The sequence below is a fragment of the Clostridium uliginosum genome (assembly GCF_900112485.1).
Classification (GTDB): Bacteria; Bacillota; Clostridia; order Clostridiales; family Clostridiaceae; genus Clostridium; species Clostridium uliginosum.
In genome coordinates this window covers 1-57,671 of record NZ_FOMG01000014.1, presented here as the reverse complement: position 1 = coordinate 57,671, position 57,671 = coordinate 1, and the positions used below count along the sequence as shown (strand labels likewise).

Below are 57,671 nucleotides of genomic sequence, written 5' to 3'. Positions count from 1 at the left end.
GTAGCTAACTTAAAATTCCCTGCTGTTTGACCATTAAATACTAATAATAAATACATTTGTCCATCATATTTGCATTCTTTTGATTCTATATTAACTTTTAATTTTCTAAAGTTTGGTAGCTCTTCTAATCCTTTTAAATAATAAGCTAACTTCCCTATAGTATTTTTTAAATTTACATCTGTCTTTTGAGATACATCTGTAAAAAGGCCTGTACTTGCTACATTTATAAAATACTTATCATTTATTTGTCCAAGATCAACAGGTGTTGGTTTTGAATTTAGTATTTTATTGCATCCTTCTACAATATCATTTGTAACCCCGATAAACTTTGCAAAATCATTTGCTGTTCCAACTGGTAGTATTCCTATTGGTAAATCTATATTTCTTTTTTTCATAGCATTCACAACTGAATCAACAGTTCCATCTCCACCAGCAATTAAAATGTATTCATAAGTAGTATCAATTCCATCTAATGCTTCTGATAATGCTTTTCCCTTTTGAATTCTATATGGAATAATTTGCAATCCTGCTTCTTCATGCAATCTTATAACATTATCTAACTCATTTATTATAATATTTTCGCCTGAGTATGGGTTGTATATGAATCTAACTTTTTTAATCAATATAATTTACCTCCAACCAAATTTGTTATACAGCTGATTATATCATTTTCAACTTTTAATGTCGATAATACATTACAATTTATGTAATTATTTGGTATGAAATTAGCAGTTTTTCTAACTTATGAATAACATTAATTCAATTAAACCTTATATTTTAGATCAATATATGGTATAATAAGTCTTCGTAAATAATTTTTTATAATTTTAGGAGTGATTTTATGAGGAAAAGTTGTATTCCTAACATATTTACCTTTATAAACCTGTCTTGTGGCGTTGTTTCAATATTATCCGTTATGAATCATAATTATATTTGGGCAGGTCTTTATATACTAATCGCAGGTTTAGTAGATAGATATGATGGAAGAGTTGCACGGTTTCTAAATGTTTCTAGTGAATTAGGAAAAGAATTGGATTCCTTAGCTGATTTAGTTTCTTTTGGCGTAGCTCCGTCTATACTAATATATATTTTATTTGAATTTACAAAATTAGGGCCAAATGGATTATTAGGCTTAGCTTTATTATTGCTATTCCCAATTTGCGGAGCCTTTAGATTAGCAAGATATAATTCATCAGATTTTGATGGTGTATTTACTGGTGTTCCTATTACTATTGCTGGATGTTTTATGGCATTTTTTGCTTTACTTAACTTACAAGCACGGGCATCAATTTATATTGCAATTATTCTAATGATAGCATTTTCATACTTAATGGTAAGCGACTTTAAATTAAAGAAATTTTAAAGAAAATAAATTAGGACTGGCTGTTTTTAGTCAGTCCTTTTTTGATTAAATAATACTTTACTCATCTCTTTCAGAACTTTGAAAATTTAATGCATTATCTATCTCTGTGAGTATTATGTCTTTTTCTGAATTTATCGTAATATATTCATTTTTAATTTTACAATATTTTAAATATCCACCCTCACATTTATCTAAAGCTACTATCAATTCATCAATTAACTCTCCCATCTCATCCACTCTATCTATAGCTTTTCTAATTTCACTTTTTTTTGCAACATTAATATTATTTAATTCTGCCGCTCCTCCAATTAAAAGTCTATATGAATCTACATAAGTTTTAAGTATTTGACTTAAATTACTTATATCTTCGCATTGATCTTTTATTAAATTCTTATATTTCATAATCTTAAATCCCTATAAATTTATTATTCAATAACTAATATATTATTAAATTTCAATTTTTATGTTCAATTGTATGTCTATTTAAAGCATATTTTTAAAAATAACAAGCCAGTATGCATATAAAATAGGCTGTTGCCTATAATGATTTGAAAAATCATTTTGCAACAGCCTCTTTTTAATGTTAGGCATATTCAAATAAATAACAATTCAAAGATACAACGTATATTTTGCGTCATATACCTTATCTACCTTTCAGTTTCGTTATTTGCATACTCCTCATCTAATTCATTCCACAAATTTTTCATTGTAATATATTCTACTCCCTCTTCAAGTGGACTTAACAACATATCACGTTCTTCTGTTATTACACATTTTCTATTTCTTACATCATTAGGTTTATCAACATCATTTTTAAAATCATCAACACAAAGAACAGGAACTAGAAAATCACTTGGAAATTTATAAAACATATATTATTCCTCCTATTCTACTGTTCCTCATTGTATATTTGTTTAAAATATGACCTTGGATATTTGCATAGTGGACATGACATTGGTGCTTCCATTCCCTCATGGATGTATCCGCAATTCATACACTGCCAATAGCATTCATCTTTACACTTAAACATAGTTCCTGTTTTAATCTTTTCTGCTAATTCTAAAAATCTTTTTTTATGATTACCTTCTACTTCTTGAAGTTCTTTATAAAAATCTGCAATTTCTACAAAACCTTCTTCTCTTGCTACTTTTTCAAATTCCTTATAAAGATTATTGCTTTCATTTGCTTCTCCTAAAGCTGCATTTATTAAATTTTCCTCTGTAGTTTTAACCTTGTTTAAATATCTCTTAAATACTTCCCTCGCATGAGCATATTCATTTCCAGCTGTTTCATCAAATATTTGTCCAACCCGTCTAAAGCCTTCTAATCTAGCTTTTTCTCCATATAGTCCATAAGTATTTCTTGCTCTAGATTCACCTGCAAATGTCTTATATAAATTTTTTTCAGTTTTACTATCCTTTAGGTTCATATTCCTCTCCTATAATATTATTTAGGCATTATCAAAAAGTTAATAAATTATATTATTATTTTTTAATACCTTGTCCTATATTAAAATATTCATATAAGTTTTTTTTGTTCCTTAAGTGAAAGTCCAAAAGTAAGAGTCCAAATTTTATATTTGGTTTCTCGAACTTTCTCTGTGAGCATTTCATATTTGGGTACTTGAACTTACTCAGCGAATGCATATGAGTCGAGTTTCCCCTAAAGTCCAAAAGTGATATTCCAAATCTTGTATTTTGCTAACAGAACTTTCCCTGTGGGCATTCTACATTTGGTTTCTTGAACTTACTAAACAAAAGCAAATGTGAGTCTAGTTTTTAATAAATAGTAATTTTTTTATCAATATTGCAAGTTAAGGTTATCTCTTTTTTATCAATGCCTGTTGTAATTAATTTAACTTGTTTTCCCCAAAGCTCTTGTATATATCTTAATGTTTCCTTTGCATAAGAAAATTCTAGCTCTCTTCCATCAAAAACATGTTCTAATGTTAATGTATAGTCTTTGACATTTAAATCCAAAACCCTAATATATGGGATATTTCCCATACCACAAGTGTAACTTAAGTTATCTCTGATTATTTTCCATCCATCTTCATCTGAAATCTCTTCAATAACCGTATCAAATGCTCGTTTATTATATTGAAACAAATTTAATTCTTCGCATAATTCTTTAGTTAAATATCGTCTTAAAAAAGAACAATCCCTTTCAATTTCTCTTATTTCAAATATTTTTTCTTTTCCATACCTTTTTTCAATATCTTCATAGATTTTAAATCCAATATAATAAGGATTTATTCCCCCAACCATTGGTGCTATTACATCATTATGTCTTTTTAAAAATTCAAAATATAAGTCTTGTGGTAAGTCTAATTCTTTTAAAATATTATAATGGGAATAACTTGCCCACCCCTCATTCATTATCTTGGTCTCAATTTGTGGAATAAAGTACTCTGTTTCTCTTTTTACTATCTTTAAAATTGTTTTTTCCCATTCTTTTAATTTTCCATATTTAATTATAAATTCAACCACATCGTCTTCAGGCTCTATTGGTATCTTTTCTATATTTGGAAAAGGAATTTCATCATTATAATCCAATACTCCCCTATTATCCATTTTTCTCTCATAATCTTTTATCATACTTTCTTTCATTTCCTCATCAGAAAGTTTTTTCATACCAATAACTCTTCCAATCTGATATCTTATAGCATGAGCTGCATCTAATATTCTCTCTACTTGCTTATATCCTATGCTTGGATTATTAATATATCCACGTATAATGTCCGCATCTAATTTAAACATTTCAATTGTATACTTTGCATTGGTGGCTTCTTTAAACAATCTATTATTTTTAAAGAAATCATTGTGACCATATACATGAGCCATAGTCAATATTTGAAGTAATAATGTATTTTCCTTCATTAAATATGCTAAACATGGATCAGAATTAATTACCATCTCATAAGGTAGTCCTGTAAGATTTAAGGAATAAAGCATTTTATTTCTCTCATAAGCCTTACCATAACTCCAATGTGGATATTTTGATGGCATTCCTACATAAGCTTCATACCCTATCATCTCATTAAAACCTATAAATTCAAATTCTTGATTATAAAAATCTAATCCATATTTTTTAGCTTTCTTTTCTATCTTTTCATTCCACTCTTCAATATCCCTTAAGCTATAACTCATGCTTACTCCTCCTTTAATTCCTTTTTAAGCATAACCTTTAGTGCTTCCCATAAATCTTTTTTCTCCTTAATTATTACCGATACAAAGTTCTCTTCTTTAATTTCTTTATCAAATTTGTGATACATAGTTTGAGTATATGTTGATGGAAGAAGTTCTGCATATCCAAACATATTACTCACCTTACATATATTTTTAACTGATTCTATAGCTCTTACATTATCTTCTGACCAATTATCACCATCACTAGCATATACAGGGTATATATTCCATTCAGACGGAGGATATTTTTCATCTATCAACCTTAAAGCTTCTATAATGCCACTGGATATATAAGTTCCTCCAGATTCAGACTTATGAAAAAATTCATATTCCCTCACTCTTTTAGCAATTGTAGTATGATATACAAACTCAAATTCTATATTGTTATACTTTCTCTTTAAAAATCTTGATAATACAAAAAAGAATGACCTTGCTAAGTATTTCTTTGTTGAATCCATGGATCCTGAAGCATCCATAATAAATATCATAACTGCATTACTAGCCTTCTTAGGTTTTAATTTAACCCTATAATATCTAAGATCTTCTTCTCTAAATGGAAACCTCTCTAACTTGTAACCTTGACTTGTTTCCATCAATGCTCTCTTCTTACTTTGCTTTCTTGCTATCTTGCACATTACTGTTTTTTTCTTTGCAAGCCTAGGTTTTATCCCGTGTCTTTGATATCCCTTTTTTTTACCACAATTCTCACTAAAAATTTCCGAATATTTCTTTTCATCTAAATTAGGTAGGTTTAATTCATCTGACATATACTCTAGAAGCTCTTCAAGGGTAATCTCTGTTTCATATACCTCATCGCCTTCATTATTTCCAGCTCCTGCATTTCCTTTGCCTGTTTTATTCTTACCCCCACTATCTATCTTATCTCCACGTTTTTCCTCACCAGTCCCACTTGCTACCCCCTTAGAGTTCCTTCCATACACAAATTGATATTCTTTAATGCTCTTAATCGGAATTTTAAACTTCTTGTTTTTACTTTCACCTAATATACTTTCTTCTGATAGAATATCTCCTAAATTTTCTTTTATTGATTTTTCAACTAATTGTCTATGTCTTCTTTTATCCTCTATCGCTCTGTCGTGATCTACTTGATTATCTGTATTATCCCTAAATATAGCCATATGCTATTTTAATCCTTCCACAAATTGTTAGCAGCATATTTTAAAATCACATCACAACAATGAAGACAATATCCACTCTTTTGCATTTCATCTACCATAGAATTATATTTTTCTGCTTGTTCTTCATTTCTCACCTTAGATTTAGTTATAATTCTAGACAAATCCTTAACTGAAGCTATTAGTTTCTTTTCTATAGCATCTTTTAATGGTTCATATGAAGTATAATCAAGCGTTTCACCCTTTCTAATTATATAGAACATATATGAAGTAACATCGCTTCTAAATCCTTTAGCTGAAGCATCATAAACACCTATTTGTTCCTCAATACTTCTCATAAATTCTTCATCTGGATTAAGCTCTTCCCCGGTAGATGAATCCTTGATTTTATTTTTATTTACATATGCTTCTGCATTATCTATATAATTATTAAATAAACTTTCAGCTTGTTCTCTAAATGAAACAATAAATGCCTTAGTAATTTCTTTTTCTAAAATCTTATTGTATTCTTTTCTTATGGTATCTTGTATAAAGCCTAAATATCTCTTTTTATCATCAGCTGCAATATCCATTTCTTTAACTGATTTTATTAAGCTCTCCATAATACTTAATGGATTAATACAGTCATATTCTGAATCCGAAAGTGCATTATCTATTACCTTAACAATAAATCTTGTGCTTATTCCTTTCATTCCTTCATATTGCCCAGCTTCTTCTCTAAGTTCTAAAATATCAATCCTCTTTGTAGTTCCTTTCTCTACTATTTCTTCCCCATTATAAATTTTCAACTTAGTAATTAGATCAACCTTACTTGAAAATGCTAATCTTGAAAGAATTGCAAACATTGCTGCAGTTTCAATAGTATGAGGTGCTATATGTGCTTTAAAATTACTCCTATTTAATATCTTTTTATATATTTTTATTTCTTCATCTAACTCTAAGCAGTATGGAACTTCAACCTTTACTATTCTATCTAATATAGCTTCATTTGTATGATCTGATTTAAATTTATTCCATTCTGCTTCATTAGAATGAGCTAATATAACCCCATCAAAATAAATCATAGAACCTTTACCAGGTGAAGGTACTGATTTTTCTTGAGTGGCAGTAATTATTGTATGAAGATACTCAACATCATTCTTAAAAACTTCTATAAATTCTACGAGTCCTCTATTTCCAACATTGAAAGCACCATTTAATGAAAATATTCTTGGATCATCTTCTGAATATAAATCCATTTTTGAAATATCAATAGAACCATTTAAAATTGAAGTATCTTGATTATTAGGATCAACTGGTGGTACTACCCCTATTCCTTTTCTTGATCTTATAGAAAAATCTGTTGTTTCAATAGGAAATTCTTCATATTTGCCTTTAAACTCATTAGTTAATCTATATTTACATACTGGACATAAATCTCCTTCTATTTGTATACCTAATAATTCTTCAAATTTAGGTCTTAAGTGCTTAGGAATAAGATGCAGTGGTTCTTCATGCATAGGACATCCCTTCAATGAATAAACTGGTTCACATTCTTCTAATGCACTTTTTATACTTTCAACTAAGGATGACTTACCTGCTCCAACGGGACCAACAAGATATAAAACTTGTCTTGCTTCTTCCCCTTTCATTGCTGCAGACTTAAAGTAATTACATAGTTTCATGATAACTTTATCAATTCCATAAAACTCATCTTTAAAAAATCCATATCTTCTTATTGAATCATTTCCATAGATTTTTCTTATTCTAGGATTTTCCTCTGCCTTTAGTTCCTCTATTCCCCTTTTTACAATCATGTCATGAACCCTTTTATGTGAAAGCTTAGATATATCTGGATCTTTTTTTACTATCTCTAAATACTCTAAAAAAGTTCCTTCAAACTTTTTCTTATTACAATTCTCTCTATCTGTTTCTATAAATTTTTTGAAGTCCATAAATACGCCCTCCTTTTTATTAAAATATATTCAGATCAAAGCCGTGTGTATGACAAAAAAAGAAAGAAAACTGTAATTTTAAGTTAACACATAATATTTAAGGCACATGAAAGAAAATAATAGACTGGCTATATGTTAAGATGTAGACACTTTATTTAAGGCTATTAATGAATATATTCATTGATATTTGACTGGTATTAAAAAAACCACACTCCTATTGAATATAGGAATGTGGCTTAAAAATAACTCGCTTTTTAAAACAATATCCACTTAATGTGGGAACAGTTCACTATTTAAACTTTATGCTCCTCTTTTCTTAGTAAAGCCCATAAAGTCCATTTGCAACATGAAAATATCTGTTGCAGTAAGGTTATTTAAAGAACCATTCATAAAATACTTCTCTCCAGCTACCTTAACATCATCTTTTCTAACATCTTCTCCCCATATTATAGTTGGAACTCCATCTCCAGTATGATCTCTTGCTTCACATGGAGTTGAATGGTCAGCTGTAAAACTTATATAGCATTTTGATTTATCTACATTATTTAATATATAACCAACCATCTTGTCTATCTTTTCTATAACCTCCACTTTTTTTAAAGGTAGATTATCATGACCTGCAAGATCTGTTGCCTTAACATGCACTACAACCCAATCATAACCTTTATTTATATATTCTACTGCCTTTTTAGCTTTTTTACCTATGTTTGTATCAAAATTTGCAGTAAAGTCATCTTCTGCATATTTTTCCATCCCTGCTAAATTTGCAATACCATAAACTGTTTTGTCTCCAGCTATACATACTGCCTTAATTCCAAACTTTTCTGTTATTTTCGGCATGTATTTCTTTTGCCCAACACCCCTAGTTAAAATTATATTTGCAGCTTCTTCTCCATCTGCAATTCTCTTTATATTAACTGGATGATTTTTTAATATTTTATTTGCTTTCATTGTAAATTCAAGAAGATTTTTTGCTGTTTTATTGCTTTTAACATCATTTTCATCTATTGCTATTGGTTTTACTAATTTTTCTCCTTCACAGGCTGTCCCAGGATCTGTACAAATTATTTCTTTTCCTAATCCTTCACCTCTTAAGACAACAGCTACTCTATGATCAGTTAGTTCCTTAACTAAAACTTCTGTTCCATCTTCTAATATCATTCCATTTAATGAATTTGCTAATAAATCTGTATCTTTTCTAATACGACCAGCTCTTCTATCAATAACAATATTATTTTCATCTATAGTTCCAAAGTTACCTCTAAAAGCAATATCTCCATCATCAATCTCTATCCCAGCGCTTATAGCTTCAAGAGGTCCCCTACCTGGATAAACTTCATTGCTATCATATCCAAATATCTCAAGATGACCTACATCAGTACCAACTCTTATACCTGCTGATATTGGATATACATTTCCACATATACCTTCAGCTACTAATTTATCTAAATTAGGAGTATTTGCTTTTTCAAGTGGAGTTAAGCCATTTAACTCTTTATTAGGTCTATCCCCTAGCCCATCTGATATTATTAATATACCTTGTCTTTTTCTCAAATTTATTCACCTACCTACTATTTATTCTTAGTTTTTTTAATTTTTAGTCTTTAATTTTTCTTCTTTAGCCTTTTCTAATAAATCTCTATTCTTAATCATAAATAATATTGAAATTACAATTGCTAATGCCCAAACTATATAATTAAAGGTTTTATTTTTGTTATACACATTAATTGAAAGTTTCATGTCAGATCCACATTTAACTTTTTTAAATTCAAACTTTCCAAAAGTTTGTCCATCTTTTTGAAAAACCTCATATTGCTTTTCAGGATTAAAGTCAACTATATGTAAAAGTTCATATCCATTAGGAGCTGCTAAATTAATTGTATAATTTTCAATATTTAAAGGTGAATTATTTTTCTCTTTAAATTCAATTAACTTTACATTTTGAGGAAATGTACTTCCTATCTTAGCTGCTTTTTCTACATAAGTTTTTTCTTGTATGATTTCAATGGAAAACTTAACTTCCTTATTTTTTTCTGTGAAATTTAATGAGTTATATTCTATATCCCCATTTTTTATAAGTTCAACATCTCCATTTTGTGTACCATTTTCTATTGTAATTTTATTTATTTTGCTATCTTTATAAGATGGAAAATCTACCTTCCCATTTGAATCTGTTATAGCTGTTATACTTTCTTTTATATTTGCATTTTCTCCATTTTTAGTAATTACATCCTCTATAGAAATTAACTTTCCATCTTTATCTGCCGCAAAAACTTGCTCTGCGGGTAAAATTATTAAAGTTAATGCTAGTAATACAGTCAGTAGTTTTTTCATATCATTTCCCCCCTAAACTATTCCTAATAATTTAAACCAAGTAAATGAAGCAACTATTAAAATTCCCCATTTTACTAATAACACAAGTAATCCATAAACCAGTTCCTGTAATACACTAAAGTATCCAGTATTGTAATATATAAGATTAACCTTACTACTTGGTGGTAATGTAATTGTATCTGCAATAGTTAATGCTGCTGGTAATGCAAGAGCAACTGGATTGTAACCTGATGTTTTTGCTATTGCTATTATTGTTGGTATAAGTATTATTGTTCTTACTGTTTTTGATGTGAATACTAAATGACTGAAACTTGAAATAAACATTATTACTGCAAATAGTGCATAGAAACTTAGATTCTCGATTCCTAAAGATGTAAATATACTATTCAGTACCCATGATGCAACTCCAGTATCATTTAATGCAACTCCACCTGCATATGCTCCACATGCAAATATTAATAAGTTCCATGATATCTTAGCTTCTTTCCACTTTAATATTCCTATATAAGGCATGAAGAATAATGCTGCTGATAGTATTGCAACCATAACCAAACTTAATCTAAATCCGAATATTTTAAGTTGTGCCTTATCTAATGCCCACATAATAACTGTGAAAGCAAATATAGCAAGTGATTTCTTTTCTATTATTGACATCTTGCCAAGACTTTTATATTGATCGTTAATTTTTTTCATATCTTCTTCAGTTACTTTTTTATTATGCACCTTAAATAATGACTTACCTATAAAAAATGAAGCTATTAATGTAAGTATAGTTATTGGTGCTGATGCCATAAACCATTCACCCCATGAAATTTCATGACCTGAAAGATCTCTTATAAAACTAACTGCAAGTATTTGTGAAGATGTAGCAGTTAATATGGCAGCTGTTGATAAGTTATTTGACTGAATTCCTTGTAATGCTAATAGTCTACCAAAGTTATTTTTAGGATCATCTAAATTAACATGGAAAGCTTCTATTACTAACATTACTATAGGGAACATCATAGCAGCACGAGCAGTTGTTGATGGAACAACAAAAGCTATTAAAAAGTTTGTTGCCATAAGCAATGCTAATATACTATTAGTACTCTTTCCGAATTTAGTAATAAGAAATAATGCTAATCTTTTGGCAAGACCACTCTTTTCCATACCAGATGCTATTATGAAAGCCGCAAAAGTTAACCAGATAACTTCATATCCTAAGACTCCCATAACCTGAGTTTCATCCCAAGCACCAGTTAATGGTAAAAGAACTATAGTAAGTAGTGCTGTTACATAATTAGGTATACTGTTTGTTATCCATAATGTTAATGCAAACAAGAATACCCCCATTGCCATCTTCCCTGAATAAGAAAGTCCATTTGGTGTTGTCATTGTAAAAATTATTGCAAATAATATAAGTGCAAGTGGTAAACCAAAAAACTGCATCCTTATTTCAAAAGGACTTTTTTGTTTTTTTATTTTTACCTCTTTTTCTGAATTACTCAAAACACATTTCTCCTCTCATCTTTGTATTGGTTTTCATAAAATCATTCTAAAGCAAATTAAATCCTTTATCCAATTATGAATACTTATGGAAAAAATCTTTCTTAATTTTACTATAAGTATTTTTTATAGTTGCTTGTTTGTTATTTATTAACTTATTAATTAATTATGTAGTATAATTTTATTAAAATAAACATATGTTAAGAGGTATTGCAATGAATATTCAAAACATAAAAACATTCCTTATTCTTTCTGAAAATAATAATTTTACCAAAACTTCCCAACAATTATTTTGCACTCAAGCTGCTGTATCCCTTAGAATAAAAAATTTAGAAGCATATTTTGATACAAAACTATTTTCACGAGATAATAAAGATATAAAATTAACGGAGGCTGGAAAGGCCTTATTACCATATGCTAGAAAAATATTAGATGCATCAAATGAGGCTAAACTTAAACTTTCATTATTAAATGATTTAAAAGAACAAAAGATAAATATTTCATGTTCTAGCACCCCAGGTACTTACATACTTCCTGATATAATCTATAATTTCAATCTAAAATATCCATACATATCTATATTAAATGATGTTAAATATACTAAAGATGTAATACAAGACATAAAAAATAATCTGTGTTCAATGGCCTTAATAAGCCAACCAGAATTTTTTGATAAAGAAGATTTAATTTGTGAAGACATTTGTGATGATCCTATAGTATTGTTAGTAGGTAATAATCATCCTTTTGCTAAGAAAAAATCTATAAACATAAATAGTTTAAAGAATAGCACTTTCTTAATATCAAATCCTAAAACTTCAATAATTAAACATATTGAAAACATAGGAGATTTTAAATTTAAACCAGAAAAAATTTACACAATAGGTAATATAGAAGCTATAAAACAAGGAGTTATTTCAGGAATAGGCATATCTGTTTTATCTTATTACTGCATTAAAAATGAACTTAATTATGGATTAATTAAAGCTATTCCATTTAAAGAAGATATAAAGATTAATAGGAGAATTTATCTTATAAAAAATAAAGACTACAAACCTTCTATAGCTGAAAACATATTTATTGATTTTTTAAAGAATTCTTTAAAGCAATTATAATAAAAATTATTTATAGTGAATACTTCTATTAATTAAATGGTTCATCTTATATGAAAGCTTAGACATGTCTGGATCTTTTTTACTATCTCCAAATACTCTAAAAAAGTTCCTTCAAACTTTTTCTTATTACAATATCAACCTTCACTTAAAACACAACCTAAAATATTTATTAATCATTAAATAATAAATATTAAAAACAGGCATTTCACTATCAAGTTTGATAATAAAATGCCTGTTCTATTTATAATATATGGCTATGTTTTAAAAGCGTGTTGATATTGTTACATATTGTTCAGCGTGCTAAAGAATTGAACTTAAAAACATCTAAATGAGTATAGTCCCATTCCAGCTTATTCCAAAAACAAGTTTTGGACAAGCAACTAATGTGACAATACTCATTAAGAGTTCTAAAAGTCCAATTCTAATGCACACTTCACAAAAATGTAACAATATCAACACTATATTAAAACATAGCCTAATATATATGTTCTAAAAAATTTTCTTCATAATATATTTACTGAAGATTTATAGTAATAAAAATATGGTAATTTTTCAAAATATGGATTTTAACATACATAGTTGGGAAATATATAAATTAAATATATTATTTTGAAAATTTTTTATTCATTAATATCATTTCTTTTACAATACTTTTTAGTGTTTCTGTTGTAATTAATTGATCTTCTGCATGCATTAAAAGTAATGATATTTCAATTTTATCTCCTGCCGCTTCTTGTTGTATTAATGAAAAGTGTGATTCATGAGCCTTTAACATGCTAGTTTCCGCTTCATTAATTTTTTTTTCTGCTTCTTCAAAATTTCCTTCTCTTGAATCTCTTAATGCTTCAAATAATAGTGATCTTGCTTCACCAGAATTACTAATTAACTTGAATGATATTTCTTCTAATTTTTCCATCATTATCCCTCTTCTCTTATAATTATATTTTACACTACTTTACTGCCATGAATTTCTTTTGCTCCAGTAAAATCCAGTATAAATTCTCTATTTTCTTTTGTTACCCCTTTTCCTGGCATAATAGAAATTCTATCATTTGAATATTCAACTAAACTTTTTATCATTTCTTTTCCACTTAATGCATTTTCATTTCCACCTTTAGTTAATATTCTATCTACTCCTAAATCTACTAGTTCATCAATGGCTTTATACTTATCTTCTATTTCATCAAAAGCCATATGGAATGTTATACTCATAGGCTTTGCAATTTTCACAAGTTCTTTAACTGCCTTTATATCTATACATTTATTTTTCAATGCTCCTATTACTACTCCATACGCTCCAAGTTTTTTGCAAATTCTAATATCATCTTTCATTATTTCAATCTCTTCTAGAGAATAATTAAAATTTCCACCTCTTGGTCTAATAATAACCATGACAGGAATATTTAAGTTTGATATTGTTCTCTTTATAGTTCCATAACTTTGAGTAGTTCCATCTTCTAAAAGATTATCACAAAGTTCAATTCTATTAGCACCTAGCTTTTCAGCTCTTAAAGCTTCATTATAGTTTCCTACGCAAACTTCATATATACTCATTTATGATTTCCTCCCAGGATAACGAATTTATTAATATACATATTTAAATATAAAATCTAATGTTTAATCAAAAGTAATTGGTGATTTAATTCTCTTTTCATAAGCTTCTAACCATTCCTTTGTAGCTACATCATATGTAGTTTGTCCATTGTTAATTTTATTACATAAATAAACAGTTGGATGTTCGTCTTCTGAAACTACTGAAAATGTGAATCCTTCAATATTAGTTGCAACTCCCCATTCCCCTTTATTATTAAGTGCAACTATTGATATATCACCTGATTTTCCTCTTCTTTTAATTAATTTTTCATTTAATTCTAACACTGCTTTATCAGCTGCTTGTTGAGGATGTAATCCTTCTTTCATTAATCTTACTATTTCATATGAAATACATCCCTTCATTAAATCTTCTCCAAGACCTGTTGCTGATGCTCCACCTATTTCACTATCAACATAAAAACCTGAACCTGAAACTGGAGAATCTCCAACTCTACCTTTTTTCTTCATAAAAAGTCCACTTGTTGACGTTCCTGCAGCCATCTTTCCATTCTTATCAATAGCAATCATTCCTACAGTATCATGACCAGCATAAGGACTCAATCCCTTATCTATTGTTTCTCTTATTCTTTTTTGATAGTGCCTTTTTGCTCTATCTGTTAACATATTTACCCTTTCAAAGCCTTCTTTTTGAGCGTACTCATTTGCCCCTAATCCAACAAGAAAACAATTAAATCTTTCTTCACTTAATTTTTTTGCAATACTAATTGGATTTTTAAAGTCAGTTATTCCTCCAATAGCTCCAATTGAAAGTGTATCTCCATCCATATATGCAGCATCTAACTCAACCTGACACTTTTCGTTTGGTAATCCACCATATCCAACTGATTTATAATAAGGAAAGTCTTCCACCATTTTAATTGCTTTCTCTATAGCATTTCCCGAAAAACAACCTTTTTCTAAATCTTTTGATGCTTCTGTTATTCCTTCTATTGCCATTCTCCATGTTGCTATCATTGTCCATTTCATGAATATTCCTCCAATCATTATTACATTACTATAATAATTAAAGCAATAAACATGCCAATTAATAGAATATATTTAAATGTATGACTATATCTTAGTTTTTTAATTTTTCTTATTCTTCATAATTATAATTATAATAAGTGTGTTGTAAAGCTATACACAATATGCTACTATTAATACAGTATTTGTTAATAGTAATACATTATGTAACAAATTTTTATACAAAAATATTTTACTAAAGTGGGTAATTTATATGAAAAGAATTAAATTAATTTATGATACTATTAAAAAATTAGATAATGCCACTGGGATTACAACTAAAAAAATTAGTGATTATCTTAATTTAGAACGTTCTAATGTTAGTAAAGATTTGAATTTGCTCGTTAAAGACAATCTTTTATATAAAAACAATTCTAGACCTGTTAAATATTTCTTAAATAATCCTAATAATTTAGACATTAGTACAAATTCATCAATGGATCAATTATCTTATTTTTATCCATCATTAACTCATGCATTAAAATTATCAAAAACTGCTATATTATATCCTCCTAATGGAATGAATTGTTTGATAATAGGAGATACTGGTGTTGGTAAATCTATGCTTGCATCATTAATGCATGAATATGCAAGTTCACTAAATACTACTAAGGACATACCTTTTTTACACTTTAATTGTTCTGATTATTCAAACAATGTTCAACTTTTGAGTTCTCATCTTTTTGGAGTTAAAAAAGGAACTTTTACTGGTGCTACTAAAGATAAATCCGGTTTAATTGAACAAGCTGATGGTGGTATTCTATTCTTAGATGAAATTCACAATTTACCAAGCGAAGGTCAAGAAATGCTTTTTATATTTATGGATACTGGTTATTTTAAAAGATTTGGAGAGGTGTCACATAAAATAAAGTCATCCGCTCGTATTATTTGTGCAACTAATAAAGACATCAATACTTCTTTATTAGATACATTTATAAGAAGAATTCCAATTAAAATATATCTTCCTTCTCTAAATGAGCGAAGTCTAGAGGAACGATTAGTATTAATAGAATCTTTTTTAAAACAAGAAAGTCAAAAATTAAACAAGCCTATTCTTATTTCTTATAATTCTATTCTTTGTTTCTTATCATATGATTGTCCATATAATATAGGACAATTAAAAAATGACATAACATTGGCAGTAGCTAATGCATACTCTGATTACTTAATAAATAACAAAAAGCAAGTAAAAATAAATAGCCTTGATCTTCCTGATAATTTACAAAGTAAACTTAGTCAACCTTTATTAAGTGAAAAAAATTTACTTAATTGCCTTAATAATTTAAATGGTTATTTTATTTATGATAATAATACTAAAATAACTAATCATTCATTTTTAAAGTACAAACAAAGTATTCTTAATAGCTTTAAAGATTTAATTACTAATATAAATAATTCATTAAAAAATAAACATCTTAATAATAGTACTTTAGTTGATAGTTTCAATGATTATTTAATTACAATAAAAAACAATATACCAAATTATCATTATAATTTAAATAACTCAGCTTATGAAAGCCTTTATGAAAATCTTATTAATATCAACGAAAGAACAAAAACTTTTTTTACTGATGATATATTAAATAATTTCTTTCATATTCATATTGATCTAATTTATGAAAGAATTAACCTTATAAACATAAATTGCACACCTATTATAAATAAGTTAAAAAAATTATACCCAGACTACTACTCTTTAACTTTAAAGTTTAAATATAATATTGAAGAAATCTACAACGTAAATTTATCTGATATAGAAATATTATTCTTAATTGTTTTAGTTGCATATATATCTAACTAAAATCAACATTGTTTATATCAATAAAATTTAAACATAACAAATGAGTTAATTTATTTCTTTAAGCTTTAAGTTCTGTTTTAACATAAAAATAGAGGACTATCTCAAAAAACATACTTATGTATTTAAGATAGTCCTCTATTTATTTACTATGTTTTAAAACAATGTTGATATTTTAGTATAAGGGCGAACTGGCATTGAAATTTGCTTTTTAGAATTCTTAATGAAGATTTGTACTATTAATTGCTTGTCACAATCTTTGATTGGGAGCATGCATTAATTGGACTAAGCTTTATTTTAGAGTTCTTAAAGTAAATTTCCCTGTCCATGAGCTTTATACTGCAATATCAATACTATTTTAAAACATAGTACATTTATTCTGAGACAGCCTCTTTACTTTGATTAATTTCATTAATACTACTAATTTATTCACCCATTTTTTCTATATTTAGTATCTTGTTAATTTCACTTTCACTAAAATCACATTCTTCTTTTATTACTTCTTTTATAGATTTACCAGTCTTTAAAGCTTTTTTAGCAATATCTGCTGATTTCTCATATCCTATTACAGGTATTAAAGCTGTAACTGTTCCTACACTTCTTTCTACTAATTCCCTACATCTCTCTTTATTAGCTTCAATATCCACAATGCAATTGTCTATAAATGTTTTTACTCCATTTGTTAATATAGTAATTGATTGATATAAATTAAATATAATAATTGGGCAAAAAGCATTTAATTCTAATTGACCAGCTTGTACAGCTAATGTAATAGTTAAATCATTTCCTATAACTTGATAAGATATTTGTTTCATTAATTCTGGCATTACAGGATTAACTTTTCCTGGCATAATTGATGAGCCATTTTGCTTAGCTGGAAGTTTAATTTCTCCAATACCTGTTCTTGGACCAGATGACATTAAAATTAAGTCTCCTGCTAATTTGCTTATATTTACAGCACAAACTTTTAAATTAGATGATATCTCTGAAAATTTATCTAAGTTTTGAGTAGCATCTATTAAATCTTCAGATTGATGTATATCATATCCCAATAAATCACTTAAAATAATAGCAACACTTTTTATATAACTTTCATTAGCAGTTATGCCTGTTCCTATTGCTGTTCCACCTAAATTTACTTCTTTTAATCTTTTCTTAGAAATCTCTAATCTTTTAACATCTCTACCAATTGCTTTTGCAAAAGCTTTAAATTCACTTCCTAAACTTATAGGTACTGCATCTTGCATTTCTGTTCTTCCCATTTTTATTATAGGCGTAAATTCTACTCCTTTTTTTAATAAAGCCTTTTCTAGTCTCTCTATTTCTTTTATATACTCATCCAAAAGTCTATAAGTAGTTATACTTGCCGCTGTTGGAATAACATCATTAGTAGATTGTCCTTTATTAACATGATCATTGGGATGCACTGGAAATTTTTTTCCCTTTTCATAACCTAATATTTCGTTAGCTCTATTAGCAATTATTTCATTCATATTCATATTCATTGATGTTCCTGCTCCACCTTGAATAGGGTCTATAATAAATTGGTCTATTAATTTACCATTGCAAACTTCATCACATGCTTCAATAATTGCTTTTGCTATTTTTTCATTTAATTGTTTACTTTCTAAATTTGCTATTGCACATGCTTTCTTTACTAGAGCCAAATCTTTTATGAAATTTTCATTCACATCTAATCCACTAATTCTAAAATTTTCATATCCTCTTAGACTTTGTACACCATAATAGACTTCCTTTGGAACGTATTTTTCTCCAATAGAATCTTCTTCTCTTCTAAATTCCATACCAAATTCCTCCAATTATTTATAATGTCTACTATTAATTATTGTCTTAAGGCACATAAAAGAAAATAATAGACCAAAGATGTGTCGTATATTTGGTCTATTATTTTTTTGAATGTGCCTAAAGTTAATTTTTACTTTTACTTTGCCAATTCATATATGGCCCTTGCATATATTTCAATACATTTTTTAAGTAATGATAACTCTATATTTTCATTTGCTTGATGACATAAATTATGTTTTTCATCAAAAATAGGTCCAAAAGCTACAGTATTAGGCATCAATTTTGCGTAAGTTCCTCCACCTGTTGATAGTAATTCTGCAACATCTCCTGTTGATTCCTCATATGCTTTTTTAAGAGCTAATACTAATTTGTGATCTTTTTTAAAATGTAATGGTGGGTTATGGTTTCCCATTTCAAAAATAAACTTTTTATCTTGAATTCTTTCTTTAATATTAGATATAATTTTTTCATAATTAGCTTTTACAGGATACCTTACATTAAATCTCATTCTTATTTCAGAAGTATCTCCGTTAATAATTCCAAGATTCAATGTTAATTTTCCAGACTCTTCATCTGAAAAATTAATATTTAATTTTTCTCCTGTATAATCAAATCCAATAATATTAGAAAATTCATTTAAAAAAATTGAAAATTCATCTTCATATCTTAGTGTTTTATTTAGATAAATTAACATATTAGATATAGCATTATTACCTCGTTCGGGAGTACTCCCGTGAGAAGATTTTCCACTACTTCTAATTACCACTACATTTTTTTCAACATTTGTGATTATTTTATACCTGTTTTTCAAGTTAGTATCTTTAAAATCATCAACTACATTTCTATCTACATCGTATATTAATTTACATTCACAGTAATCGGGAACTACATTAGATTTTTTACCACCTCTAATATATTCGATTTTATATCCATTTAAGCTTCTTTGAAATTTTTTTATAAGTTCAAATGTCAAAATTCCTTTTTCTGAAGTTACAATTGGGAAATATGCATCTGGAGTAAAGCAAAGTATTGGTGGCTTTTCTTTCTTTAAATAATGATCTATATCTGCAGTACCAGATTCTTCGTTTGTTCCAAATATTACTCTAACCTTTTTGGATAGCTTAATATTAGAATCTTTTATTAGTTTTAGTGCATAAAGAGCACATAATATTGGTCCTTTATCATCTAATGAACCTCTTGCATATATTTTTCCATCTTTAATTATAGGATTGAATGGATCTTGATCCCAATTATTGCCTTGAGGAACCACATCTATATGTCCTAGAACACCAACATAATCATCGCCTTCTCCATATTCAGCATATCCTATAAAATTATCTAAGTTAACCGTATTAAAACCATACTTATTAGAAATTTCTAATGCACATTTTAATCCGTCTAATATACCATAACCAAAAGGAGCATTGTCATGTTCTTTTTCTTTTACTGTTCTTTTTCTTAATAATTCTTTCAAATCTTCTAAAAATTCATCTTCAAAATTCATCTTTTCAAGAAATATCTTAATCAGATCCTTTCAAGTAATAGTATTCTTATAATGTAAAGTCAAAATCATCATCTTCATCATCTTCTTGAAGTTCTAATTCATATTGCTTTTTATCCATAAGTTTTATAAATGGAAACCATATTCCCATTACAACAAACATGTCAAACAATTGTAATAATGCACCTTTTATGCTTCCGGTAATTAAATATCCTTGAATTATTGGCGGAGTAGTCCAAGGCAAATAAATTCCATTTGGTTTTGGTACTATTCCAAAGTACATAACATAATAATTTATTATTATCAATACTACTGGTGCTACTAATAATGGTATAAATGCAAATGGATTTAAAACAATTGGCAAACCAAACATTACAGGTTCATTTATATTAAACATTCCTGGTATAACTGATATTTTACCAATTTCTTTATATTGCTTTGATTTTGATCTTAAAGTCAAAAATATACAAACAGCAAGAGTTGCACCTATACCCCCCATATATATCAAATCATAGAATTGTTCAGTTAAAATATTTGGTGGTGTTAAACCTGCTTGAATAGCAGTCATATTTTGTTCTTGTAACTGCATCCAAAATGGTCTAATTACACCATTTAAAGTTGAAGTAGCGTTAATTCCTAAAAACCAAAATAATGTTGAGGCAACTGATAATCCTATTGCACCGAAAACATTATTTCCTATAAATGCTTGTGCTGGCATAGCTACTAATGAATAAATCATCTCTAATAATGAGCCGTAACTTGTTGCTGCAAAAATAAAACGTACTATTAACATTAAAGTTATTATTACAAATCCAGGTATTAAAGCTGAAAATGCTTTTGAAACCGCTTCTGGTACACTTGGTGGCATTTTTATTCTAATATCCTTCTTAATAAACAAATTAAAAATTTCAGTTACTACTATTCCAACTATTATAGCTACTATAAGTCCTTTAGCTCCAACCCAAGCTCCTATTTGTAATACTTTTGGTACAACATGAGATACTCCATCTATTTCTATTTTGGCATCAAATGGTATCAATAATACAAAGCTTGCTATTGATAATAAGGCTACTGTAAAAGCATCTATGTTATATCTTTTTGATAAATTATATGCTATTGCTCCTGCAATATATATTGACATAAAATCAAAAGTTACTCTTACGGGTGTCATTATTAATTGTGGAAAACCTTCTCCAAATAATTTAACTTGCAACTCTTCCCATCCATTAATAGGAAAATTTGCAATAATCATAAATACAGACCCTATAATTAAAAATGTCATTATAGTTGCAAATGAATCCCGAATTGCTCTTAAATGTCTTTGTCCAGAAATTTTCTGTGCAATAGGACTAATTTTTTCTTCTAATATAAGTTCAAACTTATTCATTTTTTCCAACTCCTTTTTAAATATTATTGGCAATGTTAATTAGCTACTTTATTTTAAAATTTTACCTATTTATTTTGATTTTCTCTTATCATTTTGATGGCTTGTTTTAAAACTTTTTCACCATTCATTGTCCCATAATGTGCTGAGTTTATAACATCTAAAGGTATATTTTTTTCTTTACATTTGCCTTCGATATCTTTTAATAAAAACTTTACTTGTGGTCCTAATAATATGCAATCAGCTTGTCCGTTTTCAATTATTTCAAATGATTTAGCAAATGGTAAAGCTTGTATTTGTACCTCTACGTTGTGAGCTTCAGCAACGTTTCTCATTTTTGATACTAGTAGACTTGTTGACATTCCAGCATCACAAAATAAAAATATGTTTTTCATTATATCTACCTCCAATTATTTAATAGTAAATAAATTATTACTTATTAATTAATTTAAGTAGCAATTATCATGCCAATAATATTTAAGTTGCAAATTTAAGCAATTAAAACAGTTTTAAATGGATTGATTATACTTTTTTTATAAGTGTGTTAAAATTCAATACATTTTTTAAACGTTTTCTTTGTTTTTACTATTAGTGTGTTGATTTAATAACAAAATATATACATTCTATCTTCTTAACCAATACAGTAAAAATTTTATAAATTTCTTCACTTAATCTGCATTAATAATTGTAACATATTTATATTATTTTTGTATCTATTGTCAAATATGGTCATAGTTTGTTTAGGTCCATGAAAGAAAATAACAAGCTTTCCATCTTTTATTAATAGTTAAATTTATATATATATGTTGCAATAAAAACTATTCAAAAAATTAAGTAGATGTTTACGTTTTTTTTGCACATTTGAATTTGCAACATATATAAAATTATTCAAGATAATCCAAAAAAAGTCGATAATTAAGATAAAGCTTAGATATATAAGATTAAATAAGGAAAAGTATTGTTTAATTACATATATTTCAACAGTACTTATGTAACTTATATTATAGAGTGTATATTAGGAGGAGTTTTTATGATAAAAATGTTAGACAAGAATGAACTAGATATGGATGCCTTGGAGATAAAAGATATAATTGATACAAAATTATTACAAAAATTCCAAGATGATTTTGCGTTTGCAATGAATTGTGCAAGTGTTACTGTGGATAAAAACGGAAAAGCGGTGACAAATCCTAGTTCTTATACAAAATTTTGTAATGATTTGATTCATTCAACAAAAAAAGGAGATGACAGGTGTGCAGCTTCTCACAAAAGGATGGGGGAAGAAGCAAGAAGAACAGGAAAACCCTTTGTAGGAGTATGTCATGCTGGCCTTATAGATTTTGCAGCACCAATTATTATAGAAGGAAGTTTAATAGGAACAGTTTTAGGTGGTCAAATGTTAAATATTGCCCCTAAAGAACACGATTTTATACAAATTGCAAAAGAAATAGATGTACATGGAGATTCTCTTGTGGAAGCAGTACATCAAGTTAATATAGTAGATATGAAAAACATAGAAGCAGCAGCAAATGTATTATTTCTTGTAGTAAATTCCCTTGCTAAAAATGGACATAATGAAATTAAATTAGATATATTATCAAAAAGGTTGTCCGATAATTTTATGCAAGTGTCTGCTACAGTAGAGGAACTTTCAGCATCAGCAACAAATATTGCATCTCAGCAAGAAGAATTAAATAGCGAAGTAACACAAGTAGGAGTGGTTACAGAACAAATTAATGGCATACTTGATGCTATAAAAAGCATAGCAGCTCAAACTAAAATGTTAGGACTTAATGCGTCTATAGAAGCTGCACGTGCAGGAGAATTAGGAAAAGGATTCTCGGTTGTTGCAAAAGAAATAAGAAATTTAGCTGAAAATTCAAAGGAAACAGCAAAGAGTATTTCAGAATTAACAACTAAAATACAAGAATCAGTTAATGGAACTATAAAAAACTCTAAAATAACTCTTGAAACAACTAAAGAACAGTCAAATGCAATGGAAGCAGTTAATGAAAACATTCAAGATTCTTTATATATTGTGGATCAATTGAATAACATGATGGAAAATTTAAAATAGTAAATTAATTGTAGTCCTATTATGTAATTTTATTAAAAGATAACATATAAATTGTTAATTATATAATTTATATTCTCTTTTTCAATAATTATAAGAAACGTTTTTCGGTTTTATATAGTAATAAAGCCTCAAGACCGAATTCACCTATTAATGTTATTCTTAAATTACTAATTATAAAAGAAATATTTCAGCAAACAAATTAAGAGCTTATCGATTTTCTTCATTTAGATGTAAGATGTCAATATGCTTTAAATACAACTAATTATGAAACACAACCAGTATCAATAAATACTCTAACAAATTTTAGAATCAGAACCACCCGTAAAACGAGTGGTTTGCTCTGCGCTTATAAGGTTTTGTTATTGGCCGTGCTACTTCCTCTCGCATTGAACGGTTTTCCAACCGCATACTTTCACTGGCTTCACCTAAAAGAAAAGGTGCTTTTTTTCATTGTTTTTAGACTATATTTTAAAGAACTCTCACTCTCTTCATTATTTTTTCACTGCAAATTCTGCATGGTCTCCCATTGCATGATTCACCTCTAAGCTAATCACTATATTACCATCATCCATATAGCTATATACTCCATTTGGGGGAGATTCTAATTTCTCATTTGATTTATAAAAATCAGCTTCTTTAAGCATACTAAGAAGTTCTTTACTATCATAATTTTCAAGGATAGATCTTTGAGCCTCTACTAATTCTTTATTATCTGAAAGAACTGTAACAACATTTGGATCTTTTAATTTATTTAATACATCATTTACATCAGCATAATCTAAAAGGCGTATACTACTCCCCTTTTCTATATCTATATTAGTTGTATAAAATACAGAAACTGGATATGCCGCTCCAGTTACATTACTATATCCAGTGTAAACTATTGAGATATAATTATTATTTCTAAGTTTTACTTCATAATTTATATCCATAGTTACTTCATTAATATTTGGATCGTCTTCAAAATAATTCTTTAAAATGCTTAAAGCCTCTTCCTCTAAATCCTTATTAATCGCCTTAAGTCTTTCCTCATTAGAGAAATTTTTCACTTGAGGATAATTAATCTCAACACTATTTTTATGATAAGTTTTAGTTACTATTTCATATCTGTTTAAGTTGTTTACTAAATCTTTAGAACTTGTACCCTCTTTACTGATATCAGATTCTTTATTTAAATTACTATCATTAATTTTATCTTCGGTATTATTTTTATCTACAATTTTATTGTCAGAAGTATACACATTAGTTGTATTACTTGAAGAGTTCTCATTAGGGTTAGTGCACCCACTTAGTAGAATTGTACTAGCTAATGTTACAAGTATTAAAGGTATTATTATCTTTATTTTCATGCATTTATCCCCCTCCACATATATTGTGTAATACATATTAATTTAACACAATATTGAATCTAATACAAATTAAGTCTATTATGTTTTTCATCTATTAAACTTTTATATAATAAAAAAGTAGAAAATTATAGAATACTCCATTAAAATTCTACTTTGATGTTCCACCTTTTTTAGCTTAAGTATGTTTTCACTAAGGCACGTGAAAGAAAAATAAAATCCTGTCTTGCAATGATTTTGTAAGACAGGACTTTCTTATAATTTCTTATTTTTATTCTTAAGAATATCTCTTTGGATGTTTGCTAATTCTTTATTCTCTGATTAATAAATATTATGCAAATATTGATAATATCTTACCTAGTATTATTCCAAATACTCCAAAGTCTGCATCACTGAATGTTGATCCTGCAAATCCTAGACCACCTAGTACTGGCATTAATAATGCTGGTAGGAATGTTATTAATAATCCTTGTGCAAATGCTCCTAGTATAGCTCCTTTTCTTCCCCCTGTTGCATTACCAAATACGCCTGCTGTCGCTCCACAGAAGAAGTGAGGAACAACTCCTGGTAATATTGCTGGTGCTCCCATTGCTAGTAATATACCTAATCCAACAACACCACCAACAAAACTTGATAAGAAACCTATTAATACTGCATTAGGTGCATAAGGGAATACTACTGGACAGTCTAATGCTGGTTTAGCATTAGGAACTAACTTCATTGCAATCCCTCTGAATGCTGGAACTATTTCTGCAAGTATTAATCTAACTCCTGCAAGAATAACATAAACTCCACCTGCAAATGTTATTGATTGTATTACTGAAAATACTACTAAGTTTTTACCACCACTTATTTCAGCTACATATGCTGGTCCTGCTACTATTGCTACTATTAAGTATAAAGCTAACATTGTTATAGATATTGCAACTGATGTATCTCTTAAAAAAGTTAAACTTTGAGGAAAATTAATTTCTTCTGTTGATTTAGAATTCTTACCAACAGCTTTACCAACTAAAGCTGCTAGAATATATCCAAAAGTACCAAAATGACCAAATCCAACTTCATCTGTACCTGTGATCTTTCTCATGAAAGGTTGTGCTAATGTTGGCATACCCGCCATTATTAATCCCAATAATAATGCTCCAACAATAACTACAGATGATCCTTTAAAGCCTCCTGCAACTAATATTACAGCTAACATACAAGCCATATATAAAGTATGATGTCCTGTTAAGAATATGTATTTCATCTTTGTGAATCTTGCTATTAATATATTTGCGATCATACCTAATGCCATAATAAGTGCAGTCTCTCTACCTAAATCAGTAAGACCTAAACTTACTATTGCTTCATTATTTGGAACTATTCCTGTAATTCCAAATCCATGTTGAAACATTTGTCCAAAGTATCCAAGAGCACCTTGCACTAAAGCAGCTCCTCCACCTAGAACTAAAAATCCCATAATTGTTTTAATTGTACCTGTGATACATTCAGTAACAGATTTTTTTTGTAATATTAGTCCTATAAGTGCAACTAAACCAACCAATATTGATGGTTCACTAAGTATATCAACTATAAAGTTTAACATATGTAATACCTCCTATTTTTATAATGACAAATAAATTATTTAGTTCAATGCTAAACTCATCTAAGTTAAGCATTGAACAAGTATGAATTAAACATATTTCAATTTCTTTAATACTTCAATAAGCTTGTCTTTTAATTCTGCTGAATCTATCATATTGTTTAAAGAAACAACTTCTCCACCAAGACCTTCAAGTCTAACTGCAATGTCTCTTGTTCCAACATATACATCTGCTGGAATTCCTTTTGCTGATGATAAATCTGAGTGTGCTACCTCAATTCCTTTAATTCCTAAAGATTTTAATGTATTTTCAATGTTCATTTCAATCATAAAACTACTTCCTAATCCTGATCCACAACAAACTAAAATTTTCATAATAAATTCCTCCTAATTTCTCTTATTTATATTTTTTAATAATATTTATTATATCTTTAACTTCATTTGCATTTATTAATGTATTTAAGTCTTCAGTATTCATTAAAATCTCCATAAGTTTTGATAAAAAACTTAAATGACTTGTATTATCCTTAGCTGCTAATGTTATTACCAATTTTACTGGATCATTTAACTCACTTCCAAATTCTATTGGATCTTCTAAAGTTATTATACTAATTCCAGTCTCATTTACTCCAGCTTCTGGTCTTGCATGGGATAATACAATTCCTGGTGCTATTACCATGTATGGTCCTAATTCTTTAAAATTATTTATTATTTCTTCTTTATAACATTCTTTAATGAATCCTTTATTTTCTAATAATTTGGCGCCTTTATTTATAGCCTCCTTCCAATCTTTACATTTAACTTTTACATCTATTAATTCTGATGTTATTAAATCTACTAACATGTTTTAATATCTCCCATCCATTTATTGACCTTTGGTATACTCTAATTATATTAACTTTTTCTTCTTTTTTGAATAGGTTTACACCACTATTAGTTTCCAATCAAATATGAAAATTTGAACTTACTTTTTCAAATTCATCTATGTTTTAAAATAGTATTGATGTTATAGTAGAAGAGCGAATTGGCATTGGAATTTACATAAAAACTCTCCATACAAAACTTATTTAAAATTACTTTAAAAGCTTTGTAGGAGAGTTCTATTAATTATAAATTATTCACTTAATCTTATGATTGATATTATTTATTTTAGCATTGACTTGCACGTATCAACAATATCATTAGCTGTCATTCCATATTTTTCACTTAAAAACTTTATACTACCTACTTCTCCAAAATGATCTTTGACACCTAAGCTAATAATATGACTTGGGCATTCTGCGCATGAAACTTCTGCAATAGCACTATATAAGCCACCTATTACATTATGGTTTTCAATAGTAACAGCTTTCTTTGTTTTATTAAGAGATTTAACTATAGTCTCTTTGTCTATTGGTTTAATAGTAGGAACAGATATAATTTCGCAATCTATTCCTTCATTTTCTAGAAGCTTACCTGCTTCTACTGCTGTATTTGTCATCAATCCAGTAGCAAATATAGTTATATCTTTTCCTTCTTTTATAACATCAGCCTTAAATAAATTAAATTCATATTCTTCATCATGCACCTTTGGCACATCTTTTCTAGGAATTCTTATATATACTACACCTTTGTAATCAACTGTTTTATATAGTACTTCTTTTAGTTGAAATTCGTCAACTACATCAATAATAGTAACTCCTGGAATACTTCTTAATACTGCAATATCCTCAAAGCTCATATGAGTTCCACCATTTAGTTCAGATGCAATTCCTGCATCTGTTGCTATAATCTTAACATTTTGCTTTGCATAAGCCATAGAAATTGCTATTTGATCACAAATTCTTCTTGATGAAAAAGCAGTAAATGTACATATGTATGGGTTCATTCCATAAGCACTCATTCCTGCCGCCATACTTGCCATATTAGCTTCACTTATCCCAACATCAAAAGCTCTTTCAGGAAATACTTTTCTCAAAGGCATAGTTCCATTTGCCTCTGCCAAATCTGCATCCATAAATATGATATTATCGTTTTTATTCATTAAATCTTCCATTACATTACATAAAACTTTTCTCATTTCCATAACTGCTTCCCCCTTACTTTAAAAATTCTAATGATTCTTTAAATTCTTCATGACTTAAACCCATACTATGACTCTTATATCCTGCATTTTCTATGGCAGGTATACCTTTGCCTTTTACAGTATTAAGTATTACAGCTGTAGGTTTATCTTGTTTCTTACATCTATCTATCGCTTCATGAATTTCTGCAACATTATGTCCATCACATACATTCTCAACATTAAATCCAAATGCTTCCCACTTCTTATCCATTGGACTCATATTTATTATATCTGCTAAAGTTCCATCTAATTGCATTTTGTTATAATCAACAAACACAATTAAATTATTTAATTTAAAATTACTAGCTGCTAATGCTGCTTCCCAAACTTGACCCTCTTCGCATTCTCCATCTCCAACTATACAATAAATATATGAATTATCTTTTTTAATTTTAGAAGCCTTTGCCATACCAACTGCACAACTTATTCCTTGTCCAAGTGAACCTGTTGTCATATCTATTCCATTTGTTTTATTCATATCACAATGGCTTGGTAGATTAGTATTTTCTTTATTTAAAGTTAATAATTCTTTTTTTGTTATATATCCTTTATCTGCTAATGTGGCATAAAGTGCAGGTCCTGCATGGCCCTTAGATAAAACTAACCTATCACGTCCCTCCATTTTAGGATTTGATACATCTATGTTCATTTCTTTATTGTAGAGTAATACTAAAATTTCAACTATTGATAAGCTTCCGCCATAATGACCTTTTCCTACACTGTGAATTTCTTTAAGTATTAATTTTCTGACCTCTTTACATCTTTCATTAAGAAAATTGACTTCTTCTCTTTTCATAAATTCTCCTCCTTAATACTTGATTAATATTTTTTAATTATATCTATCACTTCATCTTTTGACGAAGCGGAAATTAAACTATTTAAATCATTTGCATTATTTATTAAATTCATAAATCCAAGTAATGCATTTAGATGAGACTCCTTATCCTTTGTTGCAAAAGTTAATACCACTCTTACAGGATCATTAAATTCACTATTAAATTTTATTGGATATTTTAGATTTATAAGACTCATTGAAGTTCTATTTATTTCATCTGCCATATCTACATGGGATAAGCATACCCCTGGTGCAATAACCATATATGGTCCTATTTCTTCTAATTTTTCTATTATGCCTTCTTTATATTTCTCTGTTATATAATCTTTTTTAATTAATATATCTGCACCTTTAGATATTACATCTTTCCAATCCTTACAATTTAGCTTTATTTCTATATTTTCTTTCTTTATAAAATAACTTAGTGACTGTTTTTCTTTATTAGAAATTTCTATTTCTTCTTGCTTTTTCATTTCATATAAAATTTCATATCTTAACTGCTCTTCATCTCTAATATCACAATATTTTTTTATCTTCCCTAATATCCTATCAAGTAATAATATTTCATTTTTACCCTTATCTATTTTTCTAATTGGATGCATATAGTTTTCTAATTTTTCTAAATCTCTACTTGTAATAAGTGGAGAAACTTTTATATATTTATCTTTATTTAAGCTTGGTATATCTACAGTGCTTATAATATAATCACAACTATTTTCTAATTCAGATGTTATATTTCTACTACTATAAGTTCCTAAAATATTAACATCAAATCGTTCTAATATTTTAGATGCAACAAGCTTAGATGAACCAATTCCAGATCCACAAACTACTATGATTTTAGCTTGTCCGTTAGTTTTTTGTTCATATCTAGCTATAACAGCTGCATAATGAAGAACTATGTATGAAATTTCATGCTCTCCTAATTCTTTACCTATATATTCTTCTAAATATTTGCATGCAGTTGTAACTACTTTAAATAATCTTGATTGTTCAGATTTTATTCTTTCAAAAAGTGGATTTATAATTTTTGATCCATATTTAACTCTATATAAACTAGGTCTTAAATGTAATAATAGTCCATCATACAATCCTACTCTTTCTTCATCAAGATCTATCTTATAATATGACTCTATATATTTAGTCATAAAATCAATTATATTTAATAATTTATTATCCTCATTCTTATTTACTAAAAAGTTATTATTAACAACTTTTGCTCCTAAAAGGTGAATAACTATATAACTTATTTCTTCATTTGGTACTTTTATTTGATATTTATCTTCTATCTTTTTAATAATATCTTTTGTAACTTCATATTCTAATGTCTCTTTAACAAAGTCATAATTGACTAATTGAGTACTTAGTACCTTTCCTATTTGTACTCTTTTTATCATTATTGCTAAATGTGTTATTAATCCACCATATGCTTCATCGCTAAATTCCCTTTTTAACTTAACTTCAGCATTCTTTATAAGTTCATCTATAAAATCAATATCTATTTCTTTAAATAATGCATCAAATTGAAGCATACTTATTTTTGACTGACTTGATTTTTTTGAAGCATAATTAACAACTTCCTCTACAGACACACTTTCTGAAATAATATCTATTACAGCATTTCTTTTATCTATTTCTAATCCTTCAACAATAAGTCCAACTCCTGGTTTTCTAACCAGATTCAAATTGTACTTCTTTAGATTTTCTTGTATTACATCGAATTCTTTTAACAATGTATTCTTAGAAATACATAGTTTTTCTTCAAACTCTTTAATTTTCATATTTTCATTTTCCTGAAGAAGTCTTAATGTCATAAAAAGTATTCGTTCTTCTTTTGAATATGCATATTTATATGGTGTGTATTCTGATGTAAATCTTTCTATGTATACCTTTACTTCTTTGCTATTCGTTACCTTAATACCTTGTCCATATTTTTTATCGAAATATTCAAAACCGTTCTTAACTAAAAAGTTTTCTATTTTATCTATCTTGTATCTAATTGCTCTATCTGTTATTTTGTATTTTTTAGCTAATTCCTCAACTTTTATATAATCATCTTTTTCAATCATATATCGAAGTATCTCCATGCACTCTTTATTAAGTTCCATGTTTATCACTCCTTTTCTTCTCTCTTTAATTATACAAATTTAATCAATGAAATTAATATACCATTGTGAATCTTTCTTTTCTGTTTAAATTTGAAAATTTGAACTTACTTAATCACATAAAAAAATAATAGACCAGTATGATTGTCTATTTTGGGCCATAATACGTCAGCAAGTTCAGTTAATAACTTATGCTATTAACTAACTTACCTCCTTTTCTGACGCCAAATATACAACTCATCTTTGGTCTATTATTTTCTTTCATGTGACTTAGATATTCCACCTTTTAACTCTCACTTAAAACATAGCCATAATTTTTAATATTTCTTCTCCATAAGCATTTATTTTTTTCTCCCCAACACCTCTAATTTCTAATAGTTTTTCTAAAGTATCTGGCTTATTATTTGAAATATCAATTAATGTTGTATCTGAAAATATTATATATGGCTTAATTCTTTCTCTATAAGCTTTATCTTTTCTCCATTTCTTTAATTCTTCAAATAATTGTTTATTTAATATTGTATCTTCCTTATCTAAAATCTTAAATACTACTTTTTCTTTATTTTTTAATACTCTAAATGAACGTGCATTAAGTTTTAGCATTGAATATGTTCCCTCTTTCAAATCAACATACCCTTCATTTAATAAACTATTAATTAAGTCTTTTATAAGTCCACTTCCATGCTCTTTCATTATTCCATATGTAGTTACTTTATCTAAATTATTTTGTATTATTTTAGGGCCTTTAAATCCTTTTAGAACATCTATAAGTACTGATATTCCATACATCTCTTTCGTTCTAAATACAGTTGATAAAATCATTTGGCTTTCTATTGTAAAATCCTTTAATTCATCATCATTTAAACAATTGCTACAATTATTACAATAACTTCCCTTATAATCATTTTCAAAATATTTTAATATAAAGTTTCTATAACAACTTTGTAGATTACAATAATCAATCATAGACTGTAATTTTCTTAGTTGAATTTCTCTCCTACTCATTATAGAACTCTTATTTATTATATATTCAACTCTACTAATATCTTCTTTTGCATAAAATAGATAGCAATTGCAAAGTTCTCCATCTCTTCCCCCTCTTCCTATCTCTTGATAATAGGATTCTATATTTTGAGGAATGGTAAAATGAACTATAAATTTAATATTGGACTTATCTATTCCCATACCAAATGCATTAGTAGCAACAATTACATCTAATCTTTCATATAAAAAATCTTCTTGAAATATTTCTTTTTCTTCATCTTTAAGTCCGCCATGATACTTACCTACATTGAAACCTAAATCTTTTAAATAATAGTATAAATTATCAACTTCTTTTCTTGAAGCACAATAAACTATTCCTGATTCGCCTTCATTATCTCGAAGTATATCCTTTAAAGTTTCTAATTTATCTACTTCTTTTAATATAGTAAGATTTAAATTTTCTCTATTAATATTTCCCTTATATACATAAGGATTTAGTAACCCTAATAACTTTATAGAATCTTTTCTTACTTCTTCTGTAGCTGTAGCTGTAAACGCTGATATTATAGGTTTATCTTTTAATTCTTTGCAAAAGTTTTGAATTGCTAAGTAACTTTTTCTAAAGTCATGTCCCCATTGAGATACACAGTGAGCTTCATCAATAGCAATTTGAGAAACTTTAAGATCCCTTATCATATCTCTAAACAGCTTAGATTCAAGCCTTTCAGGTGAAATATAAATAATCTTATATTCTCCAATTGATGTTTCAGTTAATATTTCTTTTATTAACTCAGTATTTTGAGTACTATTAATATATGTAGCTTTTACACCTAGTCCTGTTAAATTATCAACTTGATCTTTCATTAAAGAAATTAGTGGAGATATTACAAGAGTGACTCCTTCTAAAACAATTGCAGGTATTTGATAACAAATAGACTTTCCTCCACCAGTTGGCATAAGGCAAAAGGTATCTTTCTTTTCAAGTATACTATTTATAATTTCAAATTGACCTCTTCTTAAAGTATTAAATCCATAATATTTCTTTAAAACAAAGAAAATCTTTTCCCTATTATTCACTATACCCCACCTTACCTTTAATAATATATCTTTCAATTTACAATGAATGTATAAACTTAATTAAAACCGTATTGATATTGTTATATAAAGCTCATGGACTGTGAAATTTAAGATGAAGCTCGACTCACATTCGTTCGCTGAGTAAGTTCGATAAGCAAAATATAAAATTTTGACTCTCACTTAAAAACTCTAAAATGAATATTAGTCCTATTAATGCATGCTCCCAATCACAGATTGTGACAAGCATTAATAGTACAAATATTCATTAAGAGTTCTACAAAGTAAACTTCAATGCCAATTCGCTATTATATAACAATATCAACACTCTGCTAAAACATAGCCAATAATTAAAATTACGATTGCTGAAACTATTATTTTTATATTAATAGTATATACCACACCTAATAATTTTTAAACATAAGTTCAATAGTTTTAAAGCATAGCGAAACATAAAAAACTCACGACATAATATCGTGAGTTTTCTTTTGTTCAGAGTGTTTAAACAATATAATAATTTCTTTATAAATTTATTATATAATTCTTTCTTCAACTGTAAATGTAAAAGTTAATATTACTTATATTGAGGTTCTTGTTCCTGAATATATTGTAGTCTTCCGTTCAAAACTTCTAGTGAAGAATCAAGTTGTTTACCTATTTGTTCGAAATCATTTTTTGCTTGTTGATCTTCAGTTTCTAAAGAAAATGTTTTCATTGTAGCAGAAGCACTTTGTATTCCTGCAATTACTTGTTTCATTTGAGTTCCTACAGACACAGTTATCACCTCCTTTCAAATATATTTAAGGCCTATTCAAATGAATAACAGGTCAATTTTCGGTCTATTTTTTTAATATACTTAACCTTTTGGTTTAAATATTATCGCAGCAATAAACCCAAAGATTATTGCTGCAGATACCCCCGAACTTACTGTCTTTAAAACACCAGTAAATATGCCTATAAACCCTGTTTCTTCAGCATCAAGTAGAGCTCCAGTTACAAGAGTATTTCCAAAGCTACTTATAGGTACAAATGCACCTGCACCTGCAAGCTTTACTAAAGGATCATATAGACCAAGTCCTCCTAAAATTGTTCCAATTACAACTAATGTGCAAGTAGTATGTGCAGGCGTAATCTCTAAAATATCCATTATAAGTTGCCCAATAACACAAATTAAACCACCTATTATAAATGCAAAAATAAATTTTTCCATAATTTAACTCACACCTTCTCTTTCACATTTCGATAGAAACAGCATGGGCAATACAAGGTATGCTTTCCTTTTGTTGATAGGATATTGGGGACATTAAAGCACCTGTTGCAACAACTAGTATTCTCTTTAATTCCCCTCTTCGCATACGGTTAAGAAAGTGCCCATAAGTTACAGTAGCAGAACAGCCACAACCGCTACCACCAGAAAAAACTGGTTGATCCTTTTTATATATTAAAAGTCCACAGTCTGTAAATATATCGCGTGGCATTTCTATACCATGGGTTTTTAATAAACTATTAGCAAGTTCATGTCCTACCTTTCCTAAATCACCAGTAGCAATAAGATCATAATATGAGGCATCAATATTCAAATCTCTAAAATGAGCTTCAATGGTATCAACAGCAGCTGGTGCCATAGCAGCTCCAAGGTTAGAAGGATCTGAAATTCCCATATCTATTACTCTTCCTATAGTAGCAGAAGTTATTTTAGGTCCATCTCCTTGTTCTCCCAGTACTGCGGCTCCAGCTCCTGTTACTGTCCATTGAGCAGTTGGAGGCTTTTGCACACCATATTCTGTAGGATATCTAAATTGTTTTTCTGCAGCTGCATTATGACTACTTGCAGCTGCCAGAACATATTTAGCACATTTACTTTCTATTAATTGAGCAGCCAGTGATAAACTCTCCATGGAACTAGAGCAAGCACCAAAGAGTCCTAAAAAAGGTATACCCAAAGTTCGTGCAGTAAAACTACTAGAAATAATTTGATTCATCAAGTCTCCGCTTAAAAAAAAGTTGATATCTTCTTTTTTTATACTTGATTTTTTTATTGCTCTTTCACACGCATGTTCGAGAAGAACCTTTTCCGCCTTTTCATAGCTATCCTGTCCAAGCCATAAATCTTCATGAAGTATATCAAAGTCATCTGCTAAAGCACCATTAGCTTCAAAAGGGCCACCAACTGCTGCTGAAGCTAATATTGTAGGTTTAGAATTAAAAATCCATGATTGATGTCCTTGAAGCATTTACATCGCCCCCAGCCATTTAATTGTCATTTTTATTGTAGCAACTACAAAAGCAGAAAAGACTCCATAAACAATAATTGCCCCGGCAAGTCTGAACATATTTCCAGCTATCCCAAGTACAAGTCCTTCACTCTTGTGCTCAATTGCAGCAGAAGCTATAGAGTTAGCAAAACCTGTAATTGGAACAGCAGATCCAGCTCCAGCCCATTGACCAAGATGATCGTAAATTCCAAGTCCAGTAAGTAAAGTTGAAACAAAGATTAAAACTAGTGTAGTAGGCGTAACTGCTGTTTTTTCATTAAAATTAAAATAGGTAATAAAGAACATCTGTAAGCATTGACCAATGGTACATATGATACCTCCTACAAGGAAGGCTCTAATACAATTTTTTAAAATAGGTCTTTTAGGCTCTATATTATTTACCAATTCATCATATTGCAGCTGAGTTGTGGTTAATTTTTTCTTTTTCATATTGGACATTTATTTCACCTTCTAACGTAATAAATAGGGTTCTAATTTTTCTATGATTTTTTTTAACTTTTCAGCATTTTTTAAATACATAGCTTTTGCTCCTTTATTCTCTGTTTCTAAAGAAAAGGACATAAGTTCTGCCTGACTTTTTTGAATACTGGCATATAGCATTTCTTTAACCTGTGTTTTTGGGACTTGTATCATATCATCAAATAGATCTAGATATAAATCTCCAGAAGAATCTACTTGACCAATAAAAACATTTTCAAGTGCGACTCCTTTGTTTTCTAACTCAGTTGTAAGCCAGCCTTGATTTAATCCAATATTGGTAAGGCCTTCATTTAATATATTTCCATCTAAAATAACTGTCTGTGATTCAGTCTTAGATGCAACTTTTTTTCCTAAATCATATGAGGTAACAGGTTTTTTATCAGCTTTTAAACTAACATTTATATCTCCAGTTGTTTCCATTACAGCAAATTCAACATCAGCTAAATTAAATGCCTTTTTAGAACGTAACTCTTGTAGAAATTCTTGACCCGTAATTCTTTCTTTAGATAAGTTATCTTCCATGACCTTACCATTTTTAATTAATACTCTTTCCTTACCATTTATTATGTTATATATCCATTTACTTTTCATGGAGGCGTAATCTAAAATAATAGGTATCAGTACCCAAACAGCCAGTGCAATTAATCCAAAATAAATATTGGCAATGACACCTAATGAAATCAAAGTAATTATAATAGCAATAACTACATAAGAAATAAAATCAAAAGGGGTAACGTTAGATACGCTTTTTTTCTTCATAAACCTTGTTAAAACCAATGTTAAAAAAAATAAAATTATTGAATTAAACAATAATATTAACCAAGTATCCATATTTCACCTCACTTAGTTGCCTTTATATTGAGGCTCTTCAAACTCAATAGTGCCAACTCTTTTTTCTAAATCTGTTTTAATTTTACTTATTTCTTTAAATGCCTCAGCATAAATATCCCTAGCTTCTTTATCACGTTCTTGTAATGAGTATACTCTTAAAGTAGCCTCAGCCCCCTTTAGCGTAGATAAAGTTTGTTTTACATTTGAGCTAACAGTCATATAAAAGTCCCCCTTTGTTTTATTAAATTATTTCTTAGCATACTTTAACCAATAATCTTAATTTTAATTCATTTTATTTCTATATAATTAGATATGTTATTACATATAGAAATAACCGAGATATGAATATATGGTATTTTAAAAAATAAGGTTAAGAAATTAATAAAACTTCTTAACCTTATCATTCTCTCTAATTATTTAATTTTCTTATATAACTAAACTATTAAACTAATTTTAAATATTGTTTTATATTCTGTATTTTTCAATAATGTTTATTTCCCCTCCATGTAATTCTATAATCCTATTTACATTTTTCCTTCATTGAATATATAGGTATTTTTATATATAAATCTTCTTTTTGAAACAAAAGAAAAAGGAGAACCTCTCACTTTGGACGTGGTTCTCCTCCATTATTAAATTATTATCATTTATACTAATCTCTATTGAATCAATTTCCCTTAGCCTATTTATATTATCATAACGCCAATTATTATCATGTACTTAAATTTAGTAAAGTTTGCCGTTACTTATAAATTAGATACTATTTTTATATAATAATTCTATATATGGTGATTTTTTATTTATTCTCTTCTTTGTTATTTTAGTTTAAATGAACTTTTAAGTGATACTATTCTATTAAATACTAACTTTTTATCAGTAGTATATTTTGAATCTACTGTAAAGAATCCATTTCTAATAAATTGTAACTTATCTTGCACTTTAGCATTTTCTACAGCTGTTGACTCAATAAATCCTTGTAATACTTCCATTGAGTTTGGATTTATTTGTTCTAAGAAATTTTTTCCTTCATTTTCTTCTATATCATCTAATATTAAAGGCTCAAACAATCTGAATTCTGCTGGTTTTGCTGTTTTAACATCTACCCAGTGAATAGTTCCTTTTACCTTTCTTCCTGTAAATCCTGAACCTGATTTTGTTTCTGGATCATAAGTACAATGTATTTCTGTAACTTCACCATTTTCATTTTTTATAACGTCTGTACATTTAACAAAATATGCACCTTTTAATCTTACTTCATTTCCAGGAAACAATCTAAAATATTTCTTTACTGGAACTTCCATAAAATCTTCTTGTTCTATATATAACTCTCTTGAGAATGACACAAGTCTCTTTCCTTGACTTTCATCCTTAGCATTATTTTCTATTTCTAACATTTCTGTTTGACCTTCTGGATAGTTTGTAATAACTAATTTTAAAGGTCTCATAGCAGCCATTGCTGATGGTGCTTTTAATTGTAAATCTTCTCTTATAAAGTATTCTAACATTTGAGAATCTACTAATGAATTAGATTTAGCTACACCTATTGCACTGCAGAAATTTCTTATAGCTTCTGGTGTATATCCTCTTCTTCTTAATCCTGATATAGTAGGCATTCTTGGGTCATCCCATCCATCAACTATTCCTTCATCAACTAATTGCTTTAATTTTCTTTTACTCATAACTGTGTTAGTCATGTTTAATCTTGCAAATTCAATTTGTCTAGGAACAGACTCCATTTCACATTCCTTTACAACCCAATCATATAAAGGTCTATGATCTTCAAACTCTAAAGTACATATTGAATGAGTTATTCCTTCAATAGCATCTTCTATTGGATGTGCAAAATCATACATTGGATATATACACCACTTATCTTTTGTATTATGGTGTTCTGCATGAGCAATTCTATAAATTATAGGGTCTCTAAAATTTATATTTGGAGAAGCCATATCTATTTTAGCTCTTAATACTTTTTCCCCATCTTTAAATTCACCTTTTCTCATTCTTTCAAATAAATCAAGATTTTCCTGAGCAGTTCTATTTCTATAAGGACTTTCTTTTCCTGGTTCAGTTAAGCTTCCTCTATATTCTTTCATTTCTTCTGGAGTTAAATCACAAACATAAGCTAATCCCTTCTTTATTAAAAGGATAGCTTTTTCATACATTGTATCAAAATAGTTTGATGCAAAAAATATTTCATCCCAGTTACCACCAAGCCATTTTACATCTTCTTTTATTGATTCAACATACTCAGTATCTTCTTTAGTAGGGTTTGTATCATCAAATCTCAAATTAAATTTTCCGTTAAACTCTTCTGCTAATCCTGAATTTAAAACTATTGATTTAGCATGCCCTACGTGTAAATAACCATTTGGCTCTGGTGGGAAACGAGTTATTATTTTTTTATGTTTTCCAGTCTCTAAATCTTCAATAATTATATTTCTTATGAAGTTAGATGAATTAATTTCATTAAACATATTTTATCTCTCCTATTAATTATTTTCACATCTTAAAGTGATTACATAATATACTTATATGTATTTACATCTATTGTTAATTTTAATCTACTATACTAAAAAAATAAAGGCACCGAATAATAGATTTTAATATTTAACTTGTTTTTTAAGATTCTATAATAAGGGGCTGTCACAGTAAATTACTCTGTCCATGAGCTTTATATTAATGATCTTTACATTAATGAATAAACTTTATTGGAACTCATATACATTGATTTCGAGACAACTCCTTTTATATATCTATATTTCTAAAAATTTTTCAAATCTTTCTTTTACGTTATCATGTCCTAATATATTCATAATAGTATAAAGATCTGGTGTATTACTTCTGTGTGATATAGCTGCTCTTACTGCCCCTGCAACATCTGAAATCATACCTTTATATTGGTCTGGATTTGCTTTATATTCTTTTCTATTTGCACAATATCCTAAGTCTAAACCAATTGTTTTTAAATCCTCAAACCATTCCTCTTGGCTAGCAACATTAGTATTGTATTTGTTCATGTATACTTTTATTACTTCTTTTGCTGATTCTAATGTTACTGTCTTTGGTAATTCAACTTGCTCTGCAATTTCTTTATAGAATAATTCATCAAAGAAATAGAATATTTTTTCTTTTACTTCATCCCACTTAGCAAAGTCTTTTCTTGGTTTTGGGCCCTCTTTATCTATATTAAACATTTCTTTAGACATTTTTTCATTAGCTGTAACTAATTTATACATTTCTGTATCAAATTCTTTTGCCCAAGCCACATAGTTATCATAAACTACATCTGCTTTCATTTTACAAATAACATTTTTACTTACATCATGTAATTTTACTATATCAAATAAAGCTCCTGATTTGCTCATTTTATCTAAAGATACTGGGAACTCATGATAATCGGCTGTAGGATTTTCTGCTCTCCATTCTTCATAAATTGAATTTATAATATTTAATAAATATTCAATAACTGAAACAGTTGGATATCCAACCTCTGTATAATAAGAAACAGCAGCTTCAGCATCTTTTCTCTTTGATAATTTCCTCTTTGAACCATTATCATTTTTCATTATTGTTGGAATATGAGCATATTCTGGTCTTTCTAAACCTAGCACTTCAAATAATTGAACATGTATAGGTAATGATGATAACCACTCCTCTCCTCTTATAACATGAGTAGTTCTCATTAAAGAATCATCTACAACATGTGCGAAATGGTATGTTGGTAATCCATCCCCTTTTATTATAACAATATCTTGATTATTTTCTGGGAATGATATATCTCCTTTTATTAGATCATAGAATTCAACTCTATTTTCTGAATTTCCAGGTGATTTTAATCTTAATATATACTTTTCTCCTGCTTCTATTTTAGCTATAGCTTCTTCTGGACTTAAATTTCTATACTTAGCATATTCACCATAATATCCCGGTGTTATTTTTTGAGCTATTTGCTTTTCTCTTAAATCTGCTAATTCTTCTGGAGTACAAAAACATGGATAAACTAATCCTTTAGCAACTAAATCCTTCGCAAAAGTTTTATATATTTCTGCTCTTTGACTTTGTCTATATGGACCATATTCCCCTTTAAAAGTTTCTTCTCCTGTCATACCTTCATTAAAGTCCATTCCAAAGTTATGCATTGTTTTAATTGTATCTTCAATTGCACCTTCAACTTCTCTTTTTTGGTCTGTGTCCTCTATTCTTAAATAGAAAACACCTCCACTTTGAACTGCTAGTCTTTCATTTACTAAAGCTGCAAAGACTCCACCGATATGTTGAAACCCTGTTGGTGATGGCGCATATCTAGTAACAACTGCACCTTCTTTTAAATTTCTCTTTTGGTATTTTTCAATATAATATTCTGGTGTCTTATCAATATCAGGAAATATTATATTAGCTAATTTTTCTAAACTCATTCTTTTTCCTCCTAAATATACTACTACATTTTAAAACAGTGTTGATACTATAGTATAAACATTCACTTAAAACATAGAAAAATATAAAAAACTTTCGTCCTAAAAATTAGGACGAAAGTTAATTCCGCGTTACCACCTAAATTGATTAAATAAACTTAATCCACTCATTATCTCTATATGGGGAGAATACCCTAAAACTACTACACAATAAAGCTTTCATTTTAAGCTCAAGAGCTTCTTTCTATAAAATTAAATATCAGGCTTACACCATCCCTAACTCGCTTTAAATTAATATATATATACTCTTCTCTTTCAACACACTTATCAATATTAATCTTTATAAAACAAAACATAGTACTATTATATATATACAAATTATTATTGTAAATACTCTATTAGATAAATATCACAGTTATCTACTTTATGTTTTATTATTTCATTTGGATTATCACTAAGTGCAAGAGTTGTACTCAGATTGTTTTCTATTTTGGATTTCTTTTAAACCTTTTATATAAATACTAGATTTTAGTAATACAATCCAGCTAATTACACCAATTATTGTGAAGCCTAGGACACATATTCCAAGTCCTCTTATATAGTTAGACCAAGGTAACGCGCCTATCACCATACCAATACTTCCTAATATTGTTTGTGTGAAATTAATTAGAGAAGATGCTGATCCGCTATCTCCTTCCTGTTGATTTAATAAGATATCCGTACTAAATACTTTCATGATGCTTTCTACAAAAGCAAATGGACTAAATGAAAGTAGAAATAATGCAGGTGAAAGACGTCCTAAAATAATAAGCGCCATTCCGCTAAAAACAGCTAGTACAAAACACAACCATGTAATTTTTTTTGGATCAACTTTTCCATTTATCTTTATATAGATAAGTGGTCCTAAAACAGAACATGCCGCATTTATACCATAGATATAGCTGTAGGTGGTTGTAGATAATCCAAAAAAATCAATATAAACATATGAAGATACGGCAACATAAGCCATATAAGGAGCTGCAAACAAGGATGCAATAATCAATAAATATGTAAAACCCTTATTCTTTCCTACAACTACAAGCCTTCCCATTGTATTTATTAACTTTCCATCTAATCTTTTGGAAGCAGGCAATGTTTCAGCTAGTAGAAATGAAGCTATTAAGCATATAATGCCTATAACTGCATAAGCTACAAAAATTGCTCTCCACTTAAAACACTGCAATATAAATGCTCCTGCAATAGGTGCAATCATAGGAGCAATTATAGAAATAGACGTAACGACTGCAAGTATGGTACCCATAGCTTTCCCCTTAAAAGAATCTTTAATCAGAACAATTGAAATTGCTAACATACCACCAGCACCAATTGCTTCAATAATTCTAAAAAATATCAATTGCCAAATATTTGTAGAGATAGCACAAAGACCACTAAAAACTACATATAAAAACAAACTTATAATTAAAATAGGCTTACGACCATGCTTGTCACTAAGAGGCCCAAAAATTAAAAGTCCTAAAGCCATAAAAATATAAAAGCCTACCAGTGTTAAATTCATTACTGACTCAGAGGCTGCAAAATAAGCATTCATATATGGAAGTGCAGGCAGATACATATCAACTGAAAACATAGGAGCCATACTCAGCACAGCAATAAGCGCAATAATTCCTCCTTTTTTTAAATATTTTTGTTTAACTAACATATCTTGTTTCATATAAAATCAACCTCTTCTTTTTACACTATTATTATATTAAAAAAGTTACCATTAAAACCATCTTATTCGTGAAATTTCATTAGCGCCATGATAATACCTTGCTTTTTAACGGCAACAGTCATATTATAAAGTGTGGGGTTACCCAATAGTCAATAGGAGGATAAAAAAATGTCAAAAATTTTTTTCAAAGCGGGAGAGTTTGCTGCTTTATGCGGTGTAAAAAAAGACACCCTATTCTACTACGATGAACTAGGCATTTTGAAGCCGGAAATTGTTGCAGAAAATGGGTATCGGTATTATTCAACAAAGCAGCTTACAACCTTTGATATTATCCAATCACTCAAAGAGATCGGTACACCTCTGAAGGAAATTAAAAGCTATATGGAAAAACAGAATACAAAGAATTTTTTATCTATTCTAAAAGCAAAACAAATTCAATTAAAAAAAGAACAAAAACGGCTTAATCAAATAAAAAAGCTCCTCAAAAATACCATAGCCACTACAGAACATGCACTGTCAGTTAATTGCAATGAAGTTCAAATTGAATATTGTACTGAGGAGTATTATATTGTTATCGACGCACCAGAAGTTAGTTATACAGACGAAAAAGCTTTCCATATGAAAATACAAGAACATATTTCATACTGCCGCAAAAATTATTATTATAATGAATTTCCAATTGGTGAAATCGTACTTTTGAAAAACCTTAAGCAAGGCCTATTTGAGAGAAAGTACTTTTGCAGCAAAATAGATCATAAGGCAAATAGTGAATATCTATTTATAAAACCTGCTGGAACTTATGTTGTGTTATTTCACAAGGGCGCATATGAAACACTGCCGGATGCTTACCACAAACTTAAAAAGTATACTGAACAAAACGGCTACAAAATCATTGGAAATGCCTACGAGGAAGATCAACTCTATTATCTTTCAGTGAGTGACCCAAATCAATATTTATTAAAAATTTCCATTCAAGTTGATAAATAACGTACAAGCTACACAAAGTTGCAATACTTGATGTAGCTTTTTCTTCATTACTTGCTATCTATATAAGCGAGTAACTTTTACTCTATAATATTCTTTATTCAACAATTCTCGTTCAATAAGAAATTCAGATGCTTGCAAGCAATTTTCAATAAATGGAATTGCCGGTGCATAAATGAAACTCCCTCCAGGAACAAGTCCATTTAATACTTTCATATAAATCATTGCAAATTCGCTATATTTTCCATCTTTTCGCAGATTATTATTAATAAAGTGACTGGAAAGTGCAATATTAGATACAATAGTACCCCATTTTGATATGCCAAAATCGTATTCAAACCAATTTTCTTTGCTCAGATATACTTTCTTGTCAGCACAAATTCTATCGACCCCATATGCTTCAATCCCAGCTGATCTCATAAAATTAACTAGTTCAGCATTTTCACCACATCCAATATCTAATAATGGGGCCTTGATTTCCGATAACTTCAATCCAAGTATAAATAGTTGAAATTCCGCTGAATATTCTGCACATACTGCACTTGAGGCGTATGTATTGTTTGGTGGATTAATTATTGCCGTAAAAGGATTTGTAATTGATAATAATTTTGCTAAACGAGTATAATGTCTTTCTTGCACGATTTTCAAATCCAATTCATTTACTATAATATCTTGAAACAGTAAATTGTATACCTGCTTAAGCAAAGCTTTCGATTCATTATTGAAATCAATATATTGATTTGTGCAATAAAATTCTTTTAGTACCGTATCAACGGTATTATCAATAATTTTTTCCATAAGGTCAGTTTGCCAGCATAGCTTTAATTCATCATTATATCTAGCAACCACTTCCTCTGTAAAAGAACAAAATGACATATTCCCGCTAACCGCATGACTATACAGGTTTTTACCACTATTATGATGTACCTGATAAATTATGGAGTTCATTATATCTTCTTCAAATCTCATATTAACTATCATACCTTTCGCTATGCTCAATGCACAAAAAAATAATTTAAACATCCCCTCAATACTTGAGTGTAAAAATACTTAATGAATCAAGTGCAGAGCTATGAACTGAAATAACTGTGATTTCTTTTCAGAGTGACTTATGTTTTTCCCAGGAATTCCTTTATTACCAATAAACTTTAGTATTTCTTAATCTAAATCACCTCTTCTAAATATCATTAACCTCCAAATATTTAGATTTACTTCCAGTATAAAAGAACACTAATTTATGAAGTGCTCTAGTAGAAGCAATATATAATAATCTTTTATCAACTTCTGTATTATAGTTTCTGTTATTTGTTTCATAAACTATAACGCAGTCAAATTCTAATCCTTTAGCCATATAGACAGGCATTATCATTACTCCATTTATGCTCACATTACTTCCATTAATAATTTTCATATCTATTTTCTTTTTAAGTCTCTTATATATTTTTTCACATTCATTCATGCTCTTACACAAAACTGCTATTGATGTATAATTTAAATTCTTATAATTTAATATATGTTTTACTATGTTTTCATCTAAATCATGAGTAGTAACTGCTTTTATTACTTCAGGTTCTTCCTCATGTCTTTCAAAACTTTCTATTTTAATATTTTCATCAAGAAATTTATTACTGAATTTACTTATTTCATAGGAACATCTAAAACTTTTATTCATATATACAGTCATGCTTCTTTTTTTATTTAATATATTTTTTGCATCTTCATAAATTGATAAGGTTGCTTCCTTCTCTATTGATTGATTTATATCTCCTAAAATAGTAAATTTAGAATTCTTAAATAATTCCTTTAAAATTTCAAAATGTATAGGATAATAATCTTGAGCTTCATCAACAACAACTTGTTTAATTTCTTTAAATACATTACATCCACTCATTTTCACTTTAAGGTACATAATTGATAATGTATCTTCATATGATATAACTTTGTAATCACAGTTAAAGCTATCTATTATCTCTTCTATATTTCCTGGTAAGTTAAGTCCCTTTGCTAAATGATAAAATAAATTTTTATCTTTAAACAAATTCTTATAAACCTTCATATAATCAACTTTAGTAAAGCTATTAATTTGCTCTTTTAATCTATAAGTTTCCTTTATTGTAATTAATCTCGCTAAAGCCTTAATTTCAAATTGATGGTGTGGATATCTACTAATAAATTTTTCTAGTTTTTCTCTTCTTTTCTTTCTAATAGATTGAATTTTTTCAAATATTCTATTTTCAATTATTGTTAGTTTCTTCTCAATAGGCATATTTATAGTACCTTTTAGCAAAGACTCCTTAATTGAATGTTTGTCTTCAATGTATATTCCATCATAATAAATATCTAAAATTTCTATCATTCTATGCTCAAAATACCATATTAGTCTTTGCAATATTATTACAAACTCTTTTGAAGCTTTAAATTCCATACTTGATTTAATAATATTTCTTTTTTTAGTATTCTTAGTATCTATTATATCTTCTAATAATTGATTTCTAGATTTAATGTTAATACTATTATTAAAAATTTCCTTAAATATATATTCAAATGTTATTGTTTTAATAGTTTCTTCTCCAAGTTCTGGCAGAACATCACTTATATAATTTCCAAATAAATCATTTGGGGAAATTATAATGATATTATTAGAGTATAATTTAGTTACTAAACCTTGATACATTAAAAAAGCAACTCTATGCAGTGCAATAGATGTCTTTCCACTTCCAGCTACTCCTTGCACAATAAGCAAATCATTTTCAATATCACGAATAATAATATCCTGTTCTCTTTGTATTGTTTCAACTATTGTTTTCATTTTTGAAGAAGTATTTTTAGATAAAGCATTTTTAAGTGCATCATCAATAATGTTTAAATTTGAATCAATAAAATAATCTAACTTTCCATTCTTAATTTCATATTGCCTTTTAAGTGAGGTTTCTCCTTTTATCTCTCCTTTAGGCGCTTTATAACTTACTGCTCCTAATTCATATCTATAAAATATGCTTGCTATGGGAGATCTCCAATCATAAACATAAAGCTCATAATTATATTCATCTAAAAGGTTATTGAACCCTATATAGATTTTTTCTGCATTACTTTCATCTTCCTCTTTAAAATCTATTCTTGCAAAGTAAGGTTTCTTACGCATACTCTTATACTTATATATCTTTTTTTCTATTTCTTCATAGCCTGCTCTTTGAACATGAATAACTGATAAATCTTGCTTTATATCAGCTAATCTATCAATATCATCAATATAGTGTACACTGTTTTCCCACATATATTTATTCACATTCATTAGTTCTTTTTGAGCTAAACTCACTTTATTTAATTCAATTTCTAAATTCTTATTTAGAAGTGAAATAGTATTATTAATATATAATTCTTCTTCTTTAAATTCATTTTCATAACTACTCATAAAAAACTAATCCTCCTCATTTAATAGAAGTTTTGTAAGTTTTATACATTGATTGACCACATATTTTTTAAATAAGTATTCTTCTTGAATCAACCCCCTTTTTGCAATATATATTGATACTTCCCCATGTATGTAGCAATGTACATTATGAATTACAGCTCTAATTTTCTCTCTACATGGTGAAGAATCATACATGCTAATCCATATGCCTTCAATGATTTCCACAAAGGCATCAACAGTTTGAGTAGTTGCAATCCTATCCTCTTCTGGACGATTACCTTCTAATATTTCAAACCATGCTAAACGAAACCATCCCTTATGCTTAAGAGAAAAATCCACAAAATGATTATAAAAATAATTAAGCTTTAATTCATAGTCATTCGTTACAAGTATCTTTTCTTTAAGTTCCTCTAAAAATATTTCTAATATTTTTATGTGAGCACACCATAATAATTCATCAAATGAACTAAAATAGTTATATAAATTAGTATGCGCACATCCTATCTCACGTGCAACGCCTCTTAAATTTACACTTCTTATATTCTCATTATCTTTTATTAGCTTAAGAGTTGTTTCTACTACTTGATCCTTTGTTATTCCTTTTTTCATCAATTCACCTCATTATATTACCAATGGTAATATAAATTATACTATTTATATTTTAAAATACAAGAAATATTTTTTATTAATGAACTTAAAACATCTCAAGGCAATACTATTACATTAATTTTTTATATTTCAATCCACTTTTGCACCAACATAAATCATTTCTATTTAGTATGATAATACTACTCTCCATTACATATATTCATTTTTACTATTTAATTAACCCACCATGGAAAAGGCATTCACAAACTTTAATGTCAGCAAAATAAATTTCTTCATGCCCTTGAAACCACTTGAATTCTCCACTGATAATACAATGATGTTTATACTGTCCATTTTGATAGATAACAGGACCACGATAAGAATTTTCTTTAGACACTAAGCTCAATGCTTATTTTAAGATACTTTAGACACCTGTGAAATTAAGATTTCTAATTTGCCATGTAACTTTTAAGTGTAATAAATTGTTTTATAATATGATCTTTGAATAATTTTATTGTAAACCGAATTATAGGTTTAGGTTGACAATTAAAGTTATAAATTATATACTAAATTAACGTTTATTTTTACAATTTTACATGGTGGTGAACTAATATGGAAAAATTAATTAAAGAAATTATAACTGGAAAGCGTTTGACAAGAAATGATAATTTAGAATTTTTATTAACTATAGGATTAAAAGAAATTTGTGCAGGAGCCAATAAAATTCGTGAGAAATTATGTGGACAAAAAGTAGACCTTTGTACAATTATTAATGGACGCAGCGGAAAATGTAGTGAAAACTGTAAATTCTGTGCTCAGTCTGCTCACCATAATACTGGAATTAAAGAATATGCTTTTTTAGATCCACATGTAATTTTAGAAGATTGTAAAAAAAATGAAGCAAATGGCGTACATCGCTACTCTATTGTTACAGCTGGAAGATCATTAACTGGCACTGATTTTGATAAAGCAATAGACGCCTATAAAAAGATGCATGAAGAATGTGAAGTTAAGTTGTGTGCATCACATGGTTTTTTGACAGAAGAAGAATTTATACGTTTAAAGGAAGCTGGCGTTACAATGTATCATGAAAATATTGAAACTTCTAAAAAAAACTTTCATAATATCTGCACTACACATTCATATGAAGATAAAATTGAAGAAATTAAACTTGCTCAGAAGGTAGGACTTAATGTTTGTTCTGGTGGAATTATAGGAATGGGTGAAACATGGGAAGATAGAATTGATATGGCTATTAGTTTATCAGAACTTGGAGTTGTATCAATACCAATCAATGTATTAATGCCAATAAAAGGCACTCCATTTGGCAATTTAGAAAGAATATGTCATGAGGACATTTTAAGAACAATAGCAATTTTTCGTTACTTAAATCCAACTGCTTATATTCGTATGGCAGCTGGTAGAAATTATTTTGCAGATGGAGGCACAAAAATCTTCCAAGCTGGTGCCAATGCAACAATTACTGGTGATATGTTAACCACTGTAGGAAATAACACTGAGCAAGATAAAATTATGTTTACAAAGCTTGGTTTTGATATTCAAAAATAGAAGGAGAATCAATTATGGCAAAAGCAAAAAAAATTAATACTCGTCAATTAACATTGATTGGCGTTATAACAGCTGTTACTTGTATCTTAGGACCACTATCACTACCTATTGGAATAGTACCAATTTCATTAACTAATCTTGCAATTTATTTTGCAATATATGCACTCGGAGGAAAAAGAGGAACACTTAGTTATATAGTTTATCTTTTCATAGGTCTTGTAGGACTACCAGTATTTTCAGGGTTTTCTGGAGGATTCCCTAAATTATTTGGACCAACAGGTGGATATTTAATTGGATTTATTTTTATGGCATTTATCAGTGGTATTTTCATAGATAAATTCTCAGACAAAATTTATATGTGTTTCTTAGGAATGGTAGTAGGCACAATCGTAACATATATATTTGGAACAACATGGTTAGCATATGAAGCACATATAGCATTCAATAAAGCATTAGCAGTTGGTGTACTTCCATTTATTCCAGGAGATATAGTAAAAATAATAATTGCATCACTTATTGGACCTCAAATTAAAAAGAGGCTAATAAGTTCTGGATTATACTAACAAATAGGAAGATGGCTCAAATTGTACTATGATTTAAGCCATTTTACTATTCTTTATGTTCATTTTTTATTAGCAATCACACCTAAGGCATACAAATGCTGCAAACGACTATTTATTTCTAAAAGCAAGTACTAGTTATTAATCTTTAAATATCTACTCTCAAAACTGTAAGTGCAGGTTTCTCACATGCAACTTCCCTCTTTTCTGTCCAATTTTAGTAAAATTCGCACTTACTTATAGTATAATTCATCATAAATTATTCTAAACTATTTAACGCTAGAAAATAATTCTTTTAATTCTTTTGTAGCATTAGTAATATCTTTTGGAGAAATAATCGCTGAAACTACTGCTAATCCATCAATTCCTGTATTCTCAAAGTCCTTAACCGTTTTTTTATTAATTCCTCCTATTACAACTATAGGTAAATCTACATTTTCCCTTATCCTTTTTAATTCATCCATTGATATTAAATTTGCATCTTTTTTAGTTCCTGTTGTATACATAGCTCCAACCCCTAAATAATCTGCCCCGTCTTTAACAGCTTTAAGTGCCTCTTCTAAACAACCTGTTGAAACTCCAATAATTTTATCTTCCCCTAATATATTTCTTACAATATTTGCTGGAATATCACTTTGTCCTACATGAACTCCAGCCGCATCAACAGCTAATACAATATCCAAACGATCATTTATTATTAGTGGAACATTATATTTATCAGTAACTTCTTTTACTTTTATTGCAGTATTATAAAAATCAAGTGATGAACAATCTTTTTCTCTTAGTTGAACTAATGTACAACCACCTTTAATTGCCTTTTCAACACTTTCTTCTAATGTCTTTGTACTCATTAACTCTCTATCTGTTACAAGATAGATACTATAATCTATTTTATTCTTCATTAAATTTTGCCCTCCTTGTAATTACTTATATCATCCATTATTCCTATTGACTTGTTATTTTCTTTTATGTACCTAACATACCTGATTTTTGGTACAGTTCATAAAAATGGTTAGTTGGTCCAACCCCTTTTCCAAGTTCAAGTCCATGTTTAATAGCAATTGTTATATATCTCTTTCCTTCTTTTACTGCATCTTCTATATTCATCCCCTTAGCTAAATTAGCAGCTATTGCAGATGATAATGTGCATCCTGTTCCATGAGTATTTTTAGTATTAATTCTTTCTTGCTTAAAATAAATAAACTTTTCTCCATATAATAATAAATCTGTAGCTTCTCCTTCTAAATGTCCACCTTTAACAAGTACATATTTAGGTCCGAGTTCTCTAATTTTCAAAGCAGCTTCTTTCATATTTTCTAAAGTTTTTATCTCATATCCCAAAATTTCTTCTGCTTCTGGTAAATTAGGAGTAACTAAAGTTACTAAAGGAAATAATTCTTCAATTAGTGTATCCTTAGCATCCCTTGATAATAAATTAAATCCACTTTTAGAAATCATAACAGGATCTAAAACTACAACAGGTAACTTTTTAACTTTTTTTAATGATTTTGTTATAGCCTTAATAGATTCAATCTTAGATACCATTCCTATCTTAATCGCATCTACTCTAATATCTTTAAAAATAACATCTATTTGAGATTCAATCATTTCTGGATTTATATCCTGAATATCAAAAACTCCCATAGTGTTTTGAGCAGTTACAGCTGTAATAACACTCATTCCATAAACTCCATTAGCAGAGAATGATTTTAAATCTGCTTGGATTCCAGCTCCCCCTGAACTATCAGACCCTGCAATAGTTAATGCATTTTTCATGATTCTTCATCCTTTCTTTGTAAGTGTGATTTATATACTTTATAATTAGCAATTACATTCCTTCAATATTCTTAGAACTTTTCTTCATAATTAAATATTGATTATTTATTAAAGTTTTCTTTATAGCTGGTACCTTTAAGAAAAAGTAAGCTATAATACTTCCAGCACTACAACTTAATGTAAATGGTATTATATAAGTAAATAAAGCAGCCTCTTTCCCTAAAAATAATATTGCTACTGGATAAGCTATAATAGCTCCTAATATTCCTGTTCCTATTATTTCTCCAATTACAGCAGCTATTGTTTTTTTGAATTTGTTGTAAAGAATTCCTGCTACTAATCCCCCTATCATACTTCCTGGAAATGCTAATAAACTTCCCGTTCCTAAAACATTTCTAAGAAGCGCTGCAATAAATCCATTTGCGCATGCATAAAGTGGCCCTAAAGCGATTGCCCCTACTACATTTACAAAATGTTGTACTGGTGATATTTTTGCTACTCCAATTGGAATTGAAAATGTTCCAAATATAACTGAAATACCAATTAAAATCCCACTTAATGCAATTTTTTGTGCTTTACTTTTTTTATCCATTACAATTCCCCCTAAAATAAATATGTTTATAAATATATGTTTTAATGAATAAAACAACAAAAGAATAAAAACATATAACATGCTATTGGAAAAATGTGAGTTTCAGAAAGAATTTATTATTTTCTAATTTTTTACTTAATATTCTATAGTTAATTCTATAACACGCAAAAAAAATGTAGCCCTAGGGCTACATCAATAGACTACACAATATTAATATATACTTCCCTACGTTGGTATTAACCAAATCAGGTTATAAGAGTCTAAGAAATCAATTTTTCCAATCTCAGCTAAAATATTAGCTCCCCTAGTTATTTAATTATTAAAACCTTTTACAATATAAACACTATACTATTAATTATCAAACGTCAATGATATTTTTTGAATATTCCTAAAATTAACATACCAACCTTATCCTATAAAACACTGCAATAAATGCATGCCCCTTATTTCTAGTTCTGGTATATATTCAAAGTATAAGTATGCTTTAAAATTTAAGTATATAAGTTCCAATAAAATTTATTCATTAATATAAATTTTAGAACACTTATAAATACTATAATTTAACTACTATAGTGAGGAACTTATATAGAAAATTTATGATATATATGATTCTAAGTAGGTATTGTTAATTAAAGATGTAATTTATTATAAAAATTAAATAAAATTTTATAAATGTATTAACTTAATTAGAACATATATATATTACTTGTTCTTTACCAATGCATAATATTTACCATATAGTTTAACAGGCTTTATTACTTCATATCCATTAATAAATTCACCTATAACTTGATCTTTTGCAACTTCAATTAAAATTGTCTCTTTCTTTGTTTTAATTTTCTTTTCTGGTATCATTGTAGTCTTTGTCCCTATATTATTTATAATTCTATTTCTATTTTTATTTGGCATTTCACATCATACTCCTATTAATATTATAAATTCTTATATTATTATATTAACAATTTTTGTAAATATGTTAGTTATTATATAATCACCTTAATTTAACTCATTGTTTTAAGTTGTTCCATTATTGATTGCTCCAAAGCCTGTCTTTGGAGCAATCAATAACGGGTGCAACTTAAAACAATAGAAACTGTTAGGCAATTTTTCTAGTCCTAGTGAGTAATTATATATAATATATTAAAGTTTATAACATCATTAAAAAATACACTTATTTCAACTAGAATAATGGGTTAATTTAGGAATATAATAGAAATATCCACCTTCCAATGAAGACATCATATTCATTGAAAAGTGGATATTTTAACAAGTTTTACTATTTAGCTTGACTCAATGCACTTTTTACTGCCTCAATAATACCTTTGCTACTATATGTAGCTCCAGAAACTGTGTCTACTGAAGTTGATTGTTTTGAAATTATATTATTTGTTACAGTTCCAGAAGCTCTTCTGTAATACTCTGGAGTATCTCCATTTGATAACGTTTCTACATTACTTATCTTTCCGTTAGCTACAGTAACAGAAATCTTGGTTGTTCCTCCTTTAAAGCCTCTTCCACTTCCTGTATATGTTCCATCCTTATAGTTACCTTGACTATTATTGGTTGAATTAGAACTTGTGCTTCCTTGATTTGCTTTTGAATTCGAAGTTATAGTCTCACCTTTAGTAGCACTACTATTATTAGAATTATCATTATTAAAATCTGAAGCAGATGCCTGATTTAATGCATCTTTCACTGCACTTATAATTCCTTTAGAACTATAAGTAGCTCCAGAAACTGTATCTACTGAAGTTGATTGTTTAGAAATCATTTTTTTTATTAGAACATTTGAAGCTCTTTCATAATACTCTGTAGTATCTTCGTTTGATAAAGCTTCTATGCTTGCTATCTTTCCATTAGTTACAGTAACAGAAATCTTAGTTGTTCCTCCAAAACCTTCCCCACTTCCTGTATATGTTCCATCTTTATACTTTTGTGAAGCGTTATCTGAAGCTGAACTGTTTGAAGTTGAATCACTTAAAATTGTGCTGTTATTTAAACCTATTCCAGATTTATTTAAAACGTCTCCTCCAAAACTTGTTAGTCCATAAACACCTAGCATTGTAGCCATTGCTAAAGAACCAGCTAGATTCTGATTTAAATCTTTTCCAATCATATTTGCATTAGCATTATTTCTAGGACATACTTCTGTACATTTTAAGCAATTTATGCAATCGCCACCTCGATCGTCATTTACTTTATAAAGTTTTAATCCCATTGAACAATTGATTGTACAAGCTCTACATTTACCACAATCAGCTTTAGGCTTATTAATTTTTGTTATTCCAAATCTAGAAATTATAGAAAATACAGCACCCAAAGGACATAAATATCTACAGAAAAATCTTTCAATAAAGAATGCTCCTATGGTAATTAAAATTAAAAATACAAGTCCAATAAGTAAACTAGAAAAAACAGTAGATAAATCAGTTATTTGGCCAAAAACATCCCAAGGGCTTGTACTTTCTAAAATATTGCTTCCTATAGTCCAAGAAACAATTATTATAAATATCAATACTATATACTTTACATATTTTAATATAGAATCAACTTTTTCATTTATTCTAAATTTTCTCTTAGACACCTTTTTTGATATAAAATATATTAAATCATTATAAGCTCCAAAAGCACATATCCATCCGCAAAACCATCTTCCAATTATTATGGTTAAAAACATAACAGCTACAAACTCTATCAAACTTGGAAATGCTTGAAGAAAGTTAAAATTTCCTCCCATAATCATTTGATACACTGTTTTTAATTCACTAAAAGTCATTGCATACAATCCCGGCAACAGTAAAAATGAGATTAATTGTATACAATGCCTTAGAACCTGAGATTTCTTTATCTTATTACTCATATTTATTACTCCTTCTATCAAAGCTATAATTTTTTATTTATATGTACCCACACTCGAAACTTTATGTGTGTATATTATTTTCAGATATATTTTAATGTTAGAAACCCACATAAAAATCCTCAGCAACCGAAATAAACAATTATCCCTTATTTCGATTAATTCACTACATAACTAAAATTTTCATTGTGGTATCTATTAAAAAAAATTCCTCATCTGTTAATGTAAAAATATTTTTATAAATGCCAGAAGTTATATATACTTTTTTATCTTCAGTGATAAATATTGCATCAATGCCCTCTATAGCCTCTATAATTTTTAGTGCTTTATCTATACCCAGAATATAAACACCTGTTGATAACCCATCACCATCTATTGAATTATCTGATATAATCGTTGCACTTATAATTTTACTTTGTGATGGATATCCTGTTTTAGGATCAATTATATGATGAAATCTTTTTCCATCTTTAATAAAATATCTTTCATAATTACCTGATGTAACTACTGATTTATTTTTTACACTTAATATTCCAACATGTTCTCCTCTAGACTTAAAAGGATTTTGAATTCCAACTTTCCAAGACGTGCCATCTTCTTTATTCCCAAGTGCAAAAATATTTCCACCTAAATCAATTAAAGCACTTTTAATATTGTGTTTATAAAAAATGTCTCTAACTTCATCAGCTGCAAATCCCTTCGCTATTCCACCTACATCCAAAGCTTGTTTCATATTCTTTAGCATTATTGAGAAATTGCTTTTATCTAGAATCACATCATTATAATTGACAAGTTTTAGTGTTTCCTCTATTTGATGTTTTTCAGGAATTTTCTCATCTTCTGTACCTATATTCCAAAGCTTTAATAGTGGTCTTATTGTTGGATCAAAAGTTCCTTCTAATATTTTGCTATACTCAACAGCCTTTTCTATTACAAAATAAGTATCCCTACTTACAACTTCTGAAGTAGCTCCAGCTTTAAAATTTATTTTTGATATCTCACTGTCTTCTTTAAATGCTGACATTTTATCATCAATATCATTTAATTTTTTAATTGCTTCTTCAATTGCCTTTTGACCGTTACTGCCACATACATTCAAATTTATTATAGTCCCAAGAGCATAGCTACTCTTTATTATTGAAGGTCTTTCATATTTTCCAGTAACAAATATAAAAATTAAAATCACTCCTACTATAATTGTGATTATTAATAATTCAACGCTTATTGTACTCATAATAAAATTACACCACCTACATACTTAGGCACATGAAAGAAAATAATAGACCAAAGATGCGTCGTATATTTAGTGTCAGACAAGGAGGCAAATTCAGTTAATAGCTGGCTATTGGCTAAATTTGCTGAAGCAGTATAACGCAAAATAGACAAGCATACTGGTCTATTATTTTTTTGAATGTGCCTTAGTTAATTTGTTAACTGAATTATAACAAATAAAGCTTAATAGTTTCTGAACGTAAACTGAGAGTTTGCTGAGAAAAATTAAAATTCAAACATCTATTTATGTTAAATTAGAGCACATAAAAAACAGACCATCTCACTTGAGATAGTCTCGTTGTAGAAATATGAAGAAAATAACAGTTCAAAAAAATGTACCATATTATGCAAAATAGACTAGCATTCTGACCAATGTCATTTAGTTAACGAAATGACATTGATATTGTTCAAAAAAAGCAAGGTATAAAAATATACCTTGCTTTTTTCAATTAACACTTGACAAATATATAGAAAAATGCGGCGCAGCCCTTAAATATATAAAAATTTAAGGAGGCATCACTAATGATTAATTACTCAAAAATTGTAAAATACAAGCTAACATATATTATTAAAGAAATGGG

Annotated in this window: 52 protein-coding genes, 1 riboswitch and 1 other annotated feature (1 of these 54 running past the window's edge); of the genes, 7 read left to right on the top strand and 45 right to left on the bottom strand. The window is 28.4% G+C overall.

Annotated elements, in window-relative coordinates; genetic code table 11:
• Positions 1-620, bottom strand: the 5' portion of a protein-coding gene (locus BM027_RS10350; protein ID WP_090091578.1) for a YegS/Rv2252/BmrU family lipid kinase. It extends 259 nt beyond the left edge of the window; only the first 620 of its 879 coding nucleotides appear in the window; its start codon is at positions 618-620; its stop codon lies off the left edge, out of view.
• 221 nt (positions 621-841) lie between these two features.
• Here BM027_RS10350 and pssA point away from each other — a divergent pair, with 221 nt between their 5' ends.
• Positions 842-1,363 carry a CDP-diacylglycerol--serine O-phosphatidyltransferase gene (pssA, locus tag BM027_RS10345; RefSeq protein ID WP_090091530.1) on the top strand — a complete coding sequence of 174 codons (522 nt, stop codon included), beginning with the start codon at positions 842-844 and terminating at the stop codon, positions 1,361-1,363.
• A gap of 57 nt (positions 1,364-1,420) precedes the next feature.
• Here the strand turns inward: pssA and BM027_RS10340 are convergent, their stop codons facing one another.
• The 9 genes from BM027_RS10340 to BM027_RS10300 form a co-directional block, all read right to left on the bottom strand.
• A complete protein-coding gene (locus tag BM027_RS10340) occupies positions 1,421-1,765 on the bottom strand; it encodes a hypothetical protein (RefSeq protein WP_090091528.1) in 345 nt (114 codons plus the stop codon).
• A 245-nt stretch (positions 1,766-2,010) separates the two neighbouring features.
• Complete coding sequence (locus BM027_RS10335) at positions 2,011-2,235, bottom strand: hypothetical protein (RefSeq protein WP_090091526.1); 225 nt, start codon at positions 2,233-2,235, stop codon at positions 2,011-2,013.
• A gap of 17 nt (positions 2,236-2,252) precedes the next feature.
• Positions 2,253-2,792, bottom strand: a complete 540-nt coding sequence (locus tag BM027_RS10330) for a rubrerythrin family protein (RefSeq protein WP_090091524.1) — start codon at positions 2,790-2,792, stop codon at positions 2,253-2,255.
• A gap of 349 nt (positions 2,793-3,141) precedes the next feature.
• The gene (locus BM027_RS10325; RefSeq protein ID WP_090091522.1) at positions 3,142-4,512 is read right to left on the bottom strand and encodes a SpoVR family protein; all 1,371 of its coding nucleotides are present in this window, start codon (positions 4,510-4,512) and stop codon (positions 3,142-3,144) included.
• A gap of 2 nt (positions 4,513-4,514) precedes the next feature.
• Entirely contained in the window at positions 4,515-5,690 is a 1,176-nt protein-coding gene (gene yhbH, locus BM027_RS10320; protein ID WP_090091520.1) for a sporulation protein YhbH, read from the bottom strand.
• Between the two features lie 8 nt (positions 5,691-5,698).
• On the bottom strand, positions 5,699-7,621 hold the full coding sequence (locus BM027_RS10315) for a PrkA family serine protein kinase (RefSeq protein ID WP_090091518.1): 1,923 nt from the start codon (positions 7,619-7,621) through the stop codon (positions 5,699-5,701).
• 300 nt (positions 7,622-7,921) lie between these two features.
• The gene (apgM, locus tag BM027_RS10310) at positions 7,922-9,175 is read right to left on the bottom strand and encodes a 2,3-bisphosphoglycerate-independent phosphoglycerate mutase (RefSeq protein ID WP_090091516.1); all 1,254 of its coding nucleotides are present in this window, start codon (positions 9,173-9,175) and stop codon (positions 7,922-7,924) included.
• A gap of 36 nt (positions 9,176-9,211) precedes the next feature.
• Positions 9,212-9,955 carry a hypothetical protein gene (locus BM027_RS10305; protein ID WP_090091514.1) on the bottom strand — a complete coding sequence of 248 codons (744 nt, stop codon included), beginning with the start codon at positions 9,953-9,955 and terminating at the stop codon, positions 9,212-9,214.
• A 12-nt stretch (positions 9,956-9,967) separates the two neighbouring features.
• Positions 9,968-11,443: an SLC13 family permease gene (locus tag BM027_RS10300; RefSeq protein WP_242943309.1), complete on the bottom strand. Its 1,476-nt coding sequence runs from the start codon at positions 11,441-11,443 to the stop codon at positions 9,968-9,970.
• A gap of 212 nt (positions 11,444-11,655) precedes the next feature.
• On the opposite strand from BM027_RS10300, the gene BM027_RS10295 reads away from it, so the two are divergent.
• The gene (locus tag BM027_RS10295; RefSeq protein ID WP_175559967.1) at positions 11,656-12,552 is read left to right on the top strand and encodes a LysR family transcriptional regulator; all 897 of its coding nucleotides are present in this window, start codon (positions 11,656-11,658) and stop codon (positions 12,550-12,552) included.
• A gap of 604 nt (positions 12,553-13,156) precedes the next feature.
• Here BM027_RS10295 and BM027_RS10290 read toward each other — a convergent pair.
• The 3 genes from BM027_RS10290 to BM027_RS10280 all read right to left on the bottom strand — a co-directional run bounded on the left by BM027_RS10290 (position 13,157) and on the right by BM027_RS10280 (position 15,132).
• Positions 13,157-13,468, bottom strand: a complete 312-nt coding sequence (locus BM027_RS10290) for a PTS sugar transporter subunit IIA (protein WP_090091511.1) — start codon at positions 13,466-13,468, stop codon at positions 13,157-13,159.
• A gap of 29 nt (positions 13,469-13,497) precedes the next feature.
• Positions 13,498-14,106: a copper homeostasis protein CutC gene (locus tag BM027_RS10285; protein ID WP_090091509.1), complete on the bottom strand. Its 609-nt coding sequence runs from the start codon at positions 14,104-14,106 to the stop codon at positions 13,498-13,500.
• A gap of 63 nt (positions 14,107-14,169) precedes the next feature.
• Entirely contained in the window at positions 14,170-15,132 is a 963-nt protein-coding gene (locus BM027_RS10280; RefSeq protein WP_090091507.1) for a glycosylasparaginase, read from the bottom strand.
• A gap of 250 nt (positions 15,133-15,382) precedes the next feature.
• Here BM027_RS10280 and BM027_RS10275 point away from each other — a divergent pair, with 250 nt between their 5' ends.
• The gene (locus BM027_RS10275) at positions 15,383-16,969 is read left to right on the top strand and encodes a sigma 54-interacting transcriptional regulator (RefSeq protein ID WP_090091505.1); all 1,587 of its coding nucleotides are present in this window, start codon (positions 15,383-15,385) and stop codon (positions 16,967-16,969) included.
• Between the two features lie 422 nt (positions 16,970-17,391).
• Here BM027_RS10275 and BM027_RS10270 read toward each other — a convergent pair whose 3' ends face one another.
• The 4 genes from BM027_RS10270 to BM027_RS10255 all read right to left on the bottom strand — a co-directional run bounded on the left by BM027_RS10270 (position 17,392) and on the right by BM027_RS10255 (position 22,052).
• Positions 17,392-18,771 carry an aspartate ammonia-lyase gene (locus BM027_RS10270; protein ID WP_090091504.1) on the bottom strand — a complete coding sequence of 460 codons (1,380 nt, stop codon included), beginning with the start codon at positions 18,769-18,771 and terminating at the stop codon, positions 17,392-17,394.
• A 137-nt stretch (positions 18,772-18,908) separates the two neighbouring features.
• Positions 18,909-20,276, bottom strand: a complete 1,368-nt coding sequence (gene pepV, locus BM027_RS10265; RefSeq protein WP_090091502.1) for a dipeptidase PepV — start codon at positions 20,274-20,276, stop codon at positions 18,909-18,911.
• Between the two features lie 46 nt (positions 20,277-20,322).
• The gene (locus tag BM027_RS10260) at positions 20,323-21,660 is read right to left on the bottom strand and encodes a PTS sugar transporter subunit IIC (RefSeq protein ID WP_090091499.1); all 1,338 of its coding nucleotides are present in this window, start codon (positions 21,658-21,660) and stop codon (positions 20,323-20,325) included.
• A 65-nt stretch (positions 21,661-21,725) separates the two neighbouring features.
• On the bottom strand, positions 21,726-22,052 hold the full coding sequence (locus BM027_RS10255) for a PTS sugar transporter subunit IIB (RefSeq protein WP_090091497.1): 327 nt from the start codon (positions 22,050-22,052) through the stop codon (positions 21,726-21,728).
• Between the two features lie 635 nt (positions 22,053-22,687).
• Between BM027_RS10255 and BM027_RS10250 the strand changes: the two genes are divergently transcribed.
• Positions 22,688-23,734: a PocR ligand-binding domain-containing protein gene (locus BM027_RS10250; RefSeq protein ID WP_090091495.1), complete on the top strand. Its 1,047-nt coding sequence runs from the start codon at positions 22,688-22,690 to the stop codon at positions 23,732-23,734.
• Between the two features lie 491 nt (positions 23,735-24,225).
• On the opposite strand, the gene BM027_RS10240 is transcribed toward BM027_RS10250, so the two are convergent.
• From BM027_RS10240 to BM027_RS10160, 17 genes are all read right to left on the bottom strand, one after another.
• The gene (locus BM027_RS10240; RefSeq protein WP_175559966.1) at positions 24,226-25,083 is read right to left on the bottom strand and encodes a DUF4163 domain-containing protein; all 858 of its coding nucleotides are present in this window, start codon (positions 25,081-25,083) and stop codon (positions 24,226-24,228) included.
• Positions 25,084-25,411: 328 nt separating this feature from the next.
• Positions 25,412-26,668: a PTS ascorbate transporter subunit IIC gene (locus tag BM027_RS10235; RefSeq protein WP_090091491.1), complete on the bottom strand. Its 1,257-nt coding sequence runs from the start codon at positions 26,666-26,668 to the stop codon at positions 25,412-25,414.
• An 87-nt stretch (positions 26,669-26,755) separates the two neighbouring features.
• The gene (locus BM027_RS10230) at positions 26,756-27,040 is read right to left on the bottom strand and encodes a PTS sugar transporter subunit IIB (protein WP_090091489.1); all 285 of its coding nucleotides are present in this window, start codon (positions 27,038-27,040) and stop codon (positions 26,756-26,758) included.
• 22 nt (positions 27,041-27,062) lie between these two features.
• Entirely contained in the window at positions 27,063-27,509 is a 447-nt protein-coding gene (locus BM027_RS10225; RefSeq protein ID WP_090091487.1) for a PTS sugar transporter subunit IIA, read from the bottom strand.
• Between the two features lie 300 nt (positions 27,510-27,809).
• A complete protein-coding gene (locus BM027_RS10220; RefSeq protein ID WP_090091485.1) occupies positions 27,810-28,730 on the bottom strand; it encodes a transketolase family protein in 921 nt (306 codons plus the stop codon).
• 13 nt (positions 28,731-28,743) lie between these two features.
• Complete coding sequence (locus BM027_RS10215) at positions 28,744-29,565, bottom strand: transketolase (RefSeq protein ID WP_090091483.1); 822 nt, start codon at positions 29,563-29,565, stop codon at positions 28,744-28,746.
• Between the two features lie 23 nt (positions 29,566-29,588).
• Positions 29,589-31,712, bottom strand: a complete 2,124-nt coding sequence (locus tag BM027_RS10210; protein WP_090091481.1) for a BglG family transcription antiterminator — start codon at positions 31,710-31,712, stop codon at positions 29,589-29,591.
• A 294-nt stretch (positions 31,713-32,006) separates the two neighbouring features.
• Complete coding sequence (gene recQ / locus BM027_RS10205; protein ID WP_090091479.1) at positions 32,007-33,770, bottom strand: DNA helicase RecQ; 1,764 nt, start codon at positions 33,768-33,770, stop codon at positions 32,007-32,009.
• A 571-nt stretch (positions 33,771-34,341) separates the two neighbouring features.
• The gene (locus BM027_RS10200) at positions 34,342-34,542 is read right to left on the bottom strand and encodes a DUF1657 domain-containing protein (RefSeq protein WP_090091477.1); all 201 of its coding nucleotides are present in this window, start codon (positions 34,540-34,542) and stop codon (positions 34,342-34,344) included.
• 81 nt (positions 34,543-34,623) lie between these two features.
• Complete coding sequence (gene spoVAE / locus BM027_RS10195) at positions 34,624-34,977, bottom strand: stage V sporulation protein AE (protein ID WP_090091475.1); 354 nt, start codon at positions 34,975-34,977, stop codon at positions 34,624-34,626.
• A 22-nt stretch (positions 34,978-34,999) separates the two neighbouring features.
• On the bottom strand, positions 35,000-36,001 hold the full coding sequence (gene spoVAD / locus BM027_RS10190) for a stage V sporulation protein AD (RefSeq protein WP_090091473.1): 1,002 nt from the start codon (positions 35,999-36,001) through the stop codon (positions 35,000-35,002).
• Positions 36,002-36,481, bottom strand: coding sequence for a stage V sporulation protein AC (gene spoVAC / locus BM027_RS10185; protein ID WP_090091471.1), 480 nt, complete (start codon positions 36,479-36,481; stop codon positions 36,002-36,004).
• 12 nt (positions 36,482-36,493) lie between these two features.
• Complete coding sequence (locus BM027_RS10180; protein ID WP_090091469.1) at positions 36,494-37,354, bottom strand: DUF421 domain-containing protein; 861 nt, start codon at positions 37,352-37,354, stop codon at positions 36,494-36,496.
• A 12-nt stretch (positions 37,355-37,366) separates the two neighbouring features.
• On the bottom strand, positions 37,367-37,573 hold the full coding sequence (locus tag BM027_RS10175) for a DUF1657 domain-containing protein (RefSeq protein ID WP_090091467.1): 207 nt from the start codon (positions 37,571-37,573) through the stop codon (positions 37,367-37,369).
• 596 nt (positions 37,574-38,169) lie between these two features.
• Positions 38,170-39,831 carry a glutamine--tRNA ligase/YqeY domain fusion protein gene (locus BM027_RS10170; protein WP_090091465.1) on the bottom strand — a complete coding sequence of 554 codons (1,662 nt, stop codon included), beginning with the start codon at positions 39,829-39,831 and terminating at the stop codon, positions 38,170-38,172.
• Positions 39,832-40,110: 279 nt separating this feature from the next.
• Positions 40,111-41,772 carry a glutamate--tRNA ligase gene (gene gltX, locus BM027_RS10165; RefSeq protein WP_090091463.1) on the bottom strand — a complete coding sequence of 554 codons (1,662 nt, stop codon included), beginning with the start codon at positions 41,770-41,772 and terminating at the stop codon, positions 40,111-40,113.
• A 104-nt stretch (positions 41,773-41,876) separates the two neighbouring features.
• Positions 41,877-42,097, bottom strand: a binding site (T-box leader).
• Between the two features lie 126 nt (positions 42,098-42,223).
• Positions 42,224-43,480 (bottom strand): MFS transporter, encoded by a 1,257-nt coding sequence (locus BM027_RS10160; RefSeq protein WP_090091461.1) that lies wholly within the window; start codon positions 43,478-43,480, stop codon positions 42,224-42,226.
• Positions 43,481-43,648: 168 nt separating this feature from the next.
• Between BM027_RS10160 and BM027_RS10155 the strand changes: the two genes are divergently transcribed.
• Complete coding sequence (locus BM027_RS10155; protein ID WP_090091459.1) at positions 43,649-44,467, top strand: MerR family transcriptional regulator; 819 nt, start codon at positions 43,649-43,651, stop codon at positions 44,465-44,467.
• Positions 44,468-44,521: 54 nt separating this feature from the next.
• On the opposite strand, the gene BM027_RS10150 is transcribed toward BM027_RS10155, so the two are convergent.
• From BM027_RS10150 to BM027_RS18535, 5 genes are all read right to left on the bottom strand, one after another.
• On the bottom strand, positions 44,522-45,487 hold the full coding sequence (locus BM027_RS10150; protein ID WP_139209542.1) for a hypothetical protein: 966 nt from the start codon (positions 45,485-45,487) through the stop codon (positions 44,522-44,524).
• Positions 45,488-45,641: 154 nt separating this feature from the next.
• Positions 45,642-47,876 carry a HelD family protein gene (locus BM027_RS10145; RefSeq protein ID WP_090091455.1) on the bottom strand — a complete coding sequence of 745 codons (2,235 nt, stop codon included), beginning with the start codon at positions 47,874-47,876 and terminating at the stop codon, positions 45,642-45,644.
• Between the two features lie 6 nt (positions 47,877-47,882).
• Positions 47,883-48,485: a TetR/AcrR family transcriptional regulator gene (locus BM027_RS10140; protein WP_090091453.1), complete on the bottom strand. Its 603-nt coding sequence runs from the start codon at positions 48,483-48,485 to the stop codon at positions 47,883-47,885.
• Positions 48,486-48,594: 109 nt separating this feature from the next.
• A complete protein-coding gene (locus BM027_RS18895; protein WP_090091451.1) occupies positions 48,595-48,675 on the bottom strand; it encodes an SEC-C metal-binding domain-containing protein in 81 nt (26 codons plus the stop codon).
• Positions 48,676-48,693: 18 nt separating this feature from the next.
• A complete protein-coding gene (locus BM027_RS18535; protein ID WP_242943308.1) occupies positions 48,694-48,861 on the bottom strand; it encodes a DUF5680 domain-containing protein in 168 nt (55 codons plus the stop codon).
• Positions 48,862-49,076: 215 nt separating this feature from the next.
• On the opposite strand from BM027_RS18535, the gene bioB reads away from it, so the two are divergent.
• Both bioB and BM027_RS10120 read left to right on the top strand, forming a co-directional pair.
• Entirely contained in the window at positions 49,077-50,033 is a 957-nt protein-coding gene (bioB, locus tag BM027_RS10125; protein ID WP_090091449.1) for a biotin synthase BioB, read from the top strand.
• 14 nt (positions 50,034-50,047) lie between these two features.
• Positions 50,048-50,596, top strand: a complete 549-nt coding sequence (locus tag BM027_RS10120; protein WP_090091447.1) for a biotin transporter BioY — start codon at positions 50,048-50,050, stop codon at positions 50,594-50,596.
• 266 nt (positions 50,597-50,862) lie between these two features.
• Here the strand turns inward: BM027_RS10120 and thiE are convergent, their stop codons facing one another.
• The 6 genes from thiE to BM027_RS10090 all read right to left on the bottom strand — a co-directional run bounded on the left by thiE (position 50,863) and on the right by BM027_RS10090 (position 57,052).
• The gene (thiE, locus tag BM027_RS10115) at positions 50,863-51,495 is read right to left on the bottom strand and encodes a thiamine phosphate synthase (protein ID WP_090091446.1); all 633 of its coding nucleotides are present in this window, start codon (positions 51,493-51,495) and stop codon (positions 50,863-50,865) included.
• Positions 51,496-51,559: 64 nt separating this feature from the next.
• On the bottom strand, positions 51,560-52,369 hold the full coding sequence (gene thiD / locus BM027_RS10110) for a bifunctional hydroxymethylpyrimidine kinase/phosphomethylpyrimidine kinase (protein ID WP_090091444.1): 810 nt from the start codon (positions 52,367-52,369) through the stop codon (positions 51,560-51,562).
• 52 nt (positions 52,370-52,421) lie between these two features.
• Positions 52,422-52,961: an energy coupling factor transporter S component ThiW gene (thiW, locus tag BM027_RS10105; protein WP_090091443.1), complete on the bottom strand. Its 540-nt coding sequence runs from the start codon at positions 52,959-52,961 to the stop codon at positions 52,422-52,424.
• Positions 52,962-53,166: 205 nt separating this feature from the next.
• Positions 53,167-53,277: riboswitch (TPP riboswitch) on the bottom strand.
• Positions 53,278-53,663: 386 nt separating this feature from the next.
• Positions 53,664-53,870, bottom strand: coding sequence for a hypothetical protein (locus BM027_RS10100; RefSeq protein WP_175559965.1), 207 nt, complete (start codon positions 53,868-53,870; stop codon positions 53,664-53,666).
• Positions 53,871-54,237: 367 nt separating this feature from the next.
• The gene (locus BM027_RS10095) at positions 54,238-55,821 is read right to left on the bottom strand and encodes an FMN-binding protein (protein ID WP_090091441.1); all 1,584 of its coding nucleotides are present in this window, start codon (positions 55,819-55,821) and stop codon (positions 54,238-54,240) included.
• A 163-nt stretch (positions 55,822-55,984) separates the two neighbouring features.
• Positions 55,985-57,052 carry an FAD:protein FMN transferase gene (locus tag BM027_RS10090; protein ID WP_090091439.1) on the bottom strand — a complete coding sequence of 356 codons (1,068 nt, stop codon included), beginning with the start codon at positions 57,050-57,052 and terminating at the stop codon, positions 55,985-55,987.
• Between the last annotated feature and the right edge of the window lie 619 nt (positions 57,053-57,671).

Excerpts from the sequence above, each read along its gene's own strand:
- pssA (WP_090091530.1), top strand. The coding sequence starts at position 842 with ATGAGGAAAAGTTGTATTCCTAACATATTTACCTTTATAAACCTGTCT.
- BM027_RS10340 (WP_090091528.1), bottom strand. The coding sequence starts at position 1,765 with ATGAAATATAAGAATTTAATAAAAGATCAATGCGAAGATATAAGTAAT.
- BM027_RS10335 (WP_090091526.1), bottom strand. The coding sequence starts at position 2,235 with ATGTTTTATAAATTTCCAAGTGATTTTCTAGTTCCTGTTCTTTGTGTT.
- BM027_RS10330 (WP_090091524.1), bottom strand. The coding sequence starts at position 2,792 with ATGAACCTAAAGGATAGTAAAACTGAAAAAAATTTATATAAGACATTT.
- BM027_RS10325 (WP_090091522.1), bottom strand. The coding sequence starts at position 4,512 with ATGAGTTATAGCTTAAGGGATATTGAAGAGTGGAATGAAAAGATAGAA.
- yhbH (WP_090091520.1), bottom strand. The coding sequence starts at position 5,690 with ATGGCTATATTTAGGGATAATACAGATAATCAAGTAGATCACGACAGA.
- BM027_RS10315 (WP_090091518.1), bottom strand. The coding sequence starts at position 7,621 with ATGGACTTCAAAAAATTTATAGAAACAGATAGAGAGAATTGTAATAAG.
- BM027_RS10305 (WP_090091514.1), bottom strand. The coding sequence starts at position 9,955 with ATGAAAAAACTACTGACTGTATTACTAGCATTAACTTTAATAATTTTA.
- BM027_RS10295 (WP_175559967.1), top strand. The coding sequence starts at position 11,656 with ATGAATATTCAAAACATAAAAACATTCCTTATTCTTTCTGAAAATAAT.
- BM027_RS10290 (WP_090091511.1), bottom strand. The coding sequence starts at position 13,468 with ATGGAAAAATTAGAAGAAATATCATTCAAGTTAATTAGTAATTCTGGT.
- BM027_RS10285 (WP_090091509.1), bottom strand. The coding sequence starts at position 14,106 with ATGAGTATATATGAAGTTTGCGTAGGAAACTATAATGAAGCTTTAAGA.
- BM027_RS10280 (WP_090091507.1), bottom strand. The coding sequence starts at position 15,132 with ATGAAATGGACAATGATAGCAACATGGAGAATGGCAATAGAAGGAATA.
- BM027_RS10275 (WP_090091505.1), top strand. The coding sequence starts at position 15,383 with ATGAAAAGAATTAAATTAATTTATGATACTATTAAAAAATTAGATAAT.
- BM027_RS10270 (WP_090091504.1), bottom strand. The coding sequence starts at position 18,771 with ATGGAATTTAGAAGAGAAGAAGATTCTATTGGAGAAAAATACGTTCCA.
- pepV (WP_090091502.1), bottom strand. The coding sequence starts at position 20,276 with ATGAATTTTGAAGATGAATTTTTAGAAGATTTGAAAGAATTATTAAGA.
- BM027_RS10260 (WP_090091499.1), bottom strand. The coding sequence starts at position 21,660 with ATGAATAAGTTTGAACTTATATTAGAAGAAAAAATTAGTCCTATTGCA.
- BM027_RS10255 (WP_090091497.1), bottom strand. The coding sequence starts at position 22,052 with ATGAAAAACATATTTTTATTTTGTGATGCTGGAATGTCAACAAGTCTA.
- BM027_RS10250 (WP_090091495.1), top strand. The coding sequence starts at position 22,688 with ATGATAAAAATGTTAGACAAGAATGAACTAGATATGGATGCCTTGGAG.
- BM027_RS10240 (WP_175559966.1), bottom strand. The coding sequence starts at position 25,083 with ATGAAAATAAAGATAATAATACCTTTAATACTTGTAACATTAGCTAGT.
- BM027_RS10235 (WP_090091491.1), bottom strand. The coding sequence starts at position 26,668 with ATGTTAAACTTTATAGTTGATATACTTAGTGAACCATCAATATTGGTT.
- BM027_RS10230 (WP_090091489.1), bottom strand. The coding sequence starts at position 27,040 with ATGAAAATTTTAGTTTGTTGTGGATCAGGATTAGGAAGTAGTTTTATG.
- BM027_RS10225 (WP_090091487.1), bottom strand. The coding sequence starts at position 27,509 with ATGTTAGTAGATTTAATAACATCAGAATTAATAGATGTAAAAGTTAAA.
- BM027_RS10220 (WP_090091485.1), bottom strand. The coding sequence starts at position 28,730 with ATGGAAATGAGAAAAGTTTTATGTAATGTAATGGAAGATTTAATGAAT.
- BM027_RS10215 (WP_090091483.1), bottom strand. The coding sequence starts at position 29,565 with ATGAAAAGAGAAGAAGTCAATTTTCTTAATGAAAGATGTAAAGAGGTC.
- BM027_RS10210 (WP_090091481.1), bottom strand. The coding sequence starts at position 31,712 with ATGGAACTTAATAAAGAGTGCATGGAGATACTTCGATATATGATTGAA.
- spoVAE (WP_090091475.1), bottom strand. The coding sequence starts at position 34,977 with ATGGAAAAATTTATTTTTGCATTTATAATAGGTGGTTTAATTTGTGTT.
- spoVAD (WP_090091473.1), bottom strand. The coding sequence starts at position 36,001 with ATGCTTCAAGGACATCAATCATGGATTTTTAATTCTAAACCTACAATA.
- spoVAC (WP_090091471.1), bottom strand. The coding sequence starts at position 36,481 with ATGTCCAATATGAAAAAGAAAAAATTAACCACAACTCAGCTGCAATAT.
- BM027_RS10180 (WP_090091469.1), bottom strand. The coding sequence starts at position 37,354 with ATGGATACTTGGTTAATATTATTGTTTAATTCAATAATTTTATTTTTT.
- BM027_RS10175 (WP_090091467.1), bottom strand. The coding sequence starts at position 37,573 with ATGACTGTTAGCTCAAATGTAAAACAAACTTTATCTACGCTAAAGGGG.
- BM027_RS10170 (WP_090091465.1), bottom strand. The coding sequence starts at position 39,831 with ATGTTTAATGAAATTAATTCATCTAACTTCATAAGAAATATAATTATT.
- gltX (WP_090091463.1), bottom strand. The coding sequence starts at position 41,772 with ATGAGTTTAGAAAAATTAGCTAATATAATATTTCCTGATATTGATAAG.
- BM027_RS10160 (WP_090091461.1), bottom strand. The coding sequence starts at position 43,480 with ATGAAACAAGATATGTTAGTTAAACAAAAATATTTAAAAAAAGGAGGA.
- BM027_RS10155 (WP_090091459.1), top strand. The coding sequence starts at position 43,649 with ATGTCAAAAATTTTTTTCAAAGCGGGAGAGTTTGCTGCTTTATGCGGT.
- BM027_RS10150 (WP_139209542.1), bottom strand. The coding sequence starts at position 45,487 with ATGTTTAAATTATTTTTTTGTGCATTGAGCATAGCGAAAGGTATGATA.
- BM027_RS10145 (WP_090091455.1), bottom strand. The coding sequence starts at position 47,876 with ATGAGTAGTTATGAAAATGAATTTAAAGAAGAAGAATTATATATTAAT.
- BM027_RS10140 (WP_090091453.1), bottom strand. The coding sequence starts at position 48,485 with ATGAAAAAAGGAATAACAAAGGATCAAGTAGTAGAAACAACTCTTAAG.
- BM027_RS18895 (WP_090091451.1), bottom strand. The coding sequence starts at position 48,675 with ATGGAGAGTAGTATTATCATACTAAATAGAAATGATTTATGTTGGTGC.
- bioB (WP_090091449.1), top strand. The coding sequence starts at position 49,077 with ATGGAAAAATTAATTAAAGAAATTATAACTGGAAAGCGTTTGACAAGA.
- BM027_RS10120 (WP_090091447.1), top strand. The coding sequence starts at position 50,048 with ATGGCAAAAGCAAAAAAAATTAATACTCGTCAATTAACATTGATTGGC.
- thiE (WP_090091446.1), bottom strand. The coding sequence starts at position 51,495 with ATGAAGAATAAAATAGATTATAGTATCTATCTTGTAACAGATAGAGAG.
- thiD (WP_090091444.1), bottom strand. The coding sequence starts at position 52,369 with ATGAAAAATGCATTAACTATTGCAGGGTCTGATAGTTCAGGGGGAGCT.
- thiW (WP_090091443.1), bottom strand. The coding sequence starts at position 52,961 with ATGGATAAAAAAAGTAAAGCACAAAAAATTGCATTAAGTGGGATTTTA.
- BM027_RS10100 (WP_175559965.1), bottom strand. The coding sequence starts at position 53,870 with ATGCCAAATAAAAATAGAAATAGAATTATAAATAATATAGGGACAAAG.
- BM027_RS10095 (WP_090091441.1), bottom strand. The coding sequence starts at position 55,821 with ATGAGTAATAAGATAAAGAAATCTCAGGTTCTAAGGCATTGTATACAA.
- BM027_RS10090 (WP_090091439.1), bottom strand. The coding sequence starts at position 57,052 with ATGAGTACAATAAGCGTTGAATTATTAATAATCACAATTATAGTAGGA.